Below are 57671 nucleotides of genomic sequence, written 5' to 3'. Positions count from 1 at the left end.
GTTTATATGTATCGATTAATGTTGATTTTATATTTCTCTATTTAGACGCTCTGGATTAAATCTAGTATATAAAATAGATTCTTAGCAAAATTGAACAAATATAAAAAGAAAAATTTTTCTTTGAATTTTATAAATTGATTTGTTCAAACAATTTTACGGTCAGAAAAAAGTATACAAAATCAACTTTTGAATTAAAATTTTTGAAATGCTAAGAGAAATTTTTTCGATCATTTTTGAATGATTGTATTTACAACTATCTTTTATATCGTGTATAACAATATAAAACTTAGTTAATACTTTCTTAAATTATACTGTTTAGAAATCAAGCACAATACATCTATAAAGCCACTTAAGTACTCTCATATACAATTTCTATTTCATATTAAGAAAAGTATTAAAACAAAAAAATTATTTCATCAATCAAAAATGAAAAAGTTTATTCACATAGTATGCGAATAAACTTTTTCACCAATCATATTAAATTTTCCATCTAAAACTTCAATAGAAATCATCTCTTTAAATTATTACTATTATCTTTTTGGTTATTTTTGGAATCATTATCAAAATCTACATTTTTTTTCTCTAGGCAGCTACAAACTTCACATTTATTACAATTGTTTTTTTTACTTATTAGCTCTGTATTAATCTTATTTTTCATAGAATCACCTATTGAACTCTTTGTGTCATCTCAGTATAAGTTTTGCTCAATTTAAATTGAAGAACATTTAGAGTATAGATACTACCATCATAAGAAGTTAATAAAACCTCATTGTCATTCAGTGAATTAATAGAACTTATACCATTTTTAGCTATCATTTGCTTACTTATATTATTATTTTTTAAGTCTACTAAAATTACGTTACCCCAGTAATCCCCTACTACTACTATACTATCACTAAAAAAGCATACAGATTTTAAAGATTTGCGTCCTAAATAAATAGAATGAAGAAGATCTCCAGATTCAAGATCATAAATTTTCAAAGTGAAATCTCTTGAAACACTAGCAATAAAATCTCCTGTAGGACTAATATCTAAATCATTAATTATAGCATTATGTCCAAGATAGCTCCTAATAACTTGACCATCGTACGTCCAAGAATTTAATACACCATCTGCAGAGCAACTTATACCTATATTTTTATTAGGGTGTAGTCTTAATGATTTAACAGCACCTTCATGAATTTTTAATTTCTCGAAAGATTTAAAGTCATTACTTATTCTTACAATACATCCACTGTAACATCCTACAAAACTAAACTGTTCACTATTATATACTCTATTAGAAATTCGAATTGTATTGATTGGTCCTTCATTTAATGCTAATTCACTCAATTGAGTTAACTTTCCATTTTCAGAATCAAAAATATGTAGCTTTTGATCGTGAGAGCCTGCCATAACTATTTTATTCTTCTTATCTCCCGTTATAGCATTCATCAAAAACTTTCCAGATTTAGGTTTATATTTATTAGAATGTATGTTGTTCAAATCGATCATTCTAACGAATCCATCGTCGCTAACAGTAACTATTTGATCATCATTCAACACTGCTGCCTCATTAAAACAAGCATTACCAGCGTCTATATCATCATTCTTTCCTACCTCTTTTAAAAACACACCCGAAAATGCATCCCAAATTAAAACTGTACCATCAAAAGTCCCTGCAAGTATTTGCTCTCCACTATTAGAAAAAGTCAAAGACCGTTCCCACTTTATAAAATTATTCTCCAATTCCAATTTTAATTCTAAAGTTTCAGAGTCCCAGATAAGTATTTTTTGATCATATGCTGCAGAAATAATGTCACCATTACTAGGGGAGACATCTACTTTTTTGATCCCTGAAGTATGTGCAGCAAGATCTTTAATCAACTCTCCTGTAGTTACACTAAAAATTTTAATGTGCCCATCGTCGCATCCTAAAACAATTCTATTATGCAGAGGATCAATCGCGCATGTATCAGTCTCTAACTCAAAAGGTCCCCACTGATTAATCTGATGTCCTGTATCACAATCCCATACTCTTAAAGTTTTATCATCTCCAGATGAATAAATTTTATTTTCATGATATGTTAAAGATAAAACATCTTTATCATGTCCCTCTAATATTAAATTTATTGCACCTGTTGTTAGATTCCAGATCATTATTCTTTGATCTCTAGAGCCGGACACTCCGACATTATCATCAATGAAGCAAAAACACTCTACATCATCATAATGACCACGTAGCGTACGCTCTAATTTATTTTTTTCTAAATCCCAAATTTTTATTGTATAGTCAGACGAAACTGAAGCAGCTTTTTTTCCACTTTGACTTACAATGATAGAATTTACTAAGTGATCGTGGTATCCAAGAAGTTGTACTTCGTTATTTTCTAAATTGAATTTCCCCACTGCTCCATCATAGCCAGATGTGACAACCCATTTCTTATTAGCAATGTGCTTTACAGCTGTAACAGGTCCACGGTGTCTAGTAAATGTTTTTTCATTTGTAAGAATGCTTTTTTCAGTCATAACTTCCTCCTAATTAAATTGATTTACTTTCTGCCAATCTAAATCCCATTACATAAATTTCGCGAGGATAACGACCATGTCTACGTTGGCATCTAGCTAAATCACGCAACCTTGAAAAACTTCCTCCTCTAGCAATCCTATAATTTTGAACCATATTTACAAGATCATCTTTTATTTCTTCTCCGTTAGGATAAGATACATAATCATCTGCAACATATTCCTCAACATTTCCAGCCATATCTAAAATCCCAAAATACGATTTTCCTTGTGGAAAAATTCCAACTGGTGTACTTGCTAATAATCCAAATTCCACTGTATTAAGATATTGATTATTAAATTGATTCCCCCATGGAAATTCTGTTTTTTCTGGTCCAGCTGCGGCATATTCCCATTCATACTCAGTAGGTAATCTAAAAGTTCTTCCAGTTTTCTTCGATAGCCAGGCACAATATTCATCAGCAGAATCAGAAGATATTGAGAATACTGGATGATTAGATTTCTCCGTTGGAAATCTTCCAAATATCCAAGAAGAAGGTATTTCTGCATTTGGACATTCTTTTAAAAATTGCAAATATTCTAAATTTGTAACTAAATATTTTGATATATAGTACTCATCTAACTCTACTTCAAAATTCGGTGTCTCTTTACTTATCCAATCTTTGATAATACCAGTATCCTTATAACTAGCTATAATATCATCGACTTCATCATGCTTTGTTCCTATATTGACTATAGCTTTTGAAATTTTAATCATTTTGGGCTCTAATACATTTATTCTCGGATCACCAATAAATCCCAAAACAGTGGCAGCACTTAATCTCTCACCAAATGTATACTCTGGGTTTTCGCATATGTTTAATAACTCGTTAATATTAGAATTACGAATTTTATCAAATTCTTCATGAATATTCTCATATGAAAGCCGTACATATTCATTGGGTAATCCCATAGCTTCCCTATCACTCAAAGAATTCAAATTACCTTTATGATCTTCAAGAGAAATTAATTTCATTTTATTCTCCTCAATTCACTAACTAATATTATTTGCTATAAGTTAAATGTGATTCTTATGATATTATTTTTCCTCATCTAATCTATAGCATGCTTCCCATTCTTCGTCAGAACCTTGATCCGGAAAAACTGTTACTACAGAAAAATTTCTGTTTTGTTCTTTGATTATTTCTTTAGAAGCTAATAAATTTGCGGCAGCAGAAGTACCTATTTTTATACCTGTATTGTCATAAAAGCGTTTCATTTCTCTTAATGTGTCATCAAAAGAATATTTGTAATGACTTTGGATATACATTTCTCTTTCTTCAACAAATCTTTGTTTTCTTCCCTCACCCAAACCACCTGAACCCGCATATTTTCTCAACGAATTTGGTTTTTCTAAACTGCCATATTCTAATTCTGCTGGCGAAACAATACACATATTAATTGATGGATATTTTAGCTTGAGTGAATCATACACACCTGTTACTGTTCCTCCAGTACCTACCGATGCTACCCAAGTGTCTACTTGTTTCCCGTTAAGTTGCTGGATGATCTCTGATCCTGTACCATTTTTATGTGCAAAATGATTATTTTTATTATGATGCTGATAAAGAAAATCCCATGTAGGATTTTCTTTATGCACATCGAATGCTTTACACATTACTCCCCAAAAACCTTTGCTTTTATCAGACAATATAACTTCTGCATTTAACCTATATAATTTACTCAACAAACTTTTATCTGCCGCAGAACTTAGAACTAAAGTCAATGAAATATTAAGAAATTTACAAATGTGCGCAAGTGAGAGCGCTAAATTCCCACCACTATACTCTAAAATATGAAAGTCACTTGAATCTCTATCTTTATTTTCTTCTAACAAGTTTTTTATCATTGCAAAAGCTGCTCTATCCTTGATTGACCCAGTAGCATTATACCATTCACATTTTGCATATATAGTCCCAACACCTTCAATGTTTGAGAGTTCTATCAATGGTGTATTACCGATCAATTTTTCATACTCAGTTAGTTTTTCGAGCAGACTAGACTCAATTATATTTTCCATATATTCTCCTTGGAAATATTAATATTAATATTAATGTAAATATAGTTCTCTGACTTTAAAAGGAATTCCATTTTGAGTTCTATAAACGTTAAGGAATCCGCCTCTGCCGCCAACTAGCAAAATGGCTTCTCCATCTGACGTTTTTTTTCCGATAATAGATTTGGGGAAATCTTGAAAATCTTCTTTCAAATCAATTATTTCGTCACTTTCCATAATATAAGTGCCCATTTGATAGCCATATGATAATATATAAATATTATCATTTAACATAATAGCGTTCTCTTTTGTATTAATTAAGAGCTCTGTCCAAGTATTTTTGATGTTTTTAGTATTTAAATCAATTTCTATTAGGCCATAAGAACCTACAATATAGACACTATCTTCCGTACACTTAATAATTCTTTTAGGAAATGCTTCAATTTGGAAAGATTCTTCTTCAATTAGATTAACATCTGAATAAATATTGATCGTTCCATCTTTGAAACACATAATTCTTCTTTGATCTAACAAATAATCTACTGCCCAAACAGGTGCCTTACTTATCAATTTATAATGTTTTTCTTCTCCAGTAATTGATAGCACAATTACATGGCCTCCATCTGTTCCAACCATCACTTCGTCTTGAGTACTGGAAATTGCTAAGCTTCTAGGTACACTATCTATCCTTTTGAACCATTCTATATTTCCTATTTCAGTTGCTTTATAAATGTATTTGCCTTGTGTAATAGCTACATAACTGCCATCATCCAAAACTCGAATTCTTCTGTTTATACCAAAAGCATTAGAATGTTTAGATACTTTTTTTATTTGGATAGAATCGTAATTACCAAGCTCATAGTTTAAAATTTCTATTCCTTCTTCCTTAGCACAATACACGATACTGTCATTAGAAGGATGCGAAGCCATTTCCCATATGCAACTACCATTAAACCCACTTCTTTTCTTAATATTACCTTTACTATCACTACAAACAATCTCTCCATTTTGCATTAAAACATAAAGATCATCATGTGATACAAAAACTACATTGATTATAAAATATGGGAATGGACCAATAATATTATCTAAGCGAAATTCTTTTTCGTAATTATCAAATACATATATGTAGCCTTCAAAACCACCAGCATAAACATATCTACAATCGTCATCAAATAACAAAAACTCTACATCATCTTGACTAAAAGGAAAGAAAGATAAGTTTTCACCATTAACATCTATTGTTATAACTCCATTAGCAACATTTTGATCACTGTCCAATCCCGAATCTTGGGTAGCCCAAAATCTATGGTGACGTTTATCATATCTAACTCCGTGTACATTACTTTCATCTATTTGAATGTTAATAGGAAAATCTCCAGTTTCTAAATTACCTATATGCAATACTCCTGAAGTTTCTGATATAGCATGTAGTTCCCCTGCTTCTGTACTAACACAATCTATAAAAGATTCGTTTGTCAATGGGTTTCGAATCTCTATAATTTCAAAACTTTCTAAATCTAATACTACTATTTGTCCATATCCGTTATTTGTGTATACCTTTCCATTGTAGACACTAATTCCACGTGCAGCTGTTGGCGAGGGCTCTTCTTGTTCCCATAGATATGTCTTATCACAAATATTGTGCTCCTCATATATATCTAATGGATGTAAAGTGTTTATATCCCACTTTGCTATAGCTCCTCTGCGATTTTTTGTTATTACATACTTATCTGTTACCTCTATTGCATTGATAGGGCTATTAAAACTAGTAGTGTCTGAAGTACAAAAAACATTAAGATCTAAATCTAATAAGTGTAATCTTCCTTTTACATCAGAAGCAACAAAACAATTCTTCTCGTTTATATATAATAATCTTGTGATTCTATCATTAGTATGCATTTATTTACCTCCATATTTGACTAAAGTGATACATATATTCATATGTATCACTTTAGTCTGATTCTAAATATTATTTTGTACTTTGAAACGATTCTTAGATGTTGCCTTTAACAATACGACGAACTGGTTTCACGAATTTTTTCACCATGTGGTTTCACCTCCTTTATATAATAATATTAAAGTTAGTGCTTTAAGTTACCCTATTAGTTATTTTTATTATTAATTTCAATTTTAAACAAATTATAGATAAACTCAAATAAAGTGGAGATGATTATCTAAACAATATAAATACAACCAATATTTCGTTTATTCATTGTTAGAGGAATCATTACAATAATATATTACCTGTAACTTTAAAATTAAATTTATAAAATCGATAATAATTAAATTCTGAATATGTGAGTATATTTCATCAACCATAAAATGGAACTGAAAGTTTACAAAATATTTTTACTATCAACGAAAAAACCATAATTTATGTAGATTTAATCTTAAGTTGAAACATATATTTAGTTTGGCTTTATAACTCTAAAAAAATACATATTAATTTTAAATACAGAAATACAAAAAATAAATCAAAAAACTATTTTCTACCATTAATTATAGTAAACCAATTAAACTATATAAAATTAAAACAATCTCTTACTTAATATAGATTTTCTACTCATTCCTAAAACTTTAAATAAAAGAACATTTTCTCTAAATAAATTCTGATAAATCAAAAACTATTATGCTAATTAATTTTTATTTTCGCACCCTGTAACTTATGTAACTAACTGTACTTTACTTAATCTAAAAAATAATTTCAAATTTCATTAAAATATAAATACTATTTTTTTACATATACTAAAATAAAATGCGTTAGATATAAACTTCTATTATCCATAACTAGATTTCTTTTTAAATAAAATTTGTTTTATTCAAATTCAATCTTCATGTATACATTTATATATCAAACAAGAATCGATTGTCAACACTTTTTTTACATTTTATATCATAAACATCTTATGTATCCATTATTTATTTTTTTTAGATTAATTGAAAGGAAATTGTTTTTTAGTGGAAAACATGATAAGTTATCTATGTTTAAACACAGAGTTATACTTCTTATATCAATTTATATAAGTAATTCTATAATAGGCATATATTTCTATGATGTAACTGTTAGATTCCTTGAAAATTTGAATTAATTTATAGTACTTATTAGTTGTTATAATGATTTCGTAGGAAAAGGAGTAGCTTTATGGAAAAAACTATCAAGAAGGATCCGAATTTGTACAGGCTTTTGGTAGGAAATATTACTTCTGCGATCGGAGTGGGCATTACAGGAATTGCGATTCCATGGACGTTGATTAAGAATTATGATCAGGGTGAGCAGATACTAGGCTATACGATGATTTTCACAACGTTGTTTTTGTTTCTGATGTCTCCATTTATTGGGGTGTGGATTGATAAGTTTTCGCGTAAGCGGTTTTTGATCGCTATTGAGGTGATTGGATTAGTATTAACTGGAATCTGCTGTATTTATGGATTTTTCCATCATACCTTGTTAATCTGGCAGATTATCCTGCTACAATTTTTAGGTTCCTTGTATTATGCTACGCATATTCCTGCTCGAATTGCTTTTGTACAGGAGCTGTTCGATGGTTCACAATTTAAGTATTTAAACAGCATTTTGGAAACACAGAGTCAGGTTGCCTCTATGCTTAGTGCAGCTTTAGCAAGCTTTTTAATAGAACGTGTATCGCTAAATACGATTTTGATCATAGACTTTTTTACATATTTGATTTGTATTGCTTCGCTTGCTTTGATTCCTTATTCATTCGTTGCTCGTTCGCATACAAAAGAGATTACCTTTTTGGCAGATTTATACGAAGGCTTCCAGTATATTACGAAAAATAAAATCATCATTTTGTTTTTCCTCTTCTCAACCATGCCGTTCATTTCAGTACTTGTAGGCAATTATATCAATCCGATTTACGTGGCTTCGGTGCTACAGGAAAATGCAGAAGTACTTGGCTTTTCCAATATTATGTATACCATTGGTGCGATTGTTATTGGAGTAACCGTTTCATTTATGATGAATAAAATAGGTTCCTACAAAACTGTCATTTTGACTTCATTTATTTATTTGATTGGAACGATTCTTACTCTTGTATTTCCAGTTACTGCGATCTTTCTCTGGGCGCAGATTCTGCGAGGCGCTGGTAATTCGGGTACAAAGGTCGCAAGCAATACCATTATGATGCAGCTCGTTCCCAAATCGCATATAGGGAGAGTAAATAGCTTTTTCAGCAGTATTAGCCTGCTCATACGTTTGTGTTTATTAAGCTTATTCACACCATTAATTGCATCGATTGGCGCATCATATGCGATCGCCATTATTACGCTTCTATTAATCGTAGCATTTTTCGGACTGTTCCTCTGTCGCTCTGTGTCTTCTAATAAATTACACAGTGAGTCGAAATTGAATGCCTCTTAACGGATAGCCATTACCTGTTCATATTGTTCTACAAAAATAAGCTAAACGAAGTCATGCTACTTTAATATGCTAGCTTGAAAATATGCCCGCTATGTCCACAGCTCTCATCTAACAAAAGAGCTATAGATACAGCGGGCATCCCATTTTCGTTTTGATTTTACTTGTTCATGCTAGATTTTGGTTTCTATATCTATGTTTACGTTCATGTGCAGGGTTATCTACATTATACCTATGCATGTGCATATCTATGTCTATTAACGACTTCTACTTACGAGCGGCAATTCGTCTGTACAGGCGCACCTGAATTAGTGACTACTATGCGATCTTCTCGCTCTTCCATCTGCACATGACTCTGCTGTTTCCGCTTCTTATTCACCAGCCCAATTCCAATCGCAATCATAATCAAGCCAGCAAACAGCGTCATCGTGACCATCTCACCCAGCATGAAAATACTAAATATATTCGACAGTACAGGAATTGCAAAGGTGTACGAACCGACGGTACTCGCTTCGCCGCTATTCAGCAGCTTGAAGTACACCAGCCAGCCGCCAGCGATAACGAACACGGAGATGAACATCAGTATTTCCACAAATGATAAACTCCAGTGGATAGCTGACCAGCTTTCCGTTCCACTTCCCAGTGCCAGCAATACAATGCCACCGAGCAGCAATTGCACGGTTAACGCCCAGAGCGAATCGATGCGATGACTATGCTTTTTCATACAAATGGTACCGATTGCCCAGCATAGTGCGGAGGCGATTGCAAGAATAATTCCCAATGGAGACAGATGCCCTTCCAGACCGCCAGAGCTGATCACTGCCACACCAGCAAAGCCGAATAACAAGCCCGCCGCCTTCATTACCGTCATGCTTTCTCCAAGCCACAGCCATGAGAATAAGCCTAACAATACCGGCTGCAAAAATACAATCGTTGAAAATAGTCCAGCAGGCAAATAACCGATTCCGACCGTCTGCAAGCCGTAGTACCCGATAATGTTAAAAATCGCCAGTATTACATATACACGCCAGTTGCGCTTCCACTGTAGAGCGGAGCGACTGCGCCAGGCAATCGCAAGTAACAGCAGCCCTCCAATGAAAGTACGTAAGCCCGAAAATAAAATAGGTGGCACAGATGGTAGTGCTAGCTTGGTTAGCGGCCAGTTAACTCCCCAGATTGTCACGAGAAACAGTACCAGTAGTAAAGTAGTTAGGGGAGTAAGTTTAGCTTGTTTAGCTTGGTTAAGCTGTTCGACTTGTTTGCTTTGATTCATCGTCTGTCTAGCTTGAACCATAGGCTTCTTCTCCTGCTCTTGCTGATGATCCACCTGTGTTGCAGTTGTAGCTTGTCTCGTTTGCGTGTGTCCCGTCTGATCCTGCGATGTTTGCGGTGACGCTTGAGCTGATCCAGCATGTATATCATCATTCCGAGGCTTATCGGATCGATATGAATTCATTGCATTCTCTCCTATCTATATGTTCATTTTGATCTATTGGATAGCTCTAGCGTATCTCTTCTGCTATCATAAATAAAATGAATCTTTTGCATAAAGGAGATAACATTTCTGTTATGACAATCACACAGATTATGATTTTCGTACGTGTTGCCGAGACGTTGAATTTTACACAGGCTGCACAGGAGCTGCATATGACACAGCCTGCGGTCAGCCATGCGATTGCCAGTATCGAGAATGAGCTGGATGTGAAGCTATTGCTGCGTGATCGGAAAAAGGGCGTTTTGCTCACCGATATCGGTCAGCGTGTCGTACGTGAATTTCGAAGTATATTGCAGAGTATGAATCGTGTAGAACAGCATGTGGCTGCTGAAAAGGGGCTCGATATTGGCACGATCACAGTCGGTGCCTTCCCCTCCGCCTCTGCTTATTTTCTACCGCCGATCATTCATCGTATTCAGCAGCAGTATCCGAATCTTGTGTTCGATCTGCATGAAGGCTCGACGAACGAAGTGAAAGAATGGGTACACAGCAGACGCATTGATGCCGGACTGATCCTGCTACCTGATCCACTGGTCGAAACGATTCCGTTATATAGCGATCAGATGGTATTACTGCTGCCAGAGCAGCATCCTTTTCAACAGCTGGAGCAGATTACGATTCGGCATTTGCACGGTCAGGATATGATTTTATGTAAAGGCGGTCATGAGGTAGCGATTCTGGACGCATTTGAACGGGAAAAGAGTCAGCTTCACATCCGCTTCACCACGCATAATGTGAGTACGCTGGTGCAGATGGTTCGTCAGGGGCTCGGCATCGGGATCGTATCGGATCTTGCCCTATCGATGTTCCCGCATGAGCTGACGGTGAAGCCCGTCTATCCGATCATTCATCGCCAGATCGGTATTGCGACCCTTTCGATGGAGCAGGCATCACTGGCAACGAGATTGTTCATCCGCACAGCACAGGAGCTATTTTTACCTGAGCCTATTGAAAAATAGCTCGCATCGCTACAGACTTGCTACCCTCGAACACATCTGTAACTAACAGTTCGAGGGTAGCAGGTCTATTCGATTTCATTATCTATGTAAACGCAATCAAAAAACCGTGGCATCCATCTACTCCGTCAGGTATACTTGAATAAACAAACCTCAACACTTATTCAACACTTTAGCAAAACTTACTCTTCTGTGCTCATGATCTACCACAGACCCACACCGTGAATCTATACCTCCATCCGTATGACACAGACTCCATTTCAGATTGTGAAAGGAAAGTGAAGCCCCTTGGTAACCCGTCATTTTGATGAACCACAAAGTATGCATTATCGTTTTGGTGAAGATCAATCCCAGGTGCTGAAAGTACTGGCTGAACGTTATATTGGAGCAAATGCGCAGGCGGATTTTGTATATCGTGCTTTTCAGCGTTCCGGTATTCTACAGAATGCAGAAGGCTTATATGAATTTGATTTTGGTAAGCGCTTTCCAGAAGCGACAAAGGGCGATTATGTGTGGGCTGCTGGATTGGTCTGGGGTGATGAGCAGCGGAATCTCGATCTGCTGGCACGCTGTCAGGGCCCGGTACGGCTTTATTTTAACGGTGAACTGATCTATCGCTCGACCGTGATTGATGAGCTGGCTCAGCATGCCGAAGTGAAGCTGCCGATCGATATTCAGCCGGGCTGGAATACGATACTGCTGGAATGCCGATACACACCCGCAGGCTTCGGCTGTCAGCTTGGGGCGGATGAAGGAAAAGTACGGATTCTGAATGTGCTGGCGCCATTCGGTGAGCGCGAGGGTCAGGCTGGCTGGGTATATTCACCACTGCTGCATCGGGATACAACGAGTAAAGGACTCGGATTAGCCGCTCAAGATTTACCCGCTTCTGTAAGCGGTAACATACCTACGAGCAATACTAATGTAGCTGGCAATACTAACATCGCAGGTGAGCAGCTGACGATGGCTACTGCGTCTGCTGGCCATGCTTCAGCTCAGCAGTCACACACCGAGCGACCAGACCGCATTGAGCAACTTCATACCGCATTGCTTGGTAGCGAACAGCACAGCGGACTGACATGGCTGCCAGCACCAGCTTGGTCGGCTGATCAGCAAACATTACCGTCATTGGAAAGAATGTATGGCAAGCTTGCCGGTCACGGTGCGTATGCCTGGACACGTATCCAGCAGGAGGACACGCAGCAATCGACCATTCGCTTGAGTGGGCATAGCCAAGGGCCACTGCGTATCTGGTTACAGCAGCAGCTTGTCGTATCGCTCACAGAAGCAGGCAGCTATAGCGTCGATGTCGAAGCCGATTTTGGCCCCAATGATCTGCTCGTATACAGCGAATGCACAGCAGATGGCGCAGCATGGGACTATTCGGTACAGGCAACCTGCGGTGAACGAACGCTCGCTCAGGAACTACCATGGCGCATTCGTGGTGCATATGATCAGAGCTGGATGTATGCAGGCCCGTTTCCTAAAAGAACTGCTCCCGACCCTGCGGATATGTACACGATGAATCGGCTCTACCCTACGGAAGCAAGCGCTAGTTCAAGTGCACCGAATCAATCTTCATCGGGACAAGCCTCAGCTCCACCCACTGCTCATACGTACTGGCGGCTTGATCGCCCGGATACATGGATTCGTCCCTATTATGAAAATGCGATGCTCAGCAATAAGTGGACGGTTGGACAGGTGACCAACTATGGGCGCTGGGACTATCCGCTCGGTGTGACGGTATATGGTCTGCTCAAAACAGGACGCTATCTACAGCGCCCGGATATTACACAATATGCGGCTGAGCATGTACAAGCGTGTACGACGATGTATCGGTATTCGCTCTGGGATCGCGAGCAGTATGGCTTTCCTTCCATTAATCAGCAGCTCGTGATGCTGAAAATGCTGGACAACTGTGGTTCCTTTGGCTCTGCGATGCTGGAAGCGTATGAAGAATGCCATGAACCGACCTTTCTGGAGATCGCCGATCGAATCGCTGACTTTATGCTGAATCGTCTGGAGCGTCAGCCAGACGGTGCCTTTTACCGTACCTGTGAGGGCGAGTATGCGGCGAACACGATGTGGGCAGACGATCTGTATATGAGTACACCGTTCCTCGTACGCTATGCCAGAATACGTAATCATCCTGCCGCATTAGACGAAGCCGCGCGCCAATTCCTGCTGTTCCGTAACTATCTGTTCATTCCGGAATATCAGATCATGTCGCATGTGTATGATTTCAAATACGGTCAGGCCACTCAAATTCCGTGGGGACGCGGCAATGGCTGGACATTGTTCTCACTGTCTGAGGTGCTGGAAGCCTTACCCGAGCAGCATGAGCATCGCGCCGCCCTGGTCGACTTTTTTAATGAGCTATGCGAAGGCTATACCGCCCTGCAAAGCAATAGCGGACTGTGGCATCAGGTGCTGAATGAGCCAGGCACCTACGAGGAAGCGTCCTGCACCGCCATGTTCGCCTACGGCTTCGCCCGCGGTGTACGCATGGGCTGGCTACGACAACCGGATCGCTATGCTGCCGCTGCTCGCAAGGCATGGAACGCACTCACCCGACTTGCGATTGATCGTCAGGGTAATGTACACGGCGTGTGCAGTGGCTCCCGCTACGCCTTCACCGCCGAATATTATGATCAGGACCTGCGCACCGTAACAAACGACAACCATGGGATCGGCATCATGATGCTAGCTGGCACCGAGGTCGCACGCATGAAGCAACACCTCGGTCAAAAAATCGCTGTATCGGACGGCGTGTTATCGTAATCATCAACCTTTATCGTAGCCATCCTTTTACTGTAACGATCCATTGTACATGATAGTACCCATTCATATGAACAGGATAAAAGAGGTTGCCGCCAAGCGTGCAACCTCTCCTGCTTCTATGCCTATGTGCTTCTATCCTTATGTACTTGTGTGCCTATGTGCTTCTACGCTCGTGTACTGTTCTGTGGTGCTTGTGTACTATTGTGCTTGCCTACAGTGTCTCAAACAGAGAAGACTTTCTTTATTGTTATCAAAGTACATGCGCTCACTCGCAAGCCAATGCGATAGCATCCAAAAAAAGCATCTACAAGCAAATGCTTACTTTTTTAAAAGGATAGCTTACTTTTGTTTATGTCATCACCACGCTCCACCCTATACAATATTATTTGTAAGCGATTACAAAATGGTTGGGGAGGTTTCATTGATGATGCAAGGGACGATGAAAAAGTGGGGCGTACTACTAACACTAACCCTGTTATTGTTCACAACCGCCTGTGGTGGCGGCACTTCCAATACGGCTTCTTCCGGCAGTGGCAATAGCGAGGCCGATGCTTCTGGCAAAATTGAGCTGCGTATGACATGGTGGGGCTCACAGACACGGCATGATCTAACAACCAAAGTCATCAAGCTATTCGAAGAAAAGCATCCCAACATCACGATCAAACCTGAATACTCTGGCTGGGACGGTTATATGGATAAGCTAACGACTCAGGTCGCTGGCTCCAACGCACCCGATCTGCTGCAAATGGATTATGCATTTCTGAGCGACTTCGCTCGTCGCGGTGCACTACTGGATCTCACCCCTTATACACAGAGCAGCGAGCTGGACATTTCCAAGCATGATAAAAGCATGATCGATGCAGGCTCCATTGATGGCAAGCTCTACGCGATCACACTGGGTGTGAATGCACCGGGCGTGATCTACGATGCAACACTGCTACAACAGCTGGGCATCGAAGCGCCACAGGAAAGCTGGACATGGAAAGACTTTAGCGAGATGTCGGCTAAGATTGCAGCCGCTAAAGGTCAGGGCTTCTACGGCTCCGCTGATATTTCCGGTATGACCAATATGTTTGAAGTGTTTTTACGCCAGAGCGGTATTGGCTTATTCGAAAATGGTAAATTGGCAGCTACGAATGAGCAGCTACAGCAATGGTTTGATATGTGGGCAGCCTTACGAGCAAATGGCGGCGTAACGCCAGCCGAGGTCACTGCGTCGACAACGAATGCGATCGAAACTAGACCGATCTCACTCGGTACGGCAGCAATGGACTTTGCCTGGTCGAATCAGCTGCTGACATTCCAGCAGGTGAACAAAAATCAGGATCACAAGCTTGCCATTCAAGTCATTCCACATGGAGTCAACGAGACGAAAAGCGGCGAATACCTGAAACCAGGACAATTCATGTCCGGCTATTCCAAAACAAAGCATCCGAAGGAAGTCGCGATGTTTATCGACTTTATGGTCAATGACCCGGAAGCAACAGCGATTCTCGGCTCTGAGCGCGGTGTGCCTGTGAACTCCAGCGTCCGTGAGCAGATGCAGAGCAAGCTGCCCGATTCAGAGAAAGCGATCTTTCAATTTATCGATGTGGTTGCCAAGCATTCCAGCCCGATCAATCCACCTTACCCACAAGGATATTCAGAAGTCGATACCAGCTTTAAGACCGCTAGTGAGCAAATCGCCTTCGGTCAGGGCAGCCCTGCCGATGTGATTCAGCAATTTATCGATAATGCGAATGCTGCCTTAGCAAGTGGACAATAGCATTGACGCTCATCGAGCTGTAGCGTTTGCTGCATCATAGGACTGGCATCTATAGCGCTCGGTTCACTATGCGCACTGAAATGGTCACGACAACTGACTTTGATCCAAACGGGAGGTTGCTACTGTGAAAATGATAACGACAACGATCAGCCGCACCCGCACCGGGCAGAAGGCTGCACGCACCGTCAAACGGCGGTATGCGCATAATCGTATCGCACTGCTATTTCTAGCACCATGGTTAGTCGGACTGGTGCTGCTCACACTCGGGCCGATGCTGACATCGCTCTACATTTCATTTACGAATTATACAATTCTGAACCCACCGGTATGGGTCGGCTTGCAGAACTATATTACGATGTTCACTGGTGATCCGTTATTTATCAAATCATTAAAAGTTACATTCACGTATGTGGGCGTCTCGGTTCCGGTCAAGCTGATCTTCGCCCTGCTCGTGGCGATGCTGCTTAACCGCGGTATTCGCGGGCTGGGCATTTACCGGACGATCTATTATATCCCTACCCTGCTCGGTGGCAGTGTGGCGATTGCGATGCTCTGGCGTAAAATGCTCGGTGGTGACGGACTGCTGAACGGACTGCTCGCCATGATCGGTATTAAGGCACCGGATTGGGTTGCCAATCCTAACTATGCGCTCTACTCGATCGTACTGCTATCCGTATGGCAATTCGGCTCGTCGATGATTATCTTCCTTGCCGGGTTGAAGCAGATTCCACCGGAATACGATGAAGCGGCTGCGGTAGATGGCGCTGGTGCGGTGCGACGCTTTTTCCACATTACCCTGCCGATTCTGTCACCGGTCATTTTCTTCAATCTGGTTATGCAGCTGATCACGTCATTTCAGTCGTTCACCCAGGCATTCATCATTAGTAATGGCTCCGGCGGGCCCGTCAATTCCACGCTGATGTACTCGCTTTATCTGTACAAAAAAGGCTTTGCCTTTTTCCAGATGGGCTACGCGTCAGCGATGGCATGGGTACTTGTCATTCTGATCGGACTGTTCACACTACTTGTATTCCGTAGCAGTAAGCTGTGGGTGCATTATGAGGATGGTGGTAAATGATGATCGGACAACGTAGCTCGACCGCATGGATTGTGATGAAGCATCTGGTGATCTCTGGAATTGCGTTTGTGATGCTGTATCCGGTGCTCTGGATGTTCGGCAGCTCGTTCAAGCCGGGACATCTAATCTTCTCGGAAATCTGGTTCTGGCCCAGTGAATGGAACTGGGGCAATTATCGCAGTGGCTGGGAAGGGATTCAGGGCAACCCATTTGCACGCTTTTTGCTCAACTCGATTGTGCTATCGCTGGGCGCAGTGCTCGGTAACGTGATCTCATGCTCGATGGCAGCGTATGCGTTCGCACGGCTGGATTTTCGCTTTAAAGCCTTTGGCTTTGCGTTAATGCTCATGACGATTATGCTACCGCATCATGTGACACTGATTCCGCAGTATATTTTGTTCAATCATCTGGAATGGATCAACACATACTTACCCTTAATTGTGCCAAAATGGCTGGCAACGGACGCCTTCTTCATCTTTTTAATGGTGCAATTTTTCCGTGGCTTACCGAAGGAGCTGGATGAAGCAGCAACGATCGATGGCTGTGGTCCGGTGCGCATTTACTTAAGAATTATTGTGCCGCTCGCCTTTCCAGCGCTTGTCACGACGATGATCTTCACCTTCCTGTGGACATGGGATGACTTTTTTAGCCAGCTCATTTATTTGAGCGATGTGAGCAAGTACACGGTTCCACTCGGCTTGCGTCTGTTCCTCGATTCCAGCTCACAATCGGATTGGGGACCGATGTTCGCGATGTCGGTGCTGTCGCTCATTCCATGCTTTATTATTTTCATCGTCTGTCAAAAATACTTTGTCGAGGGCATCGCTACATCGGGTTTGAAAGGATAATCGACGATTGAATCCGAACATCTCATGATAAAGTGAGTGATGACGTATGACGAAAGCAAGTCTTTCCATCCGCATCCGACATAAGCTGCAACAAAGCAAGCTCACCACATTGATGGTGACTTGCTTTATTGCGTTTAATCTACTGCTTGTGTCGGCAATTGTATGGCTCGCCTATCAGTCGTTCTCTGCGGTCACCTTTGCGGAGATTAGCAAGGCAAGGCTGGCGCTGCTCAACGAAAGCACCCGTCGCGGCTTCGACTTTATTACCGGAGTATCTGGCACTGCCTATTCGCTTGCCAGCAACCGCGAGCTAGCCACATTGCTACATACCAGTAACGCCCGTCCCCTTGCCCAGATTCATCAGCGCCGTGAAGTGTCACGTATGATTGAGCATACGCTCGTGGTGAATGACCGGATTAGCTCGATTGAGCTGTATACGAATGCGTTTGATGCTGTACCGGTGACGATTGCCGATCATATCTATCCGGTACAGCAAATTACAGATGAGAACTGGTTTCAGACGCTACGGCAGGCAGATGCTGCCTGGGTTCCGTTACAGGAGCAGTCGTCCGGTCATTCGCTGATCGGCTATGCACAGCGTATTTTTGACAGTCATGGTGAAACGGTCGCTTATGTGCTTATTCGCTTGAGTCGTGACGATATCGTACAGCGCTTTGCCGATCTGCCCCTACTTCAGGACGGTCAGGTGCTGCTGATCGATACAGCCGGGCATACGATTATGCGAATTGGTAGCAAGGGTACAGCGATTGCTGAGCAGGATAGCAATCCGAATGCTGCTAGCCTACGATCACAAGCAGTAGCTACAGATGGGATGACGATTGACCCGGAATGGATGGAGCAGCACACGCGGTTAGGCGAAGATGGTTATGAAGTCGTAACCGATGCCAGTGGCAACAAGCAGCTCGTCCTCTACTCGCGTCCAGGCACGCTGCAATGGCGATTGGTGCAGACGATTCCAGTTCATACGCTACTCGCTCCAGTACAGACAGCCGGCTGGCAGATTATCGGAGTCGCTGTGCTTGGATTGCTCTGCTCGGTGCTGCTGGCGTATTGGTTTGTACGGCGCATTGTACGTCCGTTACAGCAGCTCATTCAGCATATGAAGCGACTGGAGGAAGGGCAATTTGATACGAGAATTACGCTTTCGTTTACCGAGGAATATGCACGGCTGGCTTATGGCTTTAACCATATGGCTTCGCGTCTGACGGAGCTGATGAATCGTGTACGTGAGGAGAGCCGCGCCAAGCGTGAAGCACAGACGGGATTACTCGAAGCACAGATCAAGCCCCATTTTCTATACAATACACTGGATATGATTCACTGGCGTGCACTTGATTATGAAGCGCGTGATATTAGCCGAATGATCGTGCAGCTGAGTAAGCTACTACGCATTGGCTTGAGTGGTGGTCGATTATTCATCTGCGTGCGCGATGAGCTGGAGCATGCGCGCTGTTATGTGAGCATTCAGGCGGAACGTTTACCCTTTGCCATCGCCTATGAGGAACATGTGCATCCTCTACTACGCGGCTCGTATATTCCGAAAATCATTTTACAACCATTTATTGAAAATGCCGTTATGCACGCCTGTCCCGATGATGATGTGCTACGCGTTGGGGTCGATATCCAGCCACTTCATGAAGCAGGTCTTATCTCATCAGCCCCGGCTCAAGCGCTCGATCAGCCAGCAGGTATCGTCATTCGCATTACGGATAACGGACAGGGACTACCGGATGATTGGCGCGAGGATCAATGCTCTGGCATCGGTATTCATAATGTACAGCAGCGTATTCGGCTCTATTGTGGCAATCAATATGGGGTACAGCTTACCAATGGGACACATGGCGGAACGGTCGTGACGATTACATTACCGCGAATCGATAATGAGGAGCAGCTCCAATTCTGGCTAGGAGGCGAAAGCGCATGAAAAGTATTCTACTCGTCGATGATGATCCGCATATTATTCGTGCACTAAGCGAGCATATTAACTGGGCAGCCCTTGATCTGCATGTAGCTGGAACAGCGGCTAGCGGTACAGAGGCACTGGAGCTGTTCTATGATCTACAGCCCGATCTATTGATGACCGATGTGTATTTGCCCGGTATGAATGGGTTGGAACTAACCCGTAAGCTACGCGGTGACTATCCGAATCTGCCGATTATTATTTTGAGCGGCTATGATGAATTCGAGAATGCGCGTGCGGCGATGCGCTGGGGAGTGAGCCATTTTCTGCTGAAGCCAGCTGAGGTCGACGAGATCACCAGTGTGCTACAGGAGGTCATGCTGGAATACGATGTTAGAGAGCGCCATGAGCAGTTAGAGCTATCGTATCGACAGGAGGTCGGTCGTGTACTTCCCTATCTACGCAAGCAGTTTATGAAGGAGCTACTCACGACACGCTATCGTCCCGAGCAATTATCCCGTGAGCGGATGGATTATATCGGTATTCAGCATCGAGATCAGGTGCGAGCTGTTAGCTTACAGCTGAATCGTCCCAAATTTGTCACCCGGATGAAGGAGCGCGATTGGCAATTGCTACGCTATGGGGCAGCCGATATTATTCAGGAAAATGCTGCGCTCTATGCCCAGCAGCATGGACAGGGACAGGTGGAGCTGGTCGATTATTCAGATCGTGTATTCGTCCTTGTCGTGCTGGAGCAGCATAGTGCGCTGGATACGCTGCATGTATTATTAGAGCGCATCATTCAGCAAATTTTCACCTACTTGAAAATTGAGGTCAGTGCTGGCATCGGCTTGTGCAAATCGGATCTGTGCGAGCTAATGGACTCGTATCTGGAAAGCTGTGAAGCGCTCGAAAATGCGGAGTTTCAAGGAGGTAGCCGTATCTATTGCTATGAACACGATATGCTAAAGCAGTCACCTGTACCGGATCATTCAGCTGCGCTACGGCAATGGAATGATGCCTGGAATGATATGCGTACCGACACGGCACTGGATATCTGGCATACGCTACGAAGTCAGCTGGAAAGCGGGCATTGCTTGCTACAGGATGTACAGGTCGTCGCGGTTAGTCTGTTCGACACGCTTATTCATAGCTGGAATCGACGATATCCACGACTGGAGCCGCCCTTATCGATGAGCGAATTTTTACGAGATATTCAATCCAAGTATGCACTAACAGAGCTAACAGGCTGGATGGATGAGCTGATCCACCACTGGCTGGAGCATATTCAGCGCGAGCAAGCGGAGAAAAAGAGCAATCGGCTCGTCGCTCAGGTGAAGCAATATGTGGAGCAGCATTATGCGGAGGAGATTAGCTTTGAGGCGATTGCCCGGTCGCTGTATGTGCATCCCAAGTATCTGAGTCAGCTGTTCAAGCGGATGACGGGTGAGAATTTTGTGAGTTATTTGAATCAGTATCGGATTGAGCGGGCGCTGGCGTTATTGGAGTCGGGTCAGTATATGGTGTATGAGGTGAGTGAAATGACGGGGTTTCGTAATGCGACTTATTTTAGTCAGGTGTTTAAGATGGTTACGGGGAAGAGTCCATCTGAAGTTGTGAGGTGACGGGAGAGGAGTTGGTTTTAAGCGCCTTGTGTGTGGGGGAGGTTGGGGAGGTACACCACTTCGGGAAGGAATAAGGGGACGGACTCGGGTGGAGCCGCGGGAATCTACGGATTAGGATCAAATTGTAGATTCCCGTGCTCAAAAGCAGTAAGATATTTTGCTTCGCAAAAATCACTTTTCATTGAACCCCGTGTTAGGAGATCGCTAACACGGCAAGTCGTCCTTTCCCCTTATTTCCTTCCCTTCGTTCTGTGCTTGTGGCAACCTTCTTGTATAGCTAATAGCATCAAACCAACTACTCTCAAGGGAAGGGGAGGCAGTTTTAGTTAAAATGATAGGGATCAGGTTATTGTTACTCAGATCATTTTGACGCTAGTCTTAGTTTTATTGAATAATGCGTTAAATGTGTTAAATAATGAATGGTTGGATGAACTTTTTAAGTGTGTATGTGTGTGATAGATAAAATAGATACAATTGAAAAAGAGGTCATCCTATGGACTGGGATGACCTCTTTTTTGTGGGTATCAGCATGTAGCATGTGGGCAGTAGATTGGATAGTAGGGTGTTTTTGTGGATGTCTACTGGATATGCTGGGTGTATATTTGAATTTGATAAAGGATGTGGCGAGTACATGCTATAAGGGCAGAAGTGTTTTCTGCCATCATCGATCTACAGACATTGATTTATAGACATTGATTTATAGACATTGATCTATAAATATCAATTGATGGTTATCGATAGTGATGATTCATTCGTAGTATAGTTGCTCCATTACTGGGCTGTTACGGGTTCAGGCATTTCGCCTGCGCCGGAGGAGTCGGAATGGATGTGGACTTGCAGGTCGCCTTCGTTTGCGGTGACTTCTACGGTGGAGCCTGGTGTTGCTTCGCCGGCGATTAGGGCTCGGGCGACTTTGGTTTCCAGGGCGCGTTGGATGAATCGCTTCAATGGGCGTGCGCCGTAGGCAGGGTCGAAGCCTTCGTCAGCAATCAGGCGGGCTGCATCGTCGCTGATGTTCAAGCTGATTTGACGGTCAGCAAGGCGTGTGCGCAAGCCATCGGCTAGCTTGAGTACGATTTGTTGAATTTCGTTCAGGCTCAGTGGCTTGAAGATGACGATATCGTCGACACGGTTTAAGAATTCAGGGCGGAAATGGCTGTTCAGCTCGCGCATGACCGTTTGACGTACTGATTCGTTAATCTCACCATCGCGCTCCATCGCTTGCAGTAGATGCACAGAGCCGATATTCGAGGTCATGATGACGATTGTATTTTTAAAATCAACATTCCGTCCCTGTGAATCGGTCAGGCGTCCATCGTCCAGCAATTGCAGGAGCAGGTTGAATACGTCTGGATGTGCCTTCTCGACTTCATCTAGCAAAATAACGGAATACGGCTGGCGGCGTACCGCTTCGGTGAGCTGTCCACCTTCTTCATAGCCGATATAGCCTGGAGGTGCACCGACAAGGCGAGATACGCTATGCTTTTCCATATATTCGGACATATCGATCCGAATCATATTTTCCTCGCGATCAAATAACGAGGCAGCAATCGCCTTCGCTAGCTCGGTCTTACCGACTCCGGTCGGGCCAAGGAACAGGAATGAACCGATCGGACGATTCGGGTCCTTGATACCTGCGCGTGAGCGAATGACCGCATCCGCAACAAGCTGTACCGCTTCATCCTGTCCTACGACACGTTCATGTAGCACCTCTTCCAGACGCAACAGCTTCTCACGTTCGCCTTCGACAAGACGGCTGACCGGAATACCTGTCCAGCGCGAGACGATATCTGCTATTTCCTCTTCCGTTACCGCTTCACGCAACAATCTTCCCTCATGATCCTGCTGTGCTTCTTCCTCTGCTTGCTTGAGCTGACGCTCCAGATCGGGAATGATGCCATAGCTCAGCTCGGCGGAACGATTCAGATCGTATTCCTCCTGCGCATTTTCCAGATCGACGCGTGCTTGCTCCAGTCGCTTTTTCAGCTCGTTCACGCGCTCGATACCTTCTTTTTCCTTATCCCAGCGTGCCTTCATCTCTAATTGCTTTTCCTTAAGATCGGCAAGCTCGCGTTGCAGGGCTTCCAGACGTGAGCGACTCAGGTCATCGGTTTCCTTTTTCAGAGCAGCCTCTTCGATCTCCAGCTTCATGATGCGGCGTGTGACCTCATCCATCTCGCCTGGCATCGAATCGATCTCGGTACGGATCATCGCACATGCTTCATCGATCAGATCGATCGCTTTATCCGGTAAAAAACGATCGGAAATATAGCGATCCGACAGGACGCCAGCCGCTACAATCGCGTTATCGTGAATTTTCACCCCGTGGTGAACCTCAAACCGTTCCTTTAAACCACGCAAAATGGAGATGGTATCCTCTACATCCGGCTCACTTACGAGCACTTGCTGGAAGCGGCGTTCCAATGCAGGGTCTTTTTCGATATAGGTGCGGTATTCATCGAGTGTCGTAGCACCGATACAATGCAGCTCACCGCGTGCCAGCATCGGCTTGAGCATATTCCCTGCGTCCATCGCACCCTCGGTCTTGCCTGCGCCAACAATCGTATGCAGCTCGTCGATAAACAAAATAATCTGCCCATTGCTCTCCTTCACCTCACGCAGCACCGCTTGCAGACGCTCCTCGAACTCACCGCGGTATTTCGCACCTGCAACAAGCGCACTCATATCGAGTGAAAAGATCATTTTATCCTTGAGTCCTTCCGGTACGTCCTTGCGCACGATCCGATGAGCCAGCCCTTCGACAATGGCCGTTTTACCAACGCCCGGTTCACCGATAAGCACTGGATTGTTTTTCGTTTTCCGCGACAGAATGCGGATCACGCGGCGAATCTCATCATCTCGACCGATCACCGGATCGACTTTGCCTGCGCGTACCTCAGCGACCAGATCACGTCCGTACTTCTCCAGCACTTCATAGGTCGCTTCCGGGTCTTTACTCGTAATACGCTGATGTCCGCGAATCTCGGTCAACGCCTCCAGCACGGTATCTCGCTTCATCCCGTGCTGATTAAGCAGCTGACGTGCCTCCCGATTGCCTAGCTCATCGCTCGATAATAACGCCAGCAAGGCATGCTCAACAGCGACGAATTCGTCCTTCATCTCCGCCGCTTCCTTCTCCGCTTGATTCAGCACCTGTAGCAGACCTGCCGACGCATACCGACTGACCGCTGACGAGCCGCTAATGCTCGCCTTACGACGCAGCAGTTCTTCATTCTGACGTGCAATCACATCTGGAGAAATATTCATTTTTTGCAGTAAACGGGGCAATAGGCCTGCATCCTGCTCCAATAGCGCTTTAAGCAAATGAGACGTTGTTACTTCCTGATGTCCCATTCCAGTCGCCAGCGATTGTGCTGAAGCGACTGCCTGCTGTAGCTTATTCGTTAATTTAGTATAATCCATGCTTCTCTCCCTCCTGAACGATCCAAATCAATAATGGATAGAGTCCAATGGTGTCTATTTCGCCTTCATTATTTATAGGTTAAGATTTTCGCTTCATTCGCGCGCGATAGCCGTTCGTACGAGACAGCTCGCGGTATAGCTCACGCTCGCGTTCACTCAATATCTCTGGCACGATCACTTCGATCTCCAGCATCAAATCACCATAACCATGATCATCATCCTTCATTCCTTTGCCGGGAATCCGTAGCTGTTGCCCAGCCTGTATCCCCTCTGGCACCTTCACCTTCACTCGGGATAGATCAGGAAGCTGAATCTGTGACTGTGTTCCAAATACCGCTTCCCACGGAGCAATTTGCAAGGTACCATGCAGATGCTTTCCATCTAAACGGAACATAGCATGAGGGAGAATATGCAGCGTAATCAGCAGCTCCTCATTAGCACGAATGCCATTGCTGCCTGTTCCACGAATACGAATCGTACGATCGGTCTGAATGCGTTCTGGAATTTTTACATGAATATTGGAATCGCCTAGCTTAATCGGCAATTGATCACCACGGTAAGCCTGCTCCAGTGTAATATTCATCGTCGCTCTGGTCGTACGTGCACCAGCATCCGTTCCCATATATGAATTGGTAAATGTACCTGCCGAATCGCCGAAAAAGTCAAATCCATTCATACGCTCACCAAAAAACATATCGAACAGATCCTCGTCACTATAGCTTGTATTCGTACGATACTCATAACGTGTACCACCGCCCGCAGAAGATCGCGAGCCTGACGACGATGCGGCACCACCATTTTCGTATGCACGTCTTGCTTGCTCATGCTTGAGCAGCTCATCATATTGTCCACGGCGGCGCTCATTGCCCAGCGTCTCATACGCCTCGGCAACCTCCTTGAAGCGCGACTCAGCCTCCTCCGCCTTATTCACATCTGGATGCCACTGCTTGGCAAGCTTCTGGTATGCCTTTTTAATCTCCTGTGCGGAGGCTGTAGCTGGAACGCCCAGCACATCATAATAGTTACGGGGCATATTCTCCCTCCTTTCACATCGATATTATTCCATATCACTTCATCGCTTTGCTCTACATATATAACAAAGGTGCATTATAGCCTTCATATCTACAATGCACCTCAGATGGTCTGTTAGAACCGTGTATGATCGCTTTGCCATATCATTTCTCTGCAAAACGAATCGGATGTATAGTTATACGTGTTGCACTACAGAACTGTTTCATGGAAAAGGAGGGCTATCCCTCCTGCGCTCATTGCTGCCATTCTAATCATCCGAATGGTACGTATCCTCCACATCGGAATTGCCTAGCATATCAATCCTTATTTTACTTATTTTTAAGCCAATTGACTAGCCGTTCAAACAATCGACTCGGCTTATTCTCCAGATTGAATCTCAATGCGCCGACCTTCTGGACGCTGACGCTTTGGAATTTCCAGTTTTAGCAGACCGTCCTTGAGCGAGGCATCGATCGCATCGGCATCAATATCTTCGACATAGAAGCGACGTACATATTCACCATAACGACGTTCTTTACGGACAAAGTGTCCTTTTTCTGTATCCTCGGTATTATTTTCCTCCTGATGAACAGCCTTGATTGTCAAATAAGGAGCGGCATAATCAATATTGATATTTTCCTTCGTAAAGCCCGGTAGCTCGGCTTCCACATGATATGCCTGTTCGGTTTCCCGAATATCGGTTTTGAACGACAATGTGCTCGATTTGAGCGGAGCGAAGAAATCATCATTAAACGCATCACCGAAGGACTTCATCAACTGACCAAATGCATCCTCACGACGTTTACCAAATGGAACCAGATCAAACATAAAGCATCCTCCTTTAGTGATTTATAATGGTAATAAAGTTAATAGTGATCAGTGTCCGGTCAATGTAGACACGCAGCCATTCGCAATCCATCCTGAACAATGAATCGATCTGACCATGCAAAGCACCTTTGATTAATGATTGCTCATGTCTGGCGCTTGTTTGACTTTAACTGACCTTTTGACTTTATTATAGTTCTACTGTTCTCATTCAACAAAATCGATTTTCGCTCATTTATGGCGATTAGAGGCGGTAACAGGCGATTTCCATAAAATATTTTATACTTTCTTATTGTTTGACCTTTTTTGACCTTTAATCAAAAAATCCACCGATCCGCCTTTGAAAAGAACGGATCGGTGGATAGATAGTCTAGTGGATAGGCCAAACGTAGATTCTACTTTTTGTTCGCTGAAATGATTCACTGAATGATGGAGATTCTGCTTCACCACTATCGATCTATACGTACCTGTACACTTTCCCCTACAGGTTTACATGCTATTCATCCAAAATGCTGCTGCAAAAACTCCATCGTACGACGCGTATGATACGGCCCCACATAATGCCCATCAAATGGATACACGGCAATCTGCTTATTCGCACGAATCCGATTGTACGCTGCAAAGATCGTTTCCGGCAGACAGACCATATCCTTCAGCCCGCATGAGACGAGCAGCGGAATGCGAATACGATCTCCTAGATTCAGCATATCAAAATAACTGAGCGTCTGTAGCACCTGCTGCAAATGCTCGGGATAACGACTGACAAACTGTGCCGCCTCCTTGAGTGAGCTTTCCGAATTTAGAATGCCAAAGTCCATATGACACATATTCGGAATATTCGCGACTGCTACCGCTGGAATATCACTTAATGCCGCTGTGATCAGCGCCAGACCGCCACCCTGACTGGCTCCATACACGGCAATACGCTGAGTATCCACATCCTCACGCTCTGCTACCCATTGAACCGCTTTCAAAGCATCGATGGTAATCGCTAAATAATAGAACTTTTCCTTATCCAGAATATTCTGTGACAGCCAGCCTGCACTCATACCAAATTCAGACGCTAGATGATTCCCTGTTTCTCCACCCTGTCCACGCACATCCATGGCAAATACAGCATAGCCCAGTGCCGTCCATTGCGCATATTCCTCTGGATAACCCTTGCTGCCAGTATAGCCATGGTACATCACGATACACGGCAAACGCTCTCCCTGCACATTCGCAGGACGAATATACCAGCCTGACAATGGCGTATCATCAAAGCCTTCATAGGTTACCCTGTGCACCTCAACGGTACGCATTGGCGTCGTCTCCAGCTCAATGGTACTATGCAATGGCTTATCCTTAAAACGCTCCAGCGTACGGCTCCAGAACTCATCCAGATCGGACGGTGCAGTCAACATTGGAGCATACTGCTCCAGATCACGCATTCGGCGTGCAATCGCATTACTAATCATCATTATCCAGACTCCTTTGTTATTTTGCCACAGGTGAACGGTATCACGACTACAGGCAAAATCAGGTTCTTTGATCAACGCGCTTCAGGTCGATTGTGACATGACGAGATTATGTAAGGAAGGGCGAGTAGCCTGTATAATACCCAAGCTATCCCGCCCTTTATTCCCCTTGCCGCCTATCTAATATCGGGCGACGGTTACTTGTTCAGCTTGACGATCCAGCCCGTAATCATACGGAAGCAAAAGCTAAAAATAGCCGATGGCACGATCGCGACGACCAATGTCAGCAATATACTTCCTACGCCGACTGTACCCGGGTTATTGCGAAACTCCAGCACGACAAGCAGCACGGCCATAATCACATACCAGCCTACAAAATCGGACACTCTGAAGTTCGATTTGATCCAATTCATCGTATTCCCTCTTTACTCCAAAATAAACCCTCACAGCCGCAACATACCGGAGCGGAGGCTCAATATCCCCATGCTATCAGTAAAATCAGTAGATGACAAGCCAACATTAAAGCATAGCCTGCATCCTTTTCCATATACTGTTTCACAATGAAGAGCTTCTGGCTGCTTCTACCGATTCCTCCCTTTCTTTCAGAAAAAATAAAGAGAGCTTATAGACAAAAATGGATGCGGATGGAAAATAAGCGTAACGGATCGACATAACCTTCGTACTACCTCTATACCGTCATCCCAGATCACACGCTATACTTCATCCTGATCATTCGATTAGCTTCATCCTATAAGCTCGACTTACGAAATGGAGGAATACATATGAATAGACCCGGTACACGATTACAGATCATTGACGCGATGCGCGGCTTTTCCCTGCTGGGCATCATTATGGCAAATATGCTTATTTTTCAATACGGAAGCTGGGGATTGATCGATATTCAGGCAAAATCCTTTTCAAGCGCCGATCATATCGTAAATGGACTGCTGGAAGTGCTCGTTGTGGGTAGCTTTATGCCGATCTTTGCGCTGTTGTTTGGATTTGGGATGATGAAAATGAAGGAGAGTCTGGAACAAAGGCAACTGTCACCTTATACGCATCTGAGCAGACGATTTGCTCTGCTGATGCTGATCGGGATGATTCATGCCTTTTTCATCTGGGACGGTGATATTTTAACGTATTATGGCGCATTTGGCTTTGTCCTGCTGCTGTATATGCGTTGTCGTCCGAATACACTGCTTGTCTGGACATCGCTGGGCTTTGGAGTATTGCTGCTTATTGGATTGGCAAGCCTGTTTATTCCTGATTCGGGTGATGGCTCAGCAGACCCATCCTACCTGATGAATATGCTAACGGTATACAGTCAGGGCAGTTATCTGGATATTTTGCTGCATCGTAATATGGAAACGCCTTTTGGCTCCTTTGCCTTTAGCTTTGTGCTTATGTTCTTGCTGCTTCTTACGACATCGATGCTGTATATTCCTCTGTTCTGGCTGGGCATGTATTTGGCGAAAAAGGGCACGTTCGAGCAAGCCCATACGAAGCGCGCGCTCTATATGCGAGGTACGCTTATATTCGTTCCGCTCGGACTGGTGCTCAAGCTCACTCCACTGCTCCTACCGATACTGGAATGGGAAACGCTAGCCGTTCTTTTTGGAGGCCCCGTGTTAGCGATTGGATATGTGTTTGCCTTTGCATGGGTGTATGTGAGCGTGGGCGAGCGGCGCTGGATGACTCGCTTTGCAGCAGTGGGGAAACTGTCTTTAACTAACTATTTGCTACAGAGCATTATCGCAACAACGCTATTTTATGGCTATGGGTTTGGCTGGTTCGGTCAGCTCGGTGTAGCGATGGGAGCGGTTATTGCACTGGGGATTTATGTATTACAATGGCTGCTCAGTCCAATCTATCTGCGTCATTACTCCTATGGCCCGGTGGAAAAGCTACTGCGTATGGGAACGAATGCATCACGCAGTGGTCAACCTCGATCCATAGCGCCAAAAGATGCGGCTTCCTCATAAGAGGAGCGGCTTAACGCATTCAATTTATTTTCATCAAAAATGATATGTAGTACTAATGTACATTTATTCATATCGCAATGATCCATGTACCTACAAAGGGCGTTTAACGTGCAACCAGTCTACACGTTAAACGCCCTTTATTTATAGTTGAATCAAACTATTGCAGCAGCTTCACAAAGCCAGTCGATGTACCTGTAAAGCCGAGATGACGATAGAACGCATGCGCCCCTGTTCGTTCCTCACGATTGCCGCTATTTAGCGCTAACGCATGAGCGCCAACCGTACCTGCCCAGCCCTCGGCAGCAAGCAGCAGCGCGCGTCCAATACCACTTCCACGATAACGATCATCGACAACTAGCGACCCTACGCGCACATGTATCCCATCACGCTCAAATCGCATCTCCTTAATCAAACCGATCATCCCAACGACTTCTCCATCAGACTCAGCTACATAGGTCTGATAATCGGAGTGCTCCTGTATAGGTGCAAAGCGCGTACGGAAATCCTCCTCTGTTACGGGATAACCCAGCTGATCCATCAATACGACCAATCTCGGAATATCCTCTTGCTTCGCTTCACGCATAACGAGTGTATGCTGCTCCATTGTTGTTGCTCCTCTCCTGCATTGCTTGGATGTCGTCAAAATTCATGTTTACGATAGCCGTGTTCATTATGTATGTATTACCCACTCACTATAGCATGACCGTCTGATGCAAACTATTATAGTTTTATGATTCTTTTATCAGAAAAGGCTCAGAGCAGACGATATACAGCATACGAAAAGTAATCAGCGTTAATTAGCATACAGATAGCACACTTCAACAGTTACACAGCTACACATAGGAGCCGGGTGAAAACATCCAAAATTTGTATATTCGATTCTAAAACGGTATAATAGAGTTTATATATGTAAATAAATATATATAAGCAATCTAAACTGAATGGAAGCAACCTATGTTTTGAGATGACCATTCAATCCGTTAAGGAGGATATGTATGAATCAGACAACCAAGTATGCTAACTATATCCCAATGCGTGAGCTAAATACGGTGGACAAACAGCTGTATCCGTTTGACGCCTATAACGAGCTACTGGAGCAAACCCCGGTTCGGTATGACGAAAATCGCAAATGCTGGGATGTATTCCGTTATGAAGATGTGCAATATGTATTGAAAAATCCAAAGCTGTTCTCATCGCAGCGCAATCGCAGTAACCAGAGCCTTCTCTATATGGACCCGCCGAAGCACAAGCAATTGCGCGATCTGGTTAATCAGGCATTTACACCGAAAAAGATCGAACAGCTCGCTCCCCATATTCGTGAAATTGCGGAGGATCTGCTAGACCCACATCTGGCAAATGGACGCATCGATCTGGTGCATGAGCTGGCAGGCCCCCTACCTGTCATCGTGATCGCTGAGTTAATCGGCGTACCGACAACCGATCGCCATACATTCAAGCACCTGTCCGACCTGCTCGTTAAAGGGGCGCGTGATGATAGCGAGGAAGCTTTTCAGGAGTTGATGGATGAAAAGGCGCAGGCGCATGAGGAGCTAGAGCAGTATTTTACGAATATCGTGAATGAGCGTCGTCAGGCATTGCAGGATGATCTTGTCTCCTTGCTGATCGAAGCTGAGATTGAAGGACAGAAGCTGAGCGACCTGGAAATTGTACGCTTCTGCATTCTACTTCTGGTCGCCGGGAATGAGACAACGACCAATCTGATCACCAACGCGGTACGCATTCTGTGTGAGCAGCCTGAGCTTCAGCAGCGGATCGCTGGGCAGCCGACATTAATTCCAACGACAGTCGAGGAGACATTGCGCTACTATCCACCTATCGTGGCGATTGGACGAGTAGCGAGTGAGGATGTAGTACTGCAAGGTCAGACCATTCAGGCTGGACAGCAGGTGATCTCCTGGGTCGGTGCAGCGAATCGGGATGAGCGCAAATTCGCACAATCGGAGCAGTTTGTACCGGATCGTAAGCCGAATCAGCATATGGGCTTTGGGTTTGGGATTCACTTCTGTCTTGGTGCGCCGCTGGCTCGTCTGGAGGGGCGGATTGTACTGGAGACATTGCTCGCGAAGATGCGGAACATGAAGCTGGAAGCTGGGGCAGAGTTGCAGCCGATTCAGAGTGCGTTTGTGTTTGGGGTGCGGGAGTATCCTTTGGGGTTTGACGCTATTCGTTAGAAAACAGCTTTTGGAGTTTGCTTGTGGGGGACACTCCGGGAAGGAATAAGGGGACGGACTCGGGTGGAGCCGCGGGAATCTTTTGGAATAGGATAGAATGAAGATTCCCGCCCCTCCAAAGTCGTCCTTTCCCCTTATCTCCTTCCCTCCGTTTCGTGCGGATGCAATTTAAAAGCTCTGACGTGGGATGTACTGTGGTTTTCTAATGAATAGAGTCTGTGGGGGAGTGGGCAGTTTTTTGATAGAGGTGGAGGGTTCTACTTTACACTTCTACACTTCTACACTTCTACACTTCTACACTTCTACACTTCTACACTTCTACACTTCTACACTTCTGTATAAAGTGTGATGACGTAAATACGTTTTATCAACTATAAATTTGAGCCGCTCCGTGTATGGTGGAGCGGCTTTTATATGAGCATGTATTGGTTATGGGTTTTGGTGAAATAAGTCTAAATACTCACTTTTCGTTAGCTGATGTGTGACTTGTTTCGTAATGAGATAGAGGCTTGGATGAAGATTGCATGAAATAGGGGGGCTTCTGCCTTATTTTTGTGGAGTATGGGAGGTTTAGGGCTGTAATTGTCTATTGAGAATGCCTGTTTAGACTGGTTGAAAGCTTGCTTCTGCATCTTTTCATACAGGTGTAGCAAGGGATATTTCGGTAAAGTTGAAACTCTTAATGTTACAGGTTACAATCGTTGTATTCGAGCAGTGCGTGCTGCTTGCACATCATTAGAGGAGTGATATTATGCCGAAAAAAAGCTATGCTTTATTGTCCATGACCCTTGCTTCTGCACTTGCCCTATCTACAGCCGGAGTTGCAGGTGCTGCTGCCTCTGAATGCGGCACCTCCACTACGTCTACTGCTTCTGTCAAAGCTAAGACTACAAAGGCTGCGACAACGACTGCTTCCTCGCAACAAAGCGCGGAGAAAGCTAATCAGAAGAAGCTCGCTGAGAACAAGCAATTTGTGCTGAATATGTTCAAGGATATTTTCACCGATCATAAGCTGGACACAGCAAGCAAGTATATCGCTGACGATTATATCCAGCATAATCCGCTTGCAGGTAACGGACGTGAGGCATTTGTGAATTTCTTCGCTCCATTTGTGAAGCAGAATCCACAATACAATGTAGAGGTGAAGCGCATTATCGCTCAAGGCGATCTGGTGCTGGTGCACAGCCTTGCTAAGACGAACAAATCAGATCGTGGCATGGCGGTTGTTGATATTTTCCGTCTGGAGCGTGTGAACGGCAAGCCGATCATCAAGGAACACTGGGATATCGCTCAGCAAGTACCGGAAAAGTCTGCTAACAGCAATACGATGTTCCCACTGCCTGGCACTCCCGTTCAGGTGACGCCGGCTAGCTCCAAGCAGGTAGCTGCCAATGTGAAGCTTGTAACGACATTCTATAACGACTTCTTTAACAAAAAAGATGGCGATGCTCTGAAAAAATACGTAGATGAAAACTATATCCAGCATAACCCGAGTGTTCCAACAGGACGTAAGCCATTGGAATCGTTTATCCCCATGCTAAAAAGCAACCCGGATAGCCGCAACAACATCGTACGCGTTATTGCCGAAGGTGATATCGTTGCCCTGCATGTACACGGCCAAAATAACAAGGATGACCGTGGTGCAGCTGTAATGGATATGTTCCGTGTAAAAACGATCAACGGCAAGCTGAAAATCGTAGAGCACTGGGATGTCGTACAGGAAGTACCGGAAAAATCGGCGAACAATAATACGATGTTCTGATTGCAGCATCAGGGTTGGAACGGATAGAGATGGAATGGGAGTATGGTACGTATCAGTGTAAACGGCGTTATTGCAGCTTTATCCATGAATTCTATCCGTACATGCTCAAAACAACAAAGCTGATTGTGACGTGGCTGTGATGGGCTGCCATCCTAATTTTGGCGGCCGCTGATAACAATGTTTAGTCACAACCGAATAGGAATGCCGCACAGCACCTTTCCACTACTTGGTTATACACCGGTAGAAGGAGAGGTGTTGTTGGTGTTGTTGGTGTTGTTGGTTACATTTTTAAGCAAAATTCCATAGCAATCCACAGCAAAACAACAAACCCAGATCCATTTTTTGATATACAACTGTCTATACTTTTCTGCTCCTTTACACCGCTCTTTTATATTTAAAATCAATAAGATAACATTTCATAAATAGTTTTTAACTATAAGTGAATAGGAATCAAATATTGGATTGTCTGCCACCATCATAGTAAAGTGAACAGCATCTTCAACTCGTGCACTCCTTCGTCTACATAGGTAGGGTTGCCCCAAACAGAAAGGATGAACGTGATGCTGCTTCAATTGCTGTCTACAATGTACCAGATTTTCCTGCCTATTTCGCTGCCTGTGATTGGTGGTGTGCTGCTGCGACGTTTTCGTGGTCTGGATACGCGTCCGATTGCGACGGTATCGCTATATATTCTCACACCTTCGATCGTATTTCACACGCTACTCCATGCGGAATTATCGATGTCTGATGTGAGTGTGACGATCGTCTTTTCACTCATCAGCCTTGTCGTAATGTGGCTACTGGCGGTTGGGCTTGGACGTCTGCTACGACTTCCTCAGCAAGAACAGGCAGGGTTAACGCTCATCTCCATGTTCACCAACTGTGTGAACTATGGCTTACCGCTTGTATTACTGGCATTTGGGCAGCTCGGACTGGATAAAGCGTCCGTCTTTGTTATCGGGCAAATGATTATCGTGAACACGGTCGGTGTGTTTTTCGCAGCACGCTCGCATTTTTCGATCAAACAGGCTTTTTATGCGGTATTCCGCTTGCCTGCCGTATACGCTGCTATACTAGCTTCGATCCTACGTCTATCTGGCTTGTCCTTACCTACCGCACTTGATGATGGCTTTGCGATGCTGGCTGCTGCCTATTCGCCACTGGCGCTTGCTGTGCTCGGCGCGCAGATGATTAATGTAGGCTCCAGCTCATCCACCTCAGATGATGCAGCATCACCACGCGCCTTCTGGGCAGGGATGGGGCTACGGATGGTCGCTGCTCCACTGGTATCGTGGGTATTACTTGTACTGCTCGGTGTGGAAGGTACGCTGTTCAGCGTGTTACTCGTTCTCACTTCGATGCCAACGGCTGTCAATGCAGTCATTCTCGCACAGCAATTTGGCGCGGCACCCCGGCTCGTATCTCGCTGTATCCTGTGGACGACGCTAGGCTCGATTGTTACATTGCCCGCGTTATTGCTGGGGTTACAGTAGTGGCTTAGGTTACAGAATCGGAACGTTTAGGAGGATGTAAGAAGCAAGAGGATACTATTGAGGGATGAAGGTCTTTAGTTCTAGTCGGTCAATTGGATGGAGCGAATATGGTGTTTATGGTGTTGATATCCATACCTTTATAATATAAAAGCACACTAGCCTGCTCCTCCTAACCACTTGTCGATTCAAAAACTAAAAAATCACTATAAAAATAACCGCTCTTTCTCACTGAGAATAGAGCGGTTAACAGCATGTAAAAGTAATTCCAACAGAGCCATATCGATTGATACTTCTATCCATCTAATCGCAAAACACCGGCAACTGTGGATCGCGCATATGTTGAAATAACGTCTGAATCTGCTGCTCGGTATTGCGATCTACCGATAGTGGCGGCAGCTCGTCCTCAGCGAAAAAGCCAACCTCGGTCGTCTCCGTTGTATCTGTACTTGCTTCTCCACCGATCAACTCACACAGGATAAACATTTTGTACACATGCCATGGAGAAGGTGGGTGGGCATGGAACTTCTTGTCCACTACGCCAATTAATCGCACTGGCTCTACAATATAGCCGGATTCCTCGCGTACCTCTTTGACCGCAATTTCCTTTGGAGATAGTCCGATATCTGCCCAGCCACCTGGCAATGACCAGTGACCGTCGATCTTCTCCTTGACCATCAGGATGCGTCCATCCCGGAACACGACTCCACGCACATCGACCTTGGGCGTAGCATAGCCTGTCTCCGCAGCAAATAGATCACGAATCTGCTCGGTTTCCACATCGGTATATTGCTGCATAATCTCAATGCTCAGCTCACGCAATTGCTGAAACCGATCGATATCATACACATCCCGCGAATATTCCAGACCTGCCTGGCTAATCGCCTGAATTTGCTTTGCCCATTCCAACCATTTTAATTGCACACACTCCACCCTTTCCCTGATCGCTTACGGCAATTATTCTGCCTTGTTCGCCTCATATGGTAGCAGATGGCTCGTACAATTGTACAATGCACAATCCCATTCCTGGTCAGCATCGCATTCCACGACCGTGATGGACATATTATCAAGGGAATGCCACTTAGGCGGCTCCTGCTGCAAAATCACATTCAACACATGATTTAGTAGCACACCATGACTTACAATTAAAATACGCTCATCTGGATAACACTCTGCCAGCTCCTGCAAGCAGGCTAAGCCTCGCTTGGCACCTGATTCGGGGGTTTCCAGACCGAGGTCTTGCTCCTTCCAATCCTCACCCCAGCGTTCGATCCGCTCCGCCTGTGTCGTGCCTTCAATCAGACCGCCGTCCAATTCGCGCAGCCGTGCATCCAGTGTAATCGTCAAGCCGCTCGCCTCAGCAATAGCCTGTGCGGTTTGCTGAGCACGCTTGAGATCGCTTGCATAAATGCGATCCCACTGCTCACCCGCAATACGCTCGCCGAGCAGACGTGCCTGCTGCCAGCCATTTTCATTTAATGGGATATCGGAGCTGCCCTGAGCACGGCCTTCCTTGTTCCATATCGTGCTTCCATGCCGGATTAAGCCGAAAGTCGTCATGTTATTGCCTCCATTCCCTTCATTTCGTCGTTTTATACGTTAGATTATACAGTGACTTTTATGTGCAAACGGTATACAATTATGCTTTATGAACAGGCAGGATACCCGCTAATTCTCTTTATTTTACCATGTTTTTGGATATCAGTCGCCTGATTACGCATTCGTCTTTGACTGGCTCGATGGTTTTGTCGCTTGCGTATATGCCTCAGTTGTGTCAATATAACGAAGCAAACGAATGTACGTACTATTTTTCCTTATTTTGGAAAGGAGATCACCTGGATCATGGCCAACACGATGTTTCGCCTGCTCACCGAGCTATCCTCTCGCAAATGGGTATCCCGGCTTACAGGCAGCTTTGCCAAATCACGGGCCAGCCGCGCGTTAATCCCGAAATTCATTCAGGCTTATCGCATCCCGGCAGAAGAAGCAGAAAAACCGTTACAGGATTATCATACATTGAACGATTTTTTCACGCGTCGTCTTCAGCCCAGCGCACGCCCGGTTGATGCCGACCCGATGTCATTGATCAGTCCGGTAGATGCATTGATTACTGCGATGGGACCACTCGATGACCAATTAATCCCGAATGTAAAAGGACAGGACTATACGCTGGACGAGCTGCTTAATCACTCTCCGCGTCTGGAATCGTATCGAGACGGATATATGTTCGTGCTCTATCTCAGCCCACGCGATTATCACCGCATTCATGCGCCCGTTACAGGTAGACAGACCGAGCGCGAGTATATTCCGGGCAAGGTCTATCCGGTTAACGACCGCAGCATGGTGAATATGCGTTCCGTACTGAGCCGCAATGAGCGTCAGATCACGTATATTTCCCACCATTACGGTGAGGTTGCTGTAGCCAAGGTTGGCGCGCTGAATGTGAGCAGTATTCGCTATGCTGATGATGCACGCACGTCCTGGAATAAGGGCGATGAGCTGGCTTATTTTGAATTTGGTTCTACGGTGGTGCTGCTCATGCAGAAGCACACCTTTGAGCCGGATGCGCAGCTTGCCGTTGGTAGCCGTGTGAAAATGGGCGAAAAGCTCGGCACATTGCTCGACCTGGAAGCGACACGCCCGTATCAGCGCATCAAGGATGCTGACCTCTAAATTAGCGAAAAGCCCGGACAGGAGCTAGCTCCAATGTCCGGGCTTCTTTGTATTGTGCTTGGTTACTTTGCGCTTGGCTTTCATATGCTCACTTGTCTGTGTGAACAAGAATGTATTTCTCACTTATCATTTCCATTCTGCAATCCGTTAGCAGCTCCTTCCCCTAGCGAATCTCGGATGGACTTTTCCCCGTATACTGCTTGAATTGACGACTGAAAAAGAAAATATCGCGATAGCCCAGTGCATCCGCCACCTCGGTCACATTCATTCCCGTATACACCAGCAGATGCTCGGCACGCTCAATTCGCATCCGAATAATATACGACTGCACGGATGCGCCGATTAACTCCTTGAATTTGATCGAGAAGTAGCGCGGTGACAGACCTGCTCTTGCAGCTAGCTCCTCTACCCGGTGCGCCAGACTGGGGTGCTGACGAATATAGTTGGCAACCTCCTGAATCGTCTCATTCAGCTGATTGCTCACCTTGCGCGGCACAGGCTTGCGCTGTTCCTCGCGCAACAGATGAATCATAAGTTGCTTCAAGATCAGGCGTGCTTCGTCCTCTGCTGCAAAGGCATGCTCCAGCAGTAGTCTTACGTAGCGCACCAGCATATATTCAAAATCAATCGTCTCATCCAGCATGCGATACCGAATCGGTACACGGCTCACCGGCTCGTCTACATCAAAATGGATATAAGTGAGCACGAGCGGCTTTTGCGGATTATGTGTAGCTGTTGTCTCATCCCCTGGACGGAACAGAAAGCAGCTTCCTTTACTGATCGGATAAGGCTCGCCATTCAGAATCAGCTCTCCTTCTCCGCTCCATACATAAAACAGATCATAGTTGGGCATCGGTTTTTCACGCTTTGGCCAGCGCCACTCCGGTTCACAGAAGATTTTGGCAAAAGCCGGTTTAAGTACAAATGAAGATGGCGATACTTCAAGCATCGGATTCCCCCCTTTTTCTATATACAACACCAATAGGCTTCTCGGTATCCTTCTCTATCCATCGTAGCGAGCCCTATAACGTTCCCAGCTACATATGCGATTTAAGATACATGCCTAACATCTAAAATTCAAAATATTAGGATATAGCTTTCCCACTACTTTTGCTATGCCGGACGATGACTCACCCACATCGCACCATGATAAAAAGCTTCTATGGGCTTATATTGCGCAAAAAGTAGCTATTCGTCAATGCCCGGCATGCAATTTGCACCTCAGTTACCTGTTCTGCGCTCAGGCTTGAGCATCCGAATCCGCAGCTGGCTTCGGCATCTGTTGCAAGCGTGCATGCTCCTGTAGCTCATCCTCGATAAAGGCAGCAATCATCGCACGATACACCTGCTCGGCTACGAGCGGATTCAGCTCATTCGCACTTGCTAGCTCACGTACCTTCGTAATCACCGCTTCAACTCGTGCAGGTGCCTTCACTGCATCGGTATCCTTTTTAAAAGTGGCCGCCTGTTTCACATACTGGCTGCGCTCACTTAGTAATCCAATAATCTGCTGATCCAAACGATCAATATGTCCACGAACCTCATCCAGACTTTTACACGTCTCCATGTCACTTCGCTCCTTTATCGCTTCACGATGATTAGTATACCTGCGTGTTGTACTATCTATTCCAGTGTGCGCTGCCATGCTAGCTCCAGACGCTCCATTCCCTGCTGCATCTGCTGCTCATCTGTATGGGCAAAGCTAAAGCATACCGCTGGTGCTCCGGTAGCGATCTGATACAGCGAAGCATCCTTCCATTGTACACCGAGCTCCAGCGCTTGCTCACGAAATCGCTCATATTGCGAGCGCTCCAGCTGCCAGCTTCCATAAATATGTAAACCGGAGTCGGTATCGATCCAATCAAATAGCTCCGATAAGCGTCCATTTAATAAGCGATGTAGCTCCTGAAAGCGTGGACGATATAACCGGGTCATTCTGCGCAGATGCCGCATATAATCTCCGCGCTGCATAAAGCGTGCCAGTGCACGTTGCTCCAGCGGCGATGAGGGCAAAGGCGCGTAAAGACTTTTCGCAGCGATTAGCGGTGCAATAAGCGCTGGCGGTACGATCGCATAGCCAATACGCAGAGCAGAGAACATACTTTTAGAAAAGGAACCGACATAGATCACCTGCTCAGAATGATCGAGTGCCTTGAGCGGCTCTAATGGGCGACCGCCCCAGCGAAACTCACTATCATAATCATCCTCTACAATCCAGGCGTTCTGCCGATCAGCCCATTGTAGCAGCTGCTGTCTGCGCGCTAAAGGCAAGACCGCACCAGTCGGAAATTGGCGACCCGGTGTAACGAACAATAATCGCGCCGACCAATCGGCTGGAAGGATGCCCTGTCGATCCAGCGGTGCGCCAATGAGCTTGCCACCTGCTGCGCCGACTGCTTTTTGAATTCCAGTATAACAGGGGTCTTCTACTACGACAGGCTCCTGCTCATTGATGAGCAATTGACAGAGCAGCACAAGCGCCTCCTGTGAACCACTGTACAGCATAACCTGCTCTGGACGCGCGCGAATCCCTCGTGTACGTCCCACATGCGTACAGATCGCTTCCCGTAGCCGCATATCGCCAATCGTACTCATCTCCTCTGTAAAAGCAGCAGACTGCATGTCCTGCGATGCGCCAGTCAGTGCTGTTTTCCAATCGGCTAGCGAATTGCCTTGCAGCACCAGATCCTGCGGACAAAAGGAGATCGGTGCGTGAGCTGGAAACGAATTAAGCTGTGACTGTAGCTGTACCTTCTCTTGCTCCAAAGCTCGTCCATTCGGCGGCTCCACAGACTGCCTCGCATCCAATTGCACAATGCGGTGTCCCCAGCGAGATAGGGTGGGCGTAGAGCGATCATTCCTCTGTTGATCTATGCTGCCTTTTCCTTTTGCTTCGAAGTCCGTTTTGTAAGCTTGCTTATCGTTTCGATGCGAGTGCTCTACGACTACCTGCTCGGATACATAGGTTCCTTTACCGACCGCAGCCTCTACATACCCTTCAGCGAGCAGCAGATCATAGGCTTCCGCCACAATGCCTCGTGATACTCCGTACATCTCTGCCATACTCCGCGTGGAAGGCAGACGGCTACGTGCAGGCAATGTACCATTCAGGATGCCCTCTCGCAGAGCATGATACAGGGCTACATATTTATATCCATGCTGCTCCAGTAGTCGCTGATAAGCAATCGTAATCTCCTGCATCTCGCTTCCTCTTTTCTACTAACTTGATCGGGCGGTAGTTATTTTTTAACTAACTTGTAGCTATGGTCTGACCTGCTCTATGTATGCTTTGTTGGATGTTCAATACGATACTGATGCTACAAATTGGACTAATCATTTTAGTCGATATTGGCTCTTTTAACCTGTCAATATTCAGCATAAGCTGGAATAACCGAGCGGTCAAGCGCTGGAATGGATCAATTAATCACGGTGAATTGGAGATACAGTGATGCTCGTAAGCGTCCTTTCTACGATCTTGAGCCGCTAATTCAAGCCTATAACGAAAAGCATGGAATGGGAGAGAAACGATATGCGTAGAAAAGAATTTTCGATTGCAGAAGAGCAGGAAGTAGCGGAGTTTCTGGAGGAAGTGACCTTTGGCTTTCTCGGTCTGGCGAATGAGGATGGCTGGCCGCGAGTGGTGCCGCTGAATTTTGCTTATGGAAATGGTGTCTTTTATGTACACGGTAGCCGCGCTGGCGAGAAGATGAATCTGCTCAAAAAGAATACCCGTGTCACGTTCTCAGCAGCACGCGAATATGCACTATTGCCATCCTACTTTACAGATGATCATATGGCATGTCCGGCAACCGCTTATTTTAAAAGTGTAACTGTACGTGGTCATGCAGAGATGATCGAGGATCTGGATGAGAAGGCTGAAGGCTTTAGCCTGTTTATGCGGAAGCTCCAGCCAGAGGGTGGCTATGATCCGATCACTACAGAAGATCCTCGCTATGTCTCCCAGCTCAAGGCGGTTTCGCTCATTAAGATCGTACCCGAGGAATGGAGTGCCAAGTTCAAGTTTGGACAAAATGTACGTGAGCCAGAGCGCCAGCGTATTATGGAAGGATTGGAACAGCGCGCATTGCCAGATGATCTGGAAACACAGCGTCTGATGGAAAAGTATTGTCCCTACCATCGTGGAGACGATCAAGCTACTTCCTAATCATCAAGCAACGACATATAAAGCTATTCTAGCATCGAGCAGAAAGAGCCCAGCATCAAGCAACCAAAGAGAACTGGACTATCTAGGTGAATCCGTTTATTTACGCATTTCCTCCCACTCCAGTTCTTTGCGTTCTGATGCTTCATTAACTGCCAGGCATTCCAGGATCGCAGCCCATACCATTTCTACGTTGACTACATAATACGCGGGATAATCAACTGCCTGTCCACCTACCGTTACATCAATCGTATCTGCTTCATCTTGTTCAGGTCGCTGCTGAAGCAGATTGCGAATAGATATATGATCTTCGGCAGTTACGATATACTGTCCCACGCCGCCACCTACCAGAACAGTCAGCTCGCCCTGTCGCATACTAACGAGGCTGCGATCCGTACCATTCATACGCAGAATCGCTGCTTTACAGTCTGCAAGTGTAGCATCCGTTTTAGAGAGAGTCTCTGCCATGGCACCGTGGCGAATTTCTTCTATTAATTCAATCATCATCGAACCTCCCTGGAAGGATCACACTTCATTGCCACTTCATTATCGTCAGTATAATATTTACTTTTTATCGGGATCAATGGAGAATGAAGCGCTCGATTCACATTTGTTTCCCATTCGTTCACATCTTCATTCGCAAAATTCACCAGTCGCACCGTGACACCTTGCCCCCAACAATGCTATACTATGATGCAGCGAAATCAGGCGGAAACTCCCAATCCAACCTTCAAGCTACTCGCCTGGTTATCATTTAAACAGACTCGGAAGGATGAACAAGATGAACCCACTGGCAGGACAATTGAATGACACTCTCAAAGCAGACAGCCCATTTATTTATGACATGCTGTCTACACTCGGCAAGGAACTGTATTTTCCAAAGGAAGGCATATTGAGCCAATCGGCAGAAGCATCGAGCCAGGCGAAGAAGTATAACGCGACGATTGGAATTGCAACCGAAAATGGAAAGCCGATGCATCTGAAGGTCATTCAGGACTCCTTATCCGCATTTCAGCCAAAAGACCTGTATCCTTATGCACCACCAGCAGGTAAGCCGGAGCTGCGTAAAGCATGGCGGGAGAAGATGATCAAGGATAACCCGTCGATGGCTGACAAGACTTTTGGTAATCCGATCGCAACGAACGCGCTGACGCATGGACTGAGTATCGTTGCCGATCTGTTCGCGGAAGCTGGTGACGCCGTCATTTATCCGGACAAAAACTGGGAAAACTACGAGCTGACCTTTGGCGTACGCCGCGGTGCAGAGATCGTGAACTATCCTCTTTTCACAAGTGATATGAAATTCAATAGTGACGGTCTGCGCGAGGCGCTGCTGGCACAAAAAGATAAAGGCAAAGCAATTGTCGTATTGAACTTCCCGAACAATCCGACAGGCTATACACCGAATGTGGAGGACGGACACCGCATTGTTGCAGCGATTAATGAAGCGGCAGTAGCAGGTATCAATGTTGTGGTCGTGACGGATGACGCATACTTCGGACTCTTCTTCGAGGATTCGATGCATGAATCCCTGTTCGGTGAGTTAGCTGGTCTACATCCACGCATTCTGCCGATCAAGGTCGATGGCGCAACGAAGGAAGAATATGTATGGGGCTTCCGCGTCGGCTTTATCACATATGGCGCAGACAGCAGTACAGCACTGAATGTACTGGAACAAAAAACGCTGGGTATTATTCGCTCGACAATTTCCAGCGGTGCACATCCATCCCAGACATTCGTCCTGAACGCCCTGCAATCGCCAGAATTCGATGCGCAAAAGGCAGAGAAATTCCAGATCATGAAAGGTCGTGCCAACAAGGTAAAAGACCTGCTCGACAGTGACAAATACGGCGATGTATGGGAATACTATCCGTTCAACTCCGGCTACTTCATGTGCCTCAAGCTGAATGATGTATCGGCAGAAGCTGTTCGTCAGCGCTTGCTGAATGAATATGAAGTCGGTACGATCGCACTGGGCGAGCACGATCTGCGTGTGGCATTCTCCTGTATCGAGGAAGCATATCTGGAGGATCTGTATGATCTGATTCACCGGGCTGTGCTGGAAGTAAAGCAGGGCTAAGCTCTTTTGATTAATAATTGAGCGTAGCTTACTAGTACAAATAGCCGATATAGAATTGTAATGTGAATTTCTAATATAAAATTCTAACTATAACGTTCTCTTTCATTTTTATTTTTCAAAAAGGATGTGCCTACATCATCAGGCACATCCTTTTTTCGTTGCATATCTATGCGAATATCCCCTGCTATATTACAAGCCAGACTACCGCTTACGATTCCCTCCATACCCACCTCCTACCAGTAAAGGAAAATACATTTCCAAACCCCATTCTGTGTAGTATGATGAATCTATATACCTACATAGCTTCCCCTATAGTTCTAGATAGAAAGATCATTATAGGTCATAAGCTGTACATCTGGATGGCTTCATTTATATCAATTCACTGGGGGACTCATAGGAATGTTCAAATTAAAAAAACAGACATGGACTGCGCTGGTACTGAGCGCTTCTTTGGTGCTGCCTTTCGCAGGGCTCACACAACCAGCAGCGGTGTACGCTGCATCAGACACACAGAATCACTGGGCACATAATGTGCTAAATGAATGGCAAACAAAAGGCTTTATTAGCGGCTTCGCAGACGGTAGTCTGAAGCCGGATCAAAGTGTAACGCGTTCGCAGCTCGCTGCACTGATCAACAAAGCATATGGCTTTACACGTCCAACATCGATTCATTATACCGATGTGCAGACATCCGACTGGTATTATAACGACGTCGCGATCGCAAGAGCAGAAGGATATATGGAAGGCTACAAGGACTCCACCTTCCAGCCGAACAAGCAGGTCAGCCGTCAGGAGCTGGCTGTTATTTTAACAACGCTCAAAAAGCTCAAGTCTTCTAGCTCTGCCAATAACATGTTCGACACTCAAAATAGTCCGCAATGGAGTAAAGGCTCAATCGGTGCTGTACTGGATAGCGGTCTGATGAAAGGTGACGAAAAGGGCTTTCGTCCACGCGACATTACAACCCGTGCCGAAGCCGTAACGGTGCTGGATCGCTCGATGCAAGGCGCCTCTGCTGCTTCTACCGTGTATAACTCCGCTGGTGTATATGGTCCAGAAAGTGGTTCTCAGCCCCTGCATGGCAATGTATACCTGAATGCCGCAGGAAGTACGCTGCGCAATGTCGTGATCGACGGTGATCTGATCCTCGGTGCAGGCATCGCCGAAGGTGATGTACTGCTGAGCGGAATTACTGTTAAAGGAACAACCATCGTCAATGGTGGCGGTAGTCATAGCGTTCATATCAAGGATTCTTCACTGGCAAATATGCTCGTAAATAAATCCAATGGCACCGTCCGCATCGTGTCCTCTGGTTCGACCAGCATCCAGCAGACGACGTTACAAACGGCTGCCATTCTGGAAGAAGAACAACCAACCGCTGCCGGCTTCCATAATGTATTGCTAACTTCCCAGCTTCCATCCGGTGCATCGGTTAGCATGAAAGGCAATTATGATGCTGTTGATGTGAGCTCATCCAGTGCCATGCTGAGTCTGACTACAGGCTCCATTGATCAATTCGCTGTTGCCGCAGGCGCAACCAATAACCGAATCACCTTGAATCCTGCATCATCGATCAATGTGTTCACAGCGAATGCACCAACAACCGTTAACGGAGATGGCACGATTAATCGAGCGGTGATCCAATCCTCCGATGTGACGATCACACCAAGAGTGACACAGACAACGGTAAGCTCGGGAATTACGGCTAGAGTTGAAGGTCGTACGATTGGTGCACCACAGACGGAGACAAATGTGAAGAAGGATGATAAAAAAGATAATTCTTCCGCAGGGACAACGCAGCCAGTTACACCAGGCACCTCTGCTCCATCTCCGTCTCCGTCTAGTTACCAATTAGGAATGAGCAATGGACAGGCTACTTTACCAGACTGGGCCAATTATGCTGGGCTGAATATGAGTGATATGAAGATTACCGTAACCCTAGATGGTCAGCCTGCTCCACGTTTGTTAAGCTCACTACGTTTTAATAGTGAAACACGAGTGATTGAGTTTAAGCCCGTGTACGTGAGTACTGCATATTATGGCAAGATGGTTCAGATGACGATCGAACCTGCTAGCCCTTCTTCCTTGCTTAAAGATCGCTTTGTAGGTAGCTTCCCGATCACAGGAACGTATGGACAAATTACGGATGCGCAAGGTAAGCCAGTATCCGATATGCACATTTCATTCCGTCGTGGAACTGATGTAAAAACAGGCCCCCTGGTGCTTACGACTGAAACCTATGGGGATGGAAGCTACATGGCTGCATTACCAGCTGGCTCCTACACAGGTGAATTACAAAAAGATGGGTACCTGATCACCTATATGAACGTTACGGTCTTAGCGAACCAATATGTTCAAACCGATGCGACAGCAATCACCAAAGCTACTCAGGATCAGATTCGAATTGTACTCACCTGGTCAGCATTCCCCGCAGATCTGGATGGTCACTTGTTTGGTCCAACAGTAAACGGTTATGGATTCCATATCTCACCTAATGGTGACTACAATTATTCGTATCGCGGCGAAGTATATGCCGAGCTTGATAGCGATGCGATGAACGGCTTGGGTCCCGAAGTCATTACGATCAATAAGCGTCTGGATGGAGACTATATGTATTATGTCAAAAACTTCGATCCCGGAAATCCTGGAACATTAGGTACGTCTGCTGCTAAGGTGCAAGTATATATTGGGGATGCGAGCGTCCCTGCCGAATCTTACACTCTTCTCCCCACTAGCAGCGATGCACGTTTCTGGCGTGTATTTGATATACGTGTTGTTAATGGTAAATTAGAATTCGTAGAGCATAATAACATGTGGGCAGTAGAGCCTCCATATCATAATTCTGGAACTGTAGATGATGAGATCGATGTAGAGCAACGTTTACAGGATCAAGTAGACCGTTTACCAGCAGACCTATACTTGCCATACACGACCAACTTGAATAATGGCATTGATCTGATGCCGAATGAATCAAGTGATCCGGGTGTTGATCAAATGGTAGGCGCCATTGAAGCCGTTCCTTCGGGTTCAGAAACAACGGTGACTGCCGATGCTTATCTGCAACCAACCGCGCAAGCCGATACGATCAAGCTGCTACATTATAATGATAGTACCGATGAATTAACCTTTAAGGTAAAGGTTAATTTTGAACTGGATCATCTGAAAGCCAATCGCGATATGCTCGTACACATGCCTACACTGGATGAATGGCTGAGAGATGCGGCAGCTGACGCAGAAGATACCATTGCAGCAGAAAGCAATGAGACTACAACGACACAACAGGATACGACTGCACTCCAAGCCGCACTTGCTCATCAGCAAGCCTTACCTGCCGGCGCAGCAACAAGTGAAAAGATAGCTGTTTTGGAGGAATTGAAAACAGCTCTTGCTCCGTGGTGGTATCAGCTTTCATAAACTTCGTACCTGTCACGATAGCTTACAAATGCCATTTATAAAATCAAGCAGCCTCTTAAATAAGAAGGCTGCTTGATTTATTTTTATCATCCGTTTAAAGGAGAATCCCTATACCTATTTAGCTTACAAGTCTTCTAGATAATCACTGGAGAACGTGTATCCCGGAATGGTAGAAGAGCTGGAATACTGCTCTTTACTGGAATCCACCCATACTTTTACATAATTCACTCCACTATGCGAGCCATGCGTCATATTTGTAATTCCAGCATTCGTATAATATCTACCTACGACTGCACCAAAATCGGGAGACCCTTCACAAATTACGATCGAGCCTGTAGGACTGCCATAGTATCCCCACTGATTTTGATTTAATAGCTTGCCTGTTTTGGAATCTATCACTTGCAAAGCTACGCCTTGAACAGTCATATTTTGATTTTCAGTTGCTTGCATCGTCGATGCCTGAGCCTGTACCGGAGTTGCGGCAGCTGCAATTCCAAAGGAACAGGCAACGGACATTACAGATAGTGCGATTTTTTTAGTAATCATAATTATTCCTCCTAATGGAATTATTTTGTAAATCGGTACCATTGTATACATGATTCGAAAGTAAGATCAAACAGGCGAGCAACCACTTTCTATGTAATAGCTGACGTACAAAATCTTGGCGTCAGCATCATGATAGGCTTTAATCCAGCTAGCTACTACATTCAGATTTTTTTTTACTTTTTTTATAAAATTAGAACATTTCCAGTATGAATGAAGAGCATACTATACTAATAAAATAAAGAGTGCCTGGCTCTGCTAGACAGAATTAGGCACTCTTTATCGGGTTGAGGTTTATTTATAGTTTACTTTTAGAATCTAAAGAAAAACTCACTAAAACTAAAGGCCGTGAATAGCCTGATTCCAGCTGTATACCACATCAACCAGACAACTTAAATTCAATACAATCTAAGCCAGATACGCTTCCTTCACCTGATCATTCCGCAGCAACTCCGCCGCTGCATCCTGTAGCGTAATCTCACCTGTCTGAATCACATACCCGCGATGAGCAATTTGCAGTGCCTGATATGCGTTCTGCTCGACCAGCAAAATGGTCATGCCCGTCTCATTCAGCTCCTGAATAATCTCGAAAATCTGATCCACAATAACCGGTGCCAGTCCCATCGAGGGCTCATCCAGCAGCAAAATCTTGGGTCCCATCATCAGTCCGCGTGCAATCGCGAGCATCTGCTGTTCGCCGCCGCTCATCGTACCGCCCACCTGATGATAACGCTCCTTCAATCTTGGAAAATAAGCAAATGCCTTTTCCGTACGCTCCTTGATGACCGCCTTACTTTTCACTGAAAAGGCACCCATCTCCAAATTCTCCTTCACGGTCAAACGTGGGAAAATACGGCGTCCTTCTGGTACATGGGCAATACCGCCGAGCGCGGTCAGATGAGGTGGCTGGGCGGTAATATTCGTACCGTTAAACCAGATTTCTCCCTTCATCTTCACCTGTCCGCAGATCGACTTAAGCGTTGTCGATTTGCCTGCACCATTAGAGCCGATCAGGGTCACGATCTCGCCTTCATTTACTTCGATATCCACACCACGCAGTGCCTGAATCGCGCCATAGTAGGCTTCGACCTGCTTGAGCTGCAATAGACTCATTCTGCCATCACTCCCTCTTCGACCGCACTTTTACCAAGATAAGCCTCGATCACCTTCGGATTGGTGCGAATATCGGCTGGCTCGCCCTCTGCGATCTTCACACCATGATCCAGTACAAGAATATGATGCGATAGCTCCATGACCAGCTTCATATCGTGCTCGATTAGAATAATCGAAATATCCAGTTCCTGTTGAATGCGTCGAATCAGTCCCGTTAGATCGACCGTCTCGCGCGGATTCATTCCTGCTGCTGGCTCATCCAATAGCAGTACCTTTGGCTTGGCCGCCAGTGCACGCGCGATCTCCAGACGCCGCTGCGCACCATATGACAGACTACTCGCTTCGGCATTGTACCATTCCGCCAGACCTACATATTCCAGCAAGCGATACGCTTCACGCTGGGAATGATGCTCCTCATGCCGTACGCGTGGCAGATTGAGCAGCGTACCGACCACCCCTGTTTTTAGATGAATATGCATACCGACCTGTACATTTTCCAGCACGGTCATGCTGCCGAACAGACGGATATTTTGAAATGTGCGTGCGATGCCTTTGCCCGTAATACGATCTGGCTTCACATTGACGATCGATTCACCATCCAGCTCAATCTTGCCTTCATCCGGCACATAAATACCGGTAATCATATTAAAAAAGGTCGTTTTGCCCGCCCCGTTCGGCCCGATCACAGCGGAAATCTGCCCACGCGGAAATTCGAAATCCACGCCGCTCACCGCGGTCAGTCCGCCAAAGCGCTTAGTCAGCTGGCTCACCTTTAGAATGCTCATCGCTTTATCCTCCTTATGCAGTAAGCCTTTAACGAGATGCTCTGGTGTCCCGTGCTTCCGGGACAGGCACGATCACATCCGGTGTGTAGCGTGCGATAATTGTTCCCGTCAGATGCACATAGCCGGATTTCCAGAGCTGTTTATTCCGAACGGACTTTACGAAGAGCAGAAGTAGTGGTTTTAGAATTGGAGCTTTCATCACCTGTAACAACCTCCTTCGGTATTTTGCGATTTTTAGCGGCAATCAGTCCATTCGGACGGAAGATCGCAACGAGAATCAGGATCATGCCGAAAATAAAGCGCTGCATCTTGGATGGCGATAATGCTGTTGGTACATTGATGATGCCCTGCATGGAGAGCTGATTCAGCCAGTTCGTCACCTCAGTAAGCACCTGTAGATTCAGGATGGTCACAAGACTTGCACCCAGAATAACGCCAGGTACACTGCCCATCCCCCCCAGTACGACCATGACCAGAATCGTTGTCGACTCAATCAGCGTAAAGCTGGTCGGATCGATAAAGGTCTGCTTGGCTGCGAACACGACACCCATCATCCCGGAAAAGGATGCCCCAATCGCAAAAGCGATCAGCTTGGTACGAATAAGCGGGATGCCCATCGACTGTGCGGCGATCTCATTTTCACGTACCGCCTTCCACGAACGTCCAAGTCGTGAATGCTCCAGTCGGCGAACGGCGAAGATCACGATAAGCAAAATACCAATGACGATAAAGTAAAACTGATGCGGAAATGTAAAATCGTACCCGAACAGATCGGGCGGCTGAATCGAGGACAGCCCCATCGCGCCGTTCGTAATATTGACCGGCTTCTCCAGATTGTTGAAAATAATCCGAATGATCTCCCCGAAGCCCAGCGTGACGATCGCTAGATAATCGCCCTTGACCCGCAATACAGGCAAGCCGAGCAAAATGCCGAAAATTCCTGCCATAAAGCCGCCCAGCAAAATAAAAATCCAGAACGTCCCACCGGATAACGGAAACAGATCACCGGAGATAAAATTGTTCGCCTGTCCGGTAGCAAAAATACCGTATGTGTACGCCCCGACTGCGAAGAAAGCAACAAAGCCCATATCGAGCAGGCCTGCAAAGCCGACAACAATATTCAAACCGAGCGCCATCGCGACATAGATGCCGCACTGTGTTGCTACTTCCATATACGATTCATACGATGAGCCGCCGGAGGTCGCAAACGGAATGACGATGATGAGCAGCACCAGTGCAATGATCCATTTGATCCCATTCGTAAACGAAGTATAGTAGAGCAGTAATAGCGATGCGAGCAGCAGCAAAAAGGCAGTAACCGAGCGATCCATCAGGTAGACCGCGCCTGCGGTGACGAGTGTAAAGGCGATAAGCAAAATGCCCTGTGCGAGCTTGCTCCCTTGCAGTGAAGCCTTTAGATTAGCCAGTTTTCCCATTCCATTCACCTACACTTTCTCTTTGACGGCTTTACCGAACAAGCCCTCTGGTTTGAAAATGAGAACAACGATCAGAATCGCAAAGGCAAATACATCCTTATACTCCGCTCCAAAGTTGCCTCCGGTCATCAGACCGAGATTGGCCGAAGCGAACATTTCCAGTACGCCGATGACCACGCCGCCAAACATCGCCCCGCGAATATTACCGATCCCGCCGAGTACAGCAGCTGTGAATGCCTTCAAGCCTAGAATAAATCCGATATACGGATCAATCGTTCCGTACTGCTGGGCAAACAATACGCCTGTAGAGCCACCCAGTGCAGAGCCGATAAAGAACGTTAGCAAAATCACCTTGTTGACGTTAATCGACATCAGTGAAGCTGTCTCCCGATCCTGTGCAACCGCACGCATCGCGCCGCCCCATTTGGTCCGGTTGACGAAAATGTCCAATCCAACCATCAAAACGATCGCCACGATAAAAATAAATACCGTGTTCGTTTTCACCGTTGCATTGCCGAGCGCTGCTGACATGGAGGAGAAGCTCAGACTAAAGCGTCCTTCAAACAGCTGCGGTACGCTGACGATATAATTACCTGTTTTCAGCTCCGCGATAAAGCGAACCAGATCCTGTAATACGAACGATACACCAAAGGCAGAGATTAAGGAGATCAGCTTGGGTGCCTTGCGTAGTGGACGATAGGCAACTCGTTCAATGCCGACCCCTAGCGCCCCCGTGACCATCATCGCGACAAACAGTATCAGTACATACGAGATCCACGGCGGCAGTCCACCGGTCAAGCCCATCCCTTGAAATAAAAACAGCACCGCTGTCCCTACAAAAGCACCTGTCATAAAAATCTCGCCGTGCGCAAAGTTGATCAGTTCCAAAATGCCGTATACCATCGTGTAGCCCAGTGCGACTACCGCATAAATGGCACCCAGTGCTAGACCGTCGATCAGCACCTGCGGCAACGTTTGTAAAATAGTTGCGAACATGAACGTACCCCTTTCATAAGGAATAAAACAAGAGCCAAAAGGTATGGCGTCAACCTGCACATACCCTTTGGCCGCATGCTAACTTCCCGTCATTATTGGCTCACTTCGGATACCAGCTCACCTGGATACGTGTCGCCCTTAAATTCGTAAATGTAGACTTTGGCAAAGGAGTTGTCGCCTTTATCATCAAACGTCACCTCGGTTGCAATACCTTTAAAATCCTTCGTTGCGCGGACAGCATCGCGTACCGCTTCACGTGTCGGCATTTCACCTTTATTGCTTTCAACGGTCTTTTTGATCGCATCCAACATGATCGTCATGGAATCATACGCATAAGCAGAATAGCCTTCTGGCGCTTTACCAAATGCCTTCTGATAACGCGCTCCCCATTCTGGGCCGCCCTCCATCTTGGCAATCTCGCCTGCAACGGAGCTGTACAGTGCGCCCTTCACATCTGGGCCTGCTACTTCGACAAGACCGGAGGAATCCAGTGCGTCACCACCCATGATCGGAGCGGTAATGCCTTTATCACGAGCCTGCTTGATAATCAGACCCCCTTCTGCATACAGACCGCCGAAGAAAATAAAGTCTGGATTTTGCGTAGCCGCGATATTGAGAACACCATTGAAGTCCTTCTCGCCGACCGTAATCCCTTCATAACCAACGATCGTTGCGCCCAGCTTCTGCGCTTCATCGCGGAATGCCTCAGCCAGACCTTGACCGTATGCTGTTTTATCCTGAATAACGAAAATTTTCTTGGCACCGACCGTTTTCACTGCATAGTTGGCAGCTGCCGGGCCCTGGAAGTCATCCCGTGCTACGACACGGTTAGCGACTTTCAGCTTGCGATCTGTAAATTCAGTCGCTGTACTCGCTGGGGAGATCATTGGAATATTGTACTTTTCATATACGACTGAGGAAGGAATGGATACGCCGGAGTTCAAGTGACCGATAACGCCGAGCACTGCCTGATCGGCACCGATCTGCTCTGCGTTGGCAACGCCTTTTTTCGGATCGCCCTGATCATCGTAAGGCACGAGCTCAAGAGAATAGCCCAGCTTGGTAAACTCTTCTTTGTGATCCTCCAGCGACATTTGAGCGCCAAGACGAATCGCTTCACCTTGAATGGAGCTACCACCGGATAATGGAGACTGCGTAGCGATTTTAATTACTTTTCCGCTACTGCTACCTCCACTACCCGATGCACCCGTTGTTGTTGATGTACCACCATTACCACAACCAGCAAGTAGTCCCATGATCAGCGTTGCTGCCACCAAACCGTTCCATTTCCATTTCATACGTATAAATCCCCCTTTTAATGTTAACTTATGTAACACAAATTGATATAATATCTAGTTCAAAGTATACATACAAAATATACATACGGCAACGCTAAATTTTAAATCTTATTTTCATATATTGGAATATATTATGAATTAATATTTCAAAAATCCGAATATTCAGCTTGATTATTGACTTGAAAATTCGTTTCCGTCGTAATTTATATGTATAAAGTAAATATTTATGCATTTTATAAAGATTTGTGCTTTAGATAGTTGTAGGTTTCTGTAGTTTTTTATAGGTTTTAGATTAGAATTTAAATCGCTTTTAATGTTATATTAGTTAACATTATAGTTTTGATATTTTTATCATGGTCATAAATAATATTTATCAGATTGTTCAATACGCATTTTATTTTTTCTTTTTATACTTATCGTTGTACTCGTCTCTATAAAATCATCCTATTCATCGCTTCATTCTTGCCATCGAGACAACGCAAATAGACCGACAGCAGTGAAGTGTCGGTCTATTACTCGTACAGTCTTGTACTGTACAGTTGATCGCTTATTTATAATGAATTCGTCGCAAGCCAATCGATCATCATCCTTTATTGGATCATGTCGATCGACTTGCGCAGCTTCGTTTTCTCAACTTGTCCTTAACTCATCGCTGCAAAAGTACGCTCCAATGCTTGCTCTACTGGTACATGAGTATAGCCTAGATCGCGTGCTACGGCGGCATAAGTCATCGTACCTGCTGCTGTATTCACACCCAGCTTGAGTGCATCGCTTCGTTCCAGCGCGGCACGCAGACCCAGATTGGCGATCAAGGACACGTATGGCATCGTTGCATTCGTTAATGCCATCGTTGACGTTTTCGGTACAGCACCTGGCATATTCGCTACAGCATAATGAACAACGCCATGCTTTTCGTAGGTTGGATCATTATGGGTAGTAATGCGATCGATCGTTTCTACGATTCCGCCCTGATCGATGGCAACGTCTACGATCACCGAGTGAGCTTCCATACTTTTCACCATGTCTTCGGTAACTAGCTTCGGTGCTTTTGCTCCTGGAATCAGCACTGCCCCGATAACCAGATCAGAGGCTGCTACCGCTTCGGCAATATTGTATGGATTGGACATGAGCGTTTGCACGGAAGAACCAAAGATGTCATCCAGCTGACGAAGGCGATCTGGACTCAAATCGATGATTGTGACATCCGCCCCCATACCTGCGGCAACCTTCGCTGCATTCGTACCGACGACGCCACCGCCAATAACAGTTACTTTGCCTCGTTTGACACCTGGTACACCACTTAACAAAATCCCCTTGCCACCATGTGGTCGCTCCAAAAATTGAGCACCAATCTGTACTGCCATTCGTCCAGCCACCTCGCTCATCGGTGTGAGCAGTGGCAAGGTATGATTCACTTCGACAGTTTCGTATGCAATTCCGATTACCTTTTTCTCCAGCAATGCCGCCGCAAGCTCTGGTGCCGCAGCCAGATGAAGGTACGTAAACAGAATCAAGCCTTCACGGAAATAACCATATTCAGACGGAAGCGGCTCTTTTACCTTCAGGATCATGTCCGCAGTTGACCATACATCTGCCGCCGCTGCCAGAATATTCGCCCCTGTAGCTGCATAAGATTCATCACTAAACCCGCTGCCTGTACCTGCTCCGCTCTCTAAATACACCTCATGGCCAGCAGCTGTGAGTGTAGCCACACCAGCCGGGGTGATTGCTACACGGTTTTCGTTGTTTTTAATCTCTTTTGGGACTCCAATTCTCATGTTATTTCCTCCTTCAATAGGCGAATCTGATTTGTACACTTATTATAGGATAGTGAAAATATCATGTAATCGTTTGATTTTCCAAATTTGAATAAAATGAATTGTTGAAATACACAAAAGGTTGAGGTTTATGGTAGTTTATTTGACATAATTAGAGTGGTAATCCGATATAGGAGTGAACAAGACTGCGAGGTAGTGTAAATTATAATTGCATTCATCATGTTATTACCCGCAAATGATGGGAAGGGATCAGCAAGTTAGACGTCATAAGTATCACACGGCTAACTGTATCCCTCATTTAAAAACCTTTGATAAAACTCTCTTCGTCGACTTAGTATACTGTCTGATCCGTACCAGTTATGTATAGCAAGTGTACACGTAATAAAATAGCCTTATATCATGAGCGCTTCCATATAAACAATGCATCTGTTGTATCTGCCCGATAACGGCATGCACATTGTCTATACGGAACGCTTATTCATGATAAAGGCTATTGGCTTCAACTCTATACACTTGGTGCTGTACGGGTATGAAGGATATCTTTTGTCGTTGAAGTAAGGTGATTCGTTCATTTTATTGGAGCCTGTCTGTATTAACCACTGCTATCAAACCATAATAGCTTGAGCTCAAGATAGAGTGTTACTTTTTCAGACATGCTGGTTAGGTCAATGCCGCCTACTTCGGTGATTCGTTTGAGACGGTAGTTGAGTGTGTTACTGTGTACATGCAGCTGGGTGGCAGCACGTTTGGTATCGCTATCCAGATCGAGGAATACGGCAAGCGTCTGTAGCAGATTGCTATTATGCTCCTGGTCATAGGCTGCCAGTCGATCCAGTGGCCCCCAGGTGACTGGGAATTGCTCAGCTTCACGGTGCATCGCAGGTAGATAGCGATAAAAGCCAGCCTCTGGATAGTAGTGAATCGTTCTCGTTTCTGGTAATTGACGGTGTAGCAGCACCAATTCACGCGCCTGGCGATAACTACGCTGAATATGCAGGGCAGAGCCAACCTGCTCACCAGCAGCCATATATAGCTCTTCATGCTGAGGCAGTAGCTCGCGCGCTCTTGTGATCATGGAACGAATCAGAACAGCAGGGTCGGAATTGGCATTCCGAGCTTGAACAGCCGTTATTCCGAAGCCACATAGCAGTACGATTCGGCTAGGCTCCTGCATATGCAGGGTAACACGAATGGCGAACTCATTGGCTGCCTGAACGATTCGCTCTGACCAGCCGCTCATATCCGGTTGATGATCATGCTCCAGCAATAACACATAATGATGGGCAGGAAGCTCCACCCCACTTTCGCGTGCTTGCTGGGCTGCCTCCTGCTCCGATTGAAATCGTCCACTCAGCAGACGACGCAGCAGATCGATATGCTGCTGACGGCGTTGCTGCTGCATAATTTGTCCAGCAGCGATGCGTGCGCCCTGACGGAATTGCTCCAGCTGCTCGTCTGTATACGAGCCGTCGTATTCCAGTAGCCAGATATAGCCGACAATCTCATCGTAATGACGCACAGAAATCGCCATCCGACGGCTTAATCCAACCTCGCTTAATTGCTCAATATGCTGTGGCTCCGCGCTATCCTGTAATCGCTGCATCGCTCCCGATTCGTATAGCGCACGCTGCACATGCTCAGGTACACGTCGTCCAATAATCGTAGCGATGCGTGCAGGATCAGTATTCGGATCGTGCATACTATAGGCGAGCAAACGATGGGCTTCGTCCTCGATCGTAACCGGACTACCCATCACCTCGCTAATAAGCTCCGCCAGCGTTTGCAGGCTATCGACTTCACTTTCATTGATTTTACTCATGCTTCATCCCTCGCTCACCGACTGTGTAGCTGTGCCGTACCG

Annotated in this window: 42 protein-coding genes; 16 read left to right on the top strand and 26 right to left on the bottom strand. The window is 45.4% G+C overall.

Going from position 1 to position 57671, the window contains the following annotated elements; all coding sequences use genetic code 11:
* Positions 1-666: 666 nt before the first annotated feature.
* The 4 genes from IEX62_RS18485 to IEX62_RS18470 all read right to left on the bottom strand — a co-directional run bounded on the left by IEX62_RS18485 (position 667) and on the right by IEX62_RS18470 (position 6442).
* On the bottom strand, positions 667-2508 hold the full coding sequence (locus tag IEX62_RS18485) for a WD40 repeat domain-containing protein (RefSeq protein ID WP_188777026.1): 1842 nt from the start codon (positions 2506-2508) through the stop codon (positions 667-669).
* 13 nt (positions 2509-2521) lie between these two features.
* A complete protein-coding gene (locus IEX62_RS18480; protein WP_188777025.1) occupies positions 2522-3520 on the bottom strand; it encodes a formylglycine-generating enzyme family protein in 999 nt (332 codons plus the stop codon).
* Positions 3521-3583: 63 nt separating this feature from the next.
* A complete protein-coding gene (locus IEX62_RS18475; protein WP_188777024.1) occupies positions 3584-4564 on the bottom strand; it encodes a pyridoxal-phosphate dependent enzyme in 981 nt (326 codons plus the stop codon).
* A 30-nt stretch (positions 4565-4594) separates the two neighbouring features.
* A complete protein-coding gene (locus IEX62_RS18470) occupies positions 4595-6442 on the bottom strand; it encodes a WD40 repeat domain-containing protein (RefSeq protein WP_188777023.1) in 1848 nt (615 codons plus the stop codon).
* Positions 6443-7685: 1243 nt separating this feature from the next.
* Between IEX62_RS18470 and IEX62_RS18465 the strand changes: the two genes are divergently transcribed.
* Entirely contained in the window at positions 7686-8924 is a 1239-nt protein-coding gene (locus tag IEX62_RS18465) for an MFS transporter (protein ID WP_188777022.1), read from the top strand.
* Positions 8925-9192: 268 nt separating this feature from the next.
* Here IEX62_RS18465 and IEX62_RS18460 read toward each other — a convergent pair whose 3' ends face one another.
* Complete coding sequence (locus IEX62_RS18460; protein ID WP_188777208.1) at positions 9193-10194, bottom strand: DMT family transporter; 1002 nt, start codon at positions 10192-10194, stop codon at positions 9193-9195.
* Positions 10195-10490: 296 nt separating this feature from the next.
* On the opposite strand from IEX62_RS18460, the gene IEX62_RS18455 reads away from it, so the two are divergent.
* The 7 genes from IEX62_RS18455 to IEX62_RS18425 all read left to right on the top strand — a co-directional run bounded on the left by IEX62_RS18455 (position 10491) and on the right by IEX62_RS18425 (position 21390).
* A complete protein-coding gene (locus tag IEX62_RS18455) occupies positions 10491-11375 on the top strand; it encodes a LysR family transcriptional regulator (RefSeq protein ID WP_188777021.1) in 885 nt (294 codons plus the stop codon).
* A gap of 285 nt (positions 11376-11660) precedes the next feature.
* Complete coding sequence (locus IEX62_RS18450; RefSeq protein ID WP_229685913.1) at positions 11661-14153, top strand: glycoside hydrolase family 88/105 protein; 2493 nt, start codon at positions 11661-11663, stop codon at positions 14151-14153.
* Between the two features lie 424 nt (positions 14154-14577).
* Entirely contained in the window at positions 14578-15918 is a 1341-nt protein-coding gene (locus IEX62_RS18445; protein ID WP_188777020.1) for an ABC transporter substrate-binding protein, read from the top strand.
* Between the two features lie 130 nt (positions 15919-16048).
* Positions 16049-16996 (top strand): carbohydrate ABC transporter permease, encoded by a 948-nt coding sequence (locus IEX62_RS18440; protein WP_188777204.1) that lies wholly within the window; start codon positions 16049-16051, stop codon positions 16994-16996.
* A complete protein-coding gene (locus tag IEX62_RS18435; protein WP_188777202.1) occupies positions 16996-17844 on the top strand; it encodes a carbohydrate ABC transporter permease in 849 nt (282 codons plus the stop codon). Before IEX62_RS18440 ends, IEX62_RS18435 begins: the two co-directional genes overlap by 1 nt.
* A gap of 46 nt (positions 17845-17890) precedes the next feature.
* Positions 17891-19789 carry a sensor histidine kinase gene (locus IEX62_RS18430; RefSeq protein WP_188777019.1) on the top strand — a complete coding sequence of 633 codons (1899 nt, stop codon included), beginning with the start codon at positions 17891-17893 and terminating at the stop codon, positions 19787-19789.
* Positions 19786-21390, top strand: coding sequence for a response regulator (locus IEX62_RS18425; RefSeq protein WP_188777018.1), 1605 nt, complete (start codon positions 19786-19788; stop codon positions 21388-21390). The genes IEX62_RS18430 and IEX62_RS18425 overlap by 4 nt, the downstream gene beginning before the upstream one ends.
* A gap of 771 nt (positions 21391-22161) precedes the next feature.
* Here IEX62_RS18425 and clpB read toward each other — a convergent pair.
* The 5 genes from clpB to IEX62_RS18400 form a co-directional block, all read right to left on the bottom strand.
* On the bottom strand, positions 22162-24813 hold the full coding sequence (gene clpB, locus IEX62_RS18420) for an ATP-dependent chaperone ClpB (protein ID WP_188777017.1): 2652 nt from the start codon (positions 24811-24813) through the stop codon (positions 22162-22164).
* Between the two features lie 79 nt (positions 24814-24892).
* Complete coding sequence (locus IEX62_RS18415) at positions 24893-25846, bottom strand: DnaJ C-terminal domain-containing protein (protein WP_188777016.1); 954 nt, start codon at positions 25844-25846, stop codon at positions 24893-24895.
* Between the two features lie 356 nt (positions 25847-26202).
* Complete coding sequence (locus IEX62_RS18410; protein ID WP_188777015.1) at positions 26203-26652, bottom strand: Hsp20/alpha crystallin family protein; 450 nt, start codon at positions 26650-26652, stop codon at positions 26203-26205.
* 497 nt (positions 26653-27149) lie between these two features.
* Positions 27150-28106, bottom strand: a complete 957-nt coding sequence (locus tag IEX62_RS18405) for an acetylxylan esterase (protein ID WP_188777200.1) — start codon at positions 28104-28106, stop codon at positions 27150-27152.
* 197 nt (positions 28107-28303) lie between these two features.
* Positions 28304-28519 (bottom strand): hypothetical protein, encoded by a 216-nt coding sequence (locus IEX62_RS18400; RefSeq protein WP_188777014.1) that lies wholly within the window; start codon positions 28517-28519, stop codon positions 28304-28306.
* Positions 28520-28888: 369 nt separating this feature from the next.
* Here IEX62_RS18400 and IEX62_RS18395 point away from each other — a divergent pair, with 369 nt between their 5' ends.
* On the top strand, positions 28889-30088 hold the full coding sequence (locus tag IEX62_RS18395; protein ID WP_188777013.1) for a DUF418 domain-containing protein: 1200 nt from the start codon (positions 28889-28891) through the stop codon (positions 30086-30088).
* A 157-nt stretch (positions 30089-30245) separates the two neighbouring features.
* On the opposite strand, the gene IEX62_RS18390 is transcribed toward IEX62_RS18395, so the two are convergent.
* Positions 30246-30692: a GNAT family N-acetyltransferase gene (locus IEX62_RS18390; RefSeq protein ID WP_188777012.1), complete on the bottom strand. Its 447-nt coding sequence runs from the start codon at positions 30690-30692 to the stop codon at positions 30246-30248.
* A gap of 391 nt (positions 30693-31083) precedes the next feature.
* On the opposite strand from IEX62_RS18390, the gene IEX62_RS18385 reads away from it, so the two are divergent.
* From IEX62_RS18385 to IEX62_RS18375, 3 genes are all read left to right on the top strand, one after another.
* On the top strand, positions 31084-32280 hold the full coding sequence (locus IEX62_RS18385; protein ID WP_188777011.1) for a cytochrome P450: 1197 nt from the start codon (positions 31084-31086) through the stop codon (positions 32278-32280).
* 751 nt (positions 32281-33031) lie between these two features.
* Positions 33032-34042 carry a nuclear transport factor 2 family protein gene (locus IEX62_RS18380; protein WP_188777010.1) on the top strand — a complete coding sequence of 337 codons (1011 nt, stop codon included), beginning with the start codon at positions 33032-33034 and terminating at the stop codon, positions 34040-34042.
* A 560-nt stretch (positions 34043-34602) separates the two neighbouring features.
* A complete protein-coding gene (locus IEX62_RS18375; protein ID WP_188777009.1) occupies positions 34603-35535 on the top strand; it encodes an AEC family transporter in 933 nt (310 codons plus the stop codon).
* Between the two features lie 300 nt (positions 35536-35835).
* Here the strand turns inward: IEX62_RS18375 and IEX62_RS18370 are convergent, their stop codons facing one another.
* Complete coding sequence (locus IEX62_RS18370) at positions 35836-36456, bottom strand: NUDIX hydrolase (RefSeq protein ID WP_188777008.1); 621 nt, start codon at positions 36454-36456, stop codon at positions 35836-35838.
* A gap of 33 nt (positions 36457-36489) precedes the next feature.
* Positions 36490-37092 carry a histidine phosphatase family protein gene (locus IEX62_RS18365; protein ID WP_188777007.1) on the bottom strand — a complete coding sequence of 201 codons (603 nt, stop codon included), beginning with the start codon at positions 37090-37092 and terminating at the stop codon, positions 36490-36492.
* A gap of 282 nt (positions 37093-37374) precedes the next feature.
* Here IEX62_RS18365 and asd point away from each other — a divergent pair, with 282 nt between their 5' ends.
* Positions 37375-38205: an archaetidylserine decarboxylase gene (gene asd / locus IEX62_RS18360; RefSeq protein ID WP_188777006.1), complete on the top strand. Its 831-nt coding sequence runs from the start codon at positions 37375-37377 to the stop codon at positions 38203-38205.
* 163 nt (positions 38206-38368) lie between these two features.
* Here asd and IEX62_RS18355 read toward each other — a convergent pair whose 3' ends face one another.
* The 3 genes from IEX62_RS18355 to pdxR all read right to left on the bottom strand — a co-directional run bounded on the left by IEX62_RS18355 (position 38369) and on the right by pdxR (position 41406).
* The gene (locus IEX62_RS18355; protein ID WP_188777005.1) at positions 38369-39154 is read right to left on the bottom strand and encodes a helix-turn-helix domain-containing protein; all 786 of its coding nucleotides are present in this window, start codon (positions 39152-39154) and stop codon (positions 38369-38371) included.
* A gap of 291 nt (positions 39155-39445) precedes the next feature.
* Positions 39446-39772, bottom strand: a complete 327-nt coding sequence (locus IEX62_RS18350; protein ID WP_188777004.1) for a chorismate mutase — start codon at positions 39770-39772, stop codon at positions 39446-39448.
* A gap of 56 nt (positions 39773-39828) precedes the next feature.
* Complete coding sequence (pdxR, locus tag IEX62_RS18345) at positions 39829-41406, bottom strand: MocR-like pyridoxine biosynthesis transcription factor PdxR (protein WP_188777003.1); 1578 nt, start codon at positions 41404-41406, stop codon at positions 39829-39831.
* 328 nt (positions 41407-41734) lie between these two features.
* Here pdxR and IEX62_RS18340 point away from each other — a divergent pair, with 328 nt between their 5' ends.
* The gene (locus tag IEX62_RS18340; protein WP_188777002.1) at positions 41735-42370 is read left to right on the top strand and encodes a pyridoxamine 5'-phosphate oxidase family protein; all 636 of its coding nucleotides are present in this window, start codon (positions 41735-41737) and stop codon (positions 42368-42370) included.
* Between the two features lie 96 nt (positions 42371-42466).
* Here IEX62_RS18340 and IEX62_RS18335 read toward each other — a convergent pair whose 3' ends face one another.
* Positions 42467-42874 (bottom strand): hypothetical protein, encoded by a 408-nt coding sequence (locus tag IEX62_RS18335; RefSeq protein WP_188777001.1) that lies wholly within the window; start codon positions 42872-42874, stop codon positions 42467-42469.
* A gap of 274 nt (positions 42875-43148) precedes the next feature.
* On the opposite strand from IEX62_RS18335, the gene IEX62_RS18330 reads away from it, so the two are divergent.
* The gene (locus IEX62_RS18330; RefSeq protein WP_188777000.1) at positions 43149-44447 is read left to right on the top strand and encodes an aminotransferase class I/II-fold pyridoxal phosphate-dependent enzyme; all 1299 of its coding nucleotides are present in this window, start codon (positions 43149-43151) and stop codon (positions 44445-44447) included.
* An 83-nt stretch (positions 44448-44530) separates the two neighbouring features.
* Here IEX62_RS18330 and IEX62_RS18325 read toward each other — a convergent pair whose 3' ends face one another.
* Positions 44531-44671: a hypothetical protein gene (locus IEX62_RS18325; protein ID WP_188776999.1), complete on the bottom strand. Its 141-nt coding sequence runs from the start codon at positions 44669-44671 to the stop codon at positions 44531-44533.
* A gap of 175 nt (positions 44672-44846) precedes the next feature.
* Here IEX62_RS18325 and IEX62_RS18320 point away from each other — a divergent pair, with 175 nt between their 5' ends.
* A complete protein-coding gene (locus IEX62_RS18320; protein ID WP_188776998.1) occupies positions 44847-47861 on the top strand; it encodes an S-layer homology domain-containing protein in 3015 nt (1004 codons plus the stop codon).
* Positions 47862-47984: 123 nt separating this feature from the next.
* Here the strand turns inward: IEX62_RS18320 and IEX62_RS18315 are convergent, their stop codons facing one another.
* The 8 genes from IEX62_RS18315 to IEX62_RS18280 all read right to left on the bottom strand — a co-directional run bounded on the left by IEX62_RS18315 (position 47985) and on the right by IEX62_RS18280 (position 57629).
* On the bottom strand, positions 47985-48407 hold the full coding sequence (locus IEX62_RS18315; RefSeq protein ID WP_188776997.1) for a hypothetical protein: 423 nt from the start codon (positions 48405-48407) through the stop codon (positions 47985-47987).
* Between the two features lie 405 nt (positions 48408-48812).
* The gene (locus tag IEX62_RS18310) at positions 48813-49517 is read right to left on the bottom strand and encodes an ABC transporter ATP-binding protein (protein WP_188776996.1); all 705 of its coding nucleotides are present in this window, start codon (positions 49515-49517) and stop codon (positions 48813-48815) included.
* Positions 49514-50302 carry an ABC transporter ATP-binding protein gene (locus IEX62_RS18305; protein ID WP_188776995.1) on the bottom strand — a complete coding sequence of 263 codons (789 nt, stop codon included), beginning with the start codon at positions 50300-50302 and terminating at the stop codon, positions 49514-49516. Before IEX62_RS18305 ends, IEX62_RS18310 begins: the two co-directional genes overlap by 4 nt.
* A gap of 140 nt (positions 50303-50442) precedes the next feature.
* A complete protein-coding gene (locus IEX62_RS18300) occupies positions 50443-51738 on the bottom strand; it encodes a branched-chain amino acid ABC transporter permease (RefSeq protein ID WP_188776994.1) in 1296 nt (431 codons plus the stop codon).
* A gap of 9 nt (positions 51739-51747) precedes the next feature.
* Entirely contained in the window at positions 51748-52734 is a 987-nt protein-coding gene (locus tag IEX62_RS18295) for a branched-chain amino acid ABC transporter permease (protein WP_188776993.1), read from the bottom strand.
* Positions 52735-52826: 92 nt separating this feature from the next.
* Positions 52827-54032, bottom strand: coding sequence for a branched-chain amino acid ABC transporter substrate-binding protein (locus IEX62_RS18290; protein ID WP_188776992.1), 1206 nt, complete (start codon positions 54030-54032; stop codon positions 52827-52829).
* Between the two features lie 641 nt (positions 54033-54673).
* Positions 54674-55810 carry an alanine dehydrogenase gene (ald, locus tag IEX62_RS18285; protein ID WP_188776991.1) on the bottom strand — a complete coding sequence of 379 codons (1137 nt, stop codon included), beginning with the start codon at positions 55808-55810 and terminating at the stop codon, positions 54674-54676.
* Between the two features lie 592 nt (positions 55811-56402).
* Positions 56403-57629, bottom strand: a complete 1227-nt coding sequence (locus IEX62_RS18280; protein ID WP_188776990.1) for a PucR family transcriptional regulator — start codon at positions 57627-57629, stop codon at positions 56403-56405.
* Positions 57630-57671 lie beyond the last annotated feature (42 nt).

This window comes from Paenibacillus hunanensis (genome assembly GCF_014645615.1).
Lineage (GTDB): Bacteria > Bacillota > Bacilli > Paenibacillales > Paenibacillaceae > Saccharibacillus > Saccharibacillus hunanensis.
This window is presented reverse-complemented; position numbering and strand designations above follow the sequence as displayed.

Excerpts from the sequence above, each read along its gene's own strand:
- IEX62_RS18475 (WP_188777024.1), bottom strand. The coding sequence starts at position 4,564 with ATGGAAAATATAATTGAGTCTAGTCTGCTCGAAAAACTAACTGAGTAT.
- IEX62_RS18355 (WP_188777005.1), bottom strand. The coding sequence starts at position 39,154 with ATGCTTGAAGTATCGCCATCTTCATTTGTACTTAAACCGGCTTTTGCC.
- IEX62_RS18460 (WP_188777208.1), bottom strand. The coding sequence starts at position 10,194 with ATGAATCAAAGCAAACAAGTCGAACAGCTTAACCAAGCTAAACAAGCT.
- pdxR (WP_188777003.1), bottom strand. The coding sequence starts at position 41,406 with ATGCAGGAGATTACGATTGCTTATCAGCGACTACTGGAGCAGCATGGA.
- IEX62_RS18310 (WP_188776996.1), bottom strand. The coding sequence starts at position 49,517 with ATGAGTCTATTGCAGCTCAAGCAGGTCGAAGCCTACTATGGCGCGATT.
- IEX62_RS18400 (WP_188777014.1), bottom strand. The coding sequence starts at position 28,519 with ATGAATTGGATCAAATCGAACTTCAGAGTGTCCGATTTTGTAGGCTGG.
- IEX62_RS18290 (WP_188776992.1), bottom strand. The coding sequence starts at position 54,032 with ATGAAATGGAAATGGAACGGTTTGGTGGCAGCAACGCTGATCATGGGA.
- IEX62_RS18315 (WP_188776997.1), bottom strand. The coding sequence starts at position 48,407 with ATGATTACTAAAAAAATCGCACTATCTGTAATGTCCGTTGCCTGTTCC.
- IEX62_RS18335 (WP_188777001.1), bottom strand. The coding sequence starts at position 42,874 with ATGATGATTGAATTAATAGAAGAAATTCGCCACGGTGCCATGGCAGAG.
- IEX62_RS18365 (WP_188777007.1), bottom strand. The coding sequence starts at position 37,092 with ATGACGACTTTCGGCTTAATCCGGCATGGAAGCACGATATGGAACAAG.
- IEX62_RS18435 (WP_188777202.1), top strand. The coding sequence starts at position 16,996 with ATGATCGGACAACGTAGCTCGACCGCATGGATTGTGATGAAGCATCTG.
- IEX62_RS18485 (WP_188777026.1), bottom strand. The coding sequence starts at position 2,508 with ATGACTGAAAAAAGCATTCTTACAAATGAAAAAACATTTACTAGACAC.
- IEX62_RS18325 (WP_188776999.1), bottom strand. The coding sequence starts at position 44,671 with ATGGAGGGAATCGTAAGCGGTAGTCTGGCTTGTAATATAGCAGGGGAT.
- IEX62_RS18430 (WP_188777019.1), top strand. The coding sequence starts at position 17,891 with ATGACGAAAGCAAGTCTTTCCATCCGCATCCGACATAAGCTGCAACAA.
- IEX62_RS18455 (WP_188777021.1), top strand. The coding sequence starts at position 10,491 with ATGACAATCACACAGATTATGATTTTCGTACGTGTTGCCGAGACGTTG.
- IEX62_RS18350 (WP_188777004.1), bottom strand. The coding sequence starts at position 39,772 with ATGGAGACGTGTAAAAGTCTGGATGAGGTTCGTGGACATATTGATCGT.
- IEX62_RS18385 (WP_188777011.1), top strand. The coding sequence starts at position 31,084 with ATGAATCAGACAACCAAGTATGCTAACTATATCCCAATGCGTGAGCTA.
- IEX62_RS18305 (WP_188776995.1), bottom strand. The coding sequence starts at position 50,302 with ATGAGCATTCTAAAGGTGAGCCAGCTGACTAAGCGCTTTGGCGGACTG.
- ald (WP_188776991.1), bottom strand. The coding sequence starts at position 55,810 with ATGAGAATTGGAGTCCCAAAAGAGATTAAAAACAACGAAAACCGTGTA.
- IEX62_RS18295 (WP_188776993.1), bottom strand. The coding sequence starts at position 52,734 with ATGTTCGCAACTATTTTACAAACGTTGCCGCAGGTGCTGATCGACGGT.
- IEX62_RS18440 (WP_188777204.1), top strand. The coding sequence starts at position 16,049 with ATGATAACGACAACGATCAGCCGCACCCGCACCGGGCAGAAGGCTGCA.
- IEX62_RS18415 (WP_188777016.1), bottom strand. The coding sequence starts at position 25,846 with ATGCCCCGTAACTATTATGATGTGCTGGGCGTTCCAGCTACAGCCTCC.
- IEX62_RS18410 (WP_188777015.1), bottom strand. The coding sequence starts at position 26,652 with ATGTTTGATCTGGTTCCATTTGGTAAACGTCGTGAGGATGCATTTGGT.
- IEX62_RS18390 (WP_188777012.1), bottom strand. The coding sequence starts at position 30,692 with ATGGAGCAGCATACACTCGTTATGCGTGAAGCGAAGCAAGAGGATATT.
- IEX62_RS18395 (WP_188777013.1), top strand. The coding sequence starts at position 28,889 with ATGAATAGACCCGGTACACGATTACAGATCATTGACGCGATGCGCGGC.
- IEX62_RS18445 (WP_188777020.1), top strand. The coding sequence starts at position 14,578 with ATGATGCAAGGGACGATGAAAAAGTGGGGCGTACTACTAACACTAACC.
- IEX62_RS18320 (WP_188776998.1), top strand. The coding sequence starts at position 44,847 with ATGTTCAAATTAAAAAAACAGACATGGACTGCGCTGGTACTGAGCGCT.
- IEX62_RS18330 (WP_188777000.1), top strand. The coding sequence starts at position 43,149 with ATGAACCCACTGGCAGGACAATTGAATGACACTCTCAAAGCAGACAGC.
- IEX62_RS18480 (WP_188777025.1), bottom strand. The coding sequence starts at position 3,520 with ATGAAATTAATTTCTCTTGAAGATCATAAAGGTAATTTGAATTCTTTG.
- asd (WP_188777006.1), top strand. The coding sequence starts at position 37,375 with ATGGCCAACACGATGTTTCGCCTGCTCACCGAGCTATCCTCTCGCAAA.
- IEX62_RS18470 (WP_188777023.1), bottom strand. The coding sequence starts at position 6,442 with ATGCATACTAATGATAGAATCACAAGATTATTATATATAAACGAGAAG.
- IEX62_RS18405 (WP_188777200.1), bottom strand. The coding sequence starts at position 28,106 with ATGATTAGTAATGCGATTGCACGCCGAATGCGTGATCTGGAGCAGTAT.
- IEX62_RS18340 (WP_188777002.1), top strand. The coding sequence starts at position 41,735 with ATGCGTAGAAAAGAATTTTCGATTGCAGAAGAGCAGGAAGTAGCGGAG.
- IEX62_RS18465 (WP_188777022.1), top strand. The coding sequence starts at position 7,686 with ATGGAAAAAACTATCAAGAAGGATCCGAATTTGTACAGGCTTTTGGTA.
- IEX62_RS18300 (WP_188776994.1), bottom strand. The coding sequence starts at position 51,738 with ATGGGAAAACTGGCTAATCTAAAGGCTTCACTGCAAGGGAGCAAGCTC.
- IEX62_RS18380 (WP_188777010.1), top strand. The coding sequence starts at position 33,032 with ATGCCGAAAAAAAGCTATGCTTTATTGTCCATGACCCTTGCTTCTGCA.
- IEX62_RS18425 (WP_188777018.1), top strand. The coding sequence starts at position 19,786 with ATGAAAAGTATTCTACTCGTCGATGATGATCCGCATATTATTCGTGCA.
- clpB (WP_188777017.1), bottom strand. The coding sequence starts at position 24,813 with ATGGATTATACTAAATTAACGAATAAGCTACAGCAGGCAGTCGCTTCA.
- IEX62_RS18280 (WP_188776990.1), bottom strand. The coding sequence starts at position 57,629 with ATGAGTAAAATCAATGAAAGTGAAGTCGATAGCCTGCAAACGCTGGCG.
- IEX62_RS18375 (WP_188777009.1), top strand. The coding sequence starts at position 34,603 with ATGCTGCTTCAATTGCTGTCTACAATGTACCAGATTTTCCTGCCTATT.